The organism is Pseudomonas sp. YY-1 (assembly GCF_002843095.1).
Classification (GTDB): domain Bacteria; phylum Pseudomonadota; class Gammaproteobacteria; order Pseudomonadales; family Pseudomonadaceae; genus Aquipseudomonas; species Aquipseudomonas sediminis_A.
This window is the reverse complement of the sequence record NZ_PJLX01000001.1, coordinates 282,836-339,430: the sequence shown is the minus strand read 5'-3', so window position 1 is coordinate 339,430 and position 56,595 is coordinate 282,836. Positions and strand designations below refer to the sequence as shown.

General features: G+C 57.4%; 53 protein-coding genes and 3 pseudogenes (2 of these 56 only partly in view). 26 read left to right on the top strand and 30 right to left on the bottom strand.

Translation table 11 applies throughout. From position 1 onward, the window contains the following. Positions 1-1,854 carry the 5' portion of a cytochrome c oxidase subunit I gene (gene ctaD, locus CXP40_RS01610; RefSeq protein ID WP_106732308.1) on the bottom strand. Its footprint begins 678 nt before the window's first position, so 1,854 of the gene's 2,532 nt are visible here — the first part of the coding sequence; it begins with the start codon at positions 1,852-1,854; its stop codon lies beyond the left edge, outside the window. Further along, complete coding sequence (gene coxB, locus CXP40_RS01605; RefSeq protein WP_106732307.1) at positions 1,851-2,741, bottom strand: cytochrome c oxidase subunit II; 891 nt, start codon at positions 2,739-2,741, stop codon at positions 1,851-1,853. The genes ctaD and coxB overlap by 4 nt, the downstream gene beginning before the upstream one ends. Before the next feature lie 135 nt (positions 2,742-2,876). On the opposite strand from coxB, the gene CXP40_RS01600 reads away from it, so the two are divergent. Further along, the gene (locus tag CXP40_RS01600) at positions 2,877-3,335 is read left to right on the top strand and encodes a DUF2231 domain-containing protein (RefSeq protein WP_106732306.1); all 459 of its coding nucleotides are present in this window, start codon (positions 2,877-2,879) and stop codon (positions 3,333-3,335) included. A 79-nt stretch (positions 3,336-3,414) separates the two neighbouring features. Here the strand turns inward: CXP40_RS01600 and CXP40_RS01595 are convergent, their stop codons facing one another. Beyond that, a complete protein-coding gene (locus tag CXP40_RS01595) occupies positions 3,415-3,828 on the bottom strand; it encodes a CopD family protein (protein ID WP_106732305.1) in 414 nt (137 codons plus the stop codon). 552 nt (positions 3,829-4,380) lie between these two features. On the opposite strand from CXP40_RS01595, the gene CXP40_RS01590 reads away from it, so the two are divergent. From CXP40_RS01590 to CXP40_RS01575, 4 genes and pseudogenes are all read left to right on the top strand, one after another. After that, entirely contained in the window at positions 4,381-4,845 is a 465-nt protein-coding gene (locus tag CXP40_RS01590) for a PA2169 family four-helix-bundle protein (RefSeq protein WP_106732304.1), read from the top strand. Positions 4,846-4,929: 84 nt separating this feature from the next. Further along, the gene (locus CXP40_RS01585; protein WP_106732303.1) at positions 4,930-5,364 is read left to right on the top strand and encodes a DUF2383 domain-containing protein; all 435 of its coding nucleotides are present in this window, start codon (positions 4,930-4,932) and stop codon (positions 5,362-5,364) included. A 173-nt stretch (positions 5,365-5,537) separates the two neighbouring features. Next, a complete protein-coding gene (locus CXP40_RS01580) occupies positions 5,538-6,449 on the top strand; it encodes a bifunctional GNAT family N-acetyltransferase/nucleoside diphosphate kinase regulator (RefSeq protein ID WP_106732488.1) in 912 nt (303 codons plus the stop codon). Positions 6,450-7,969: 1,520 nt separating this feature from the next. Continuing rightward, positions 7,970-8,059, top strand: a pseudogene (locus CXP40_RS01575) (transposase domain-containing protein); the annotation flags it as partial. A gap of 104 nt (positions 8,060-8,163) precedes the next feature. Here CXP40_RS01575 and CXP40_RS01570 read toward each other — a convergent pair. Continuing rightward, the gene (locus tag CXP40_RS01570) at positions 8,164-8,436 is read right to left on the bottom strand and encodes a CopG family ribbon-helix-helix protein (RefSeq protein ID WP_012018603.1); all 273 of its coding nucleotides are present in this window, start codon (positions 8,434-8,436) and stop codon (positions 8,164-8,166) included. 995 nt (positions 8,437-9,431) lie between these two features. Here CXP40_RS01570 and CXP40_RS01560 point away from each other — a divergent pair. From CXP40_RS01560 to CXP40_RS01540, 5 genes are all read left to right on the top strand, one after another. Then, on the top strand, positions 9,432-10,694 hold the full coding sequence (locus CXP40_RS01560; protein ID WP_106732301.1) for a TolC family protein: 1,263 nt from the start codon (positions 9,432-9,434) through the stop codon (positions 10,692-10,694). Beyond that, entirely contained in the window at positions 10,691-12,151 is a 1,461-nt protein-coding gene (locus CXP40_RS01555) for an efflux RND transporter periplasmic adaptor subunit (RefSeq protein WP_106732300.1), read from the top strand. Before CXP40_RS01560 ends, CXP40_RS01555 begins: the two co-directional genes overlap by 4 nt. After that, positions 12,148-15,297: an efflux RND transporter permease subunit gene (locus tag CXP40_RS01550; RefSeq protein WP_106732299.1), complete on the top strand. Its 3,150-nt coding sequence runs from the start codon at positions 12,148-12,150 to the stop codon at positions 15,295-15,297. Before CXP40_RS01555 ends, CXP40_RS01550 begins: the two co-directional genes overlap by 4 nt. 145 nt (positions 15,298-15,442) lie before the next feature. Continuing rightward, positions 15,443-15,775: a DUF2790 domain-containing protein gene (locus CXP40_RS01545; RefSeq protein ID WP_106732298.1), complete on the top strand. Its 333-nt coding sequence runs from the start codon at positions 15,443-15,445 to the stop codon at positions 15,773-15,775. A 157-nt stretch (positions 15,776-15,932) separates the two neighbouring features. Then, positions 15,933-17,258, top strand: a complete 1,326-nt coding sequence (locus CXP40_RS01540) for an OprD family porin (protein WP_106732297.1) — start codon at positions 15,933-15,935, stop codon at positions 17,256-17,258. 103 nt (positions 17,259-17,361) lie between these two features. Here the strand turns inward: CXP40_RS01540 and CXP40_RS01535 are convergent. From CXP40_RS01535 to CXP40_RS01525, 3 genes and pseudogenes are all read right to left on the bottom strand, one after another. Then, a pseudogene (locus CXP40_RS01535) lies at positions 17,362-17,847 on the bottom strand (transposase family protein); the annotation flags it as partial. Positions 17,848-17,868: 21 nt separating this feature from the next. Then, positions 17,869-18,381, bottom strand: coding sequence for a signal peptidase II (gene lspA, locus CXP40_RS01530; protein ID WP_004863699.1), 513 nt, complete (start codon positions 18,379-18,381; stop codon positions 17,869-17,871). Between the two features lie 3 nt (positions 18,382-18,384). Beyond that, entirely contained in the window at positions 18,385-19,281 is an 897-nt protein-coding gene (locus CXP40_RS01525) for a cation transporter (protein WP_004574643.1), read from the bottom strand. Positions 19,282-19,376: 95 nt separating this feature from the next. On the opposite strand from CXP40_RS01525, the gene cadR reads away from it, so the two are divergent. Then, positions 19,377-19,784, top strand: a complete 408-nt coding sequence (gene cadR, locus CXP40_RS01520; RefSeq protein ID WP_037051462.1) for a Cd(II)/Pb(II)-responsive transcriptional regulator — start codon at positions 19,377-19,379, stop codon at positions 19,782-19,784. A 152-nt stretch (positions 19,785-19,936) separates the two neighbouring features. On the opposite strand, the gene CXP40_RS01515 is transcribed toward cadR, so the two are convergent. The 6 genes from CXP40_RS01515 to CXP40_RS01490 all read right to left on the bottom strand — a co-directional run bounded on the left by CXP40_RS01515 (position 19,937) and on the right by CXP40_RS01490 (position 24,872). Further along, positions 19,937-20,380 carry a DUF411 domain-containing protein gene (locus tag CXP40_RS01515; RefSeq protein WP_037051460.1) on the bottom strand — a complete coding sequence of 148 codons (444 nt, stop codon included), beginning with the start codon at positions 20,378-20,380 and terminating at the stop codon, positions 19,937-19,939. Next, positions 20,370-21,212 carry a cytochrome c gene (locus CXP40_RS01510; protein WP_003139525.1) on the bottom strand — a complete coding sequence of 281 codons (843 nt, stop codon included), beginning with the start codon at positions 21,210-21,212 and terminating at the stop codon, positions 20,370-20,372. Before CXP40_RS01510 ends, CXP40_RS01515 begins: the two co-directional genes overlap by 11 nt. Positions 21,213-21,221: 9 nt before the next feature. Continuing rightward, on the bottom strand, positions 21,222-22,313 hold the full coding sequence (locus tag CXP40_RS01505; protein ID WP_024616827.1) for a copper resistance protein B: 1,092 nt from the start codon (positions 22,311-22,313) through the stop codon (positions 21,222-21,224). Beyond that, positions 22,303-22,614, bottom strand: a complete 312-nt coding sequence (locus CXP40_RS01500) for a hypothetical protein (protein WP_106732296.1) — start codon at positions 22,612-22,614, stop codon at positions 22,303-22,305. The genes CXP40_RS01505 and CXP40_RS01500 overlap by 11 nt, the downstream gene beginning before the upstream one ends. A 12-nt stretch (positions 22,615-22,626) precedes the next feature. After that, entirely contained in the window at positions 22,627-24,477 is a 1,851-nt protein-coding gene (locus CXP40_RS01495; protein ID WP_106732295.1) for a copper resistance system multicopper oxidase, read from the bottom strand. 188 nt (positions 24,478-24,665) lie between these two features. Further along, positions 24,666-24,872, bottom strand: a complete 207-nt coding sequence (locus CXP40_RS01490) for a co-regulatory protein PtrA N-terminal domain-containing protein (protein WP_003246751.1) — start codon at positions 24,870-24,872, stop codon at positions 24,666-24,668. A 283-nt stretch (positions 24,873-25,155) separates the two neighbouring features. On the opposite strand from CXP40_RS01490, the gene CXP40_RS01485 reads away from it, so the two are divergent. Genes CXP40_RS01485 through CXP40_RS01470 form a run of 4 tightly spaced genes read left to right on the top strand, consistent with a single transcriptional unit; the run spans position 25,156 to position 27,453 of the window. Continuing rightward, the gene (locus CXP40_RS01485) at positions 25,156-25,416 is read left to right on the top strand and encodes a membrane protein (RefSeq protein WP_003246752.1); all 261 of its coding nucleotides are present in this window, start codon (positions 25,156-25,158) and stop codon (positions 25,414-25,416) included. Positions 25,417-25,460: 44 nt separating this feature from the next. Continuing rightward, positions 25,461-26,297, top strand: a complete 837-nt coding sequence (locus CXP40_RS01480; protein ID WP_004374664.1) for a DUF692 domain-containing protein — start codon at positions 25,461-25,463, stop codon at positions 26,295-26,297. Further along, a complete protein-coding gene (locus CXP40_RS01475; protein WP_003246754.1) occupies positions 26,294-27,088 on the top strand; it encodes a DNA-binding domain-containing protein in 795 nt (264 codons plus the stop codon). Before CXP40_RS01480 ends, CXP40_RS01475 begins: the two co-directional genes overlap by 4 nt. A 50-nt stretch (positions 27,089-27,138) precedes the next feature. Beyond that, a complete protein-coding gene (locus tag CXP40_RS01470) occupies positions 27,139-27,453 on the top strand; it encodes a hypothetical protein (RefSeq protein WP_004374672.1) in 315 nt (104 codons plus the stop codon). A gap of 19 nt (positions 27,454-27,472) precedes the next feature. Here the strand turns inward: CXP40_RS01470 and CXP40_RS01465 are convergent, their stop codons facing one another. The 8 genes from CXP40_RS01465 to CXP40_RS01430 form a co-directional block, all read right to left on the bottom strand. Continuing rightward, positions 27,473-27,673 carry a heavy-metal-associated domain-containing protein gene (locus tag CXP40_RS01465; RefSeq protein ID WP_003246756.1) on the bottom strand — a complete coding sequence of 67 codons (201 nt, stop codon included), beginning with the start codon at positions 27,671-27,673 and terminating at the stop codon, positions 27,473-27,475. Between the two features lie 97 nt (positions 27,674-27,770). Beyond that, a complete protein-coding gene (locus CXP40_RS01460; protein ID WP_033725463.1) occupies positions 27,771-29,198 on the bottom strand; it encodes a UvrD-helicase domain-containing protein in 1,428 nt (475 codons plus the stop codon). Next, the gene (locus CXP40_RS01455) at positions 29,188-30,915 is read right to left on the bottom strand and encodes an ATP-dependent endonuclease (RefSeq protein ID WP_013715609.1); all 1,728 of its coding nucleotides are present in this window, start codon (positions 30,913-30,915) and stop codon (positions 29,188-29,190) included. The genes CXP40_RS01460 and CXP40_RS01455 overlap by 11 nt, the downstream gene beginning before the upstream one ends. Before the next feature lie 173 nt (positions 30,916-31,088). Further along, entirely contained in the window at positions 31,089-33,452 is a 2,364-nt protein-coding gene (locus CXP40_RS01450; RefSeq protein ID WP_177429609.1) for a heavy metal translocating P-type ATPase, read from the bottom strand. A gap of 5 nt (positions 33,453-33,457) precedes the next feature. Further along, a complete protein-coding gene (locus tag CXP40_RS01445; RefSeq protein WP_003246761.1) occupies positions 33,458-33,706 on the bottom strand; it encodes a DUF2933 domain-containing protein in 249 nt (82 codons plus the stop codon). 79 nt (positions 33,707-33,785) lie between these two features. Beyond that, positions 33,786-34,319: a plastocyanin/azurin family copper-binding protein gene (locus tag CXP40_RS01440; protein ID WP_003246762.1), complete on the bottom strand. Its 534-nt coding sequence runs from the start codon at positions 34,317-34,319 to the stop codon at positions 33,786-33,788. Between the two features lie 147 nt (positions 34,320-34,466). Beyond that, positions 34,467-35,024: a plastocyanin/azurin family copper-binding protein gene (locus CXP40_RS01435; protein ID WP_043242880.1), complete on the bottom strand. Its 558-nt coding sequence runs from the start codon at positions 35,022-35,024 to the stop codon at positions 34,467-34,469. A gap of 166 nt (positions 35,025-35,190) precedes the next feature. Continuing rightward, positions 35,191-35,550, bottom strand: coding sequence for a co-regulatory protein PtrA N-terminal domain-containing protein (locus CXP40_RS01430; protein ID WP_003246763.1), 360 nt, complete (start codon positions 35,548-35,550; stop codon positions 35,191-35,193). 206 nt (positions 35,551-35,756) lie between these two features. Here CXP40_RS01430 and CXP40_RS01425 point away from each other — a divergent pair, with 206 nt between their 5' ends. Together CXP40_RS01425 and CXP40_RS01420 are read left to right on the top strand one after the other, a co-directional pair. Then, the gene (locus CXP40_RS01425; protein ID WP_004374688.1) at positions 35,757-36,434 is read left to right on the top strand and encodes a heavy metal response regulator transcription factor; all 678 of its coding nucleotides are present in this window, start codon (positions 35,757-35,759) and stop codon (positions 36,432-36,434) included. Positions 36,435-36,436: 2 nt separating this feature from the next. Further along, on the top strand, positions 36,437-37,813 hold the full coding sequence (locus tag CXP40_RS01420; RefSeq protein ID WP_177429608.1) for a heavy metal sensor histidine kinase: 1,377 nt from the start codon (positions 36,437-36,439) through the stop codon (positions 37,811-37,813). Positions 37,814-37,990: 177 nt separating this feature from the next. Here CXP40_RS01420 and CXP40_RS01415 read toward each other — a convergent pair. The 4 genes and pseudogenes from CXP40_RS01415 to CXP40_RS01400 form a co-directional block, all read right to left on the bottom strand. Further along, a pseudogene (locus CXP40_RS01415) lies at positions 37,991-38,446 on the bottom strand (transposase); the annotation flags it as partial. Positions 38,447-38,573: 127 nt separating this feature from the next. Beyond that, a complete protein-coding gene (locus CXP40_RS01410) occupies positions 38,574-40,793 on the bottom strand; it encodes a DEAD/DEAH box helicase (protein WP_106732487.1) in 2,220 nt (739 codons plus the stop codon). Then, entirely contained in the window at positions 40,768-42,063 is a 1,296-nt protein-coding gene (locus CXP40_RS01405; protein ID WP_106732292.1) for an ATP-binding protein, read from the bottom strand. Before CXP40_RS01405 ends, CXP40_RS01410 begins: the two co-directional genes overlap by 26 nt. After that, complete coding sequence (locus CXP40_RS01400; RefSeq protein WP_106732291.1) at positions 42,060-44,546, bottom strand: TerB N-terminal domain-containing protein; 2,487 nt, start codon at positions 44,544-44,546, stop codon at positions 42,060-42,062. Before CXP40_RS01400 ends, CXP40_RS01405 begins: the two co-directional genes overlap by 4 nt. A gap of 266 nt (positions 44,547-44,812) precedes the next feature. Here CXP40_RS01400 and CXP40_RS01395 point away from each other — a divergent pair, with 266 nt between their 5' ends. After that, complete coding sequence (locus tag CXP40_RS01395; protein ID WP_134618999.1) at positions 44,813-45,367, top strand: hypothetical protein; 555 nt, start codon at positions 44,813-44,815, stop codon at positions 45,365-45,367. A 26-nt stretch (positions 45,368-45,393) separates the two neighbouring features. Here the strand turns inward: CXP40_RS01395 and CXP40_RS01390 are convergent, their stop codons facing one another. Next, positions 45,394-46,335, bottom strand: coding sequence for a site-specific integrase (locus CXP40_RS01390; RefSeq protein WP_106732289.1), 942 nt, complete (start codon positions 46,333-46,335; stop codon positions 45,394-45,396). 179 nt (positions 46,336-46,514) lie between these two features. Here CXP40_RS01390 and CXP40_RS01385 point away from each other — a divergent pair, with 179 nt between their 5' ends. Continuing rightward, complete coding sequence (locus CXP40_RS01385; protein WP_106732288.1) at positions 46,515-47,492, top strand: DNA-binding protein; 978 nt, start codon at positions 46,515-46,517, stop codon at positions 47,490-47,492. An 82-nt stretch (positions 47,493-47,574) separates the two neighbouring features. Here the strand turns inward: CXP40_RS01385 and CXP40_RS01380 are convergent, their stop codons facing one another. Beyond that, the gene (locus CXP40_RS01380; RefSeq protein ID WP_048329181.1) at positions 47,575-47,805 is read right to left on the bottom strand and encodes a helix-turn-helix domain-containing protein; all 231 of its coding nucleotides are present in this window, start codon (positions 47,803-47,805) and stop codon (positions 47,575-47,577) included. A gap of 101 nt (positions 47,806-47,906) precedes the next feature. On the opposite strand from CXP40_RS01380, the gene CXP40_RS01375 reads away from it, so the two are divergent. The 5 genes from CXP40_RS01375 (at position 47,907) to CXP40_RS01355 (ending at position 51,285) form a co-directional block, all read left to right on the top strand. Then, complete coding sequence (locus tag CXP40_RS01375; RefSeq protein WP_106732287.1) at positions 47,907-48,497, top strand: hypothetical protein; 591 nt, start codon at positions 47,907-47,909, stop codon at positions 48,495-48,497. Next, entirely contained in the window at positions 48,494-49,894 is a 1,401-nt protein-coding gene (locus CXP40_RS01370; RefSeq protein WP_084929462.1) for a DEAD/DEAH box helicase, read from the top strand. The genes CXP40_RS01375 and CXP40_RS01370 overlap by 4 nt, the downstream gene beginning before the upstream one ends. A gap of 90 nt (positions 49,895-49,984) precedes the next feature. Further along, entirely contained in the window at positions 49,985-50,293 is a 309-nt protein-coding gene (locus CXP40_RS01365) for a hypothetical protein (protein WP_084929463.1), read from the top strand. 114 nt (positions 50,294-50,407) lie between these two features. Next, complete coding sequence (locus CXP40_RS24100) at positions 50,408-50,671, top strand: BPSL0761 family protein (protein ID WP_084929464.1); 264 nt, start codon at positions 50,408-50,410, stop codon at positions 50,669-50,671. 14 nt (positions 50,672-50,685) lie between these two features. Beyond that, a complete protein-coding gene (locus CXP40_RS01355) occupies positions 50,686-51,285 on the top strand; it encodes a DUF6088 family protein (protein ID WP_106732286.1) in 600 nt (199 codons plus the stop codon). 58 nt (positions 51,286-51,343) lie between these two features. On the opposite strand, the gene CXP40_RS23590 is transcribed toward CXP40_RS01355, so the two are convergent. The 3 genes from CXP40_RS23590 to CXP40_RS01345 form a co-directional block, all read right to left on the bottom strand. Then, positions 51,344-52,318, bottom strand: a complete 975-nt coding sequence (locus CXP40_RS23590; RefSeq protein ID WP_143478396.1) for a hypothetical protein — start codon at positions 52,316-52,318, stop codon at positions 51,344-51,346. A 65-nt stretch (positions 52,319-52,383) separates the two neighbouring features. Next, entirely contained in the window at positions 52,384-53,244 is an 861-nt protein-coding gene (locus tag CXP40_RS01350; protein ID WP_084929466.1) for a TniB family NTP-binding protein, read from the bottom strand. Beyond that, positions 53,244-55,091, bottom strand: a complete 1,848-nt coding sequence (locus CXP40_RS01345) for a Mu transposase C-terminal domain-containing protein (protein ID WP_106732285.1) — start codon at positions 55,089-55,091, stop codon at positions 53,244-53,246. The genes CXP40_RS01350 and CXP40_RS01345 overlap by 1 nt, the downstream gene beginning before the upstream one ends. 559 nt (positions 55,092-55,650) lie before the next feature. Here CXP40_RS01345 and imuA point away from each other — a divergent pair. Continuing rightward, on the top strand, positions 55,651-56,268 hold the full coding sequence (gene imuA / locus CXP40_RS01340) for a translesion DNA synthesis-associated protein ImuA (RefSeq protein WP_106732284.1): 618 nt from the start codon (positions 55,651-55,653) through the stop codon (positions 56,266-56,268). 7 nt (positions 56,269-56,275) lie between these two features. After that, positions 56,276-56,595, top strand: partial view of a DNA polymerase Y family protein gene (locus tag CXP40_RS01335; RefSeq protein ID WP_106732283.1) — the 5' portion only. The gene runs 1,090 nt beyond the window's last position; the window shows 320 of its 1,410 coding nt (coding positions 1-320); its start codon is at positions 56,276-56,278; its stop codon lies off the right edge, out of view.

Below are 56,595 nucleotides of genomic sequence, written 5' to 3'. Positions count from 1 at the left end.
GCTGGCCACCAGCGCGACCCAGTAGAACTTGCTCAGCAGCCCCAGGCAGGTGAAGGCGATGAACAGCGAGGCGATGAAAGGCCACCAGCTATTGCCTGGCAGGTGGATGATCTCGCGCACCTTGCCGGTCAGCGGCTCGATGCCCCAGGTCTCTCGCCGGCCATGGTCGATCACGGTGAGGGCGAATTCGCCACGGTCGATGCGCTCCTCCAGGCCGGGCATTTCCCATAGGGGATGGCGGGTGCGCACCGGTGGTAGGCTGACGAAGTTGTAGGGGCTGGGCGGCAGATGCGTACTCCACTCCAGGGTGTCCGCGTTCCAGGGATTCTTCGTGGCCTTCTGGCCGAAGCGAAAGTGCAGGACGATATCCAGCAGCACGGTGGCGATGCCGATGGCCATGATGAAGCTGCCGATCGACGAGATCAGGTTGGGCAGGTCCCAGCCCAGGCCGGATTGGTAGGTGTAGATGCGCCGCGGCATGCCCATCAGGCCGGTCCAGTGCATGATCAGGAAGGTCAGGTTGAAGCCGATGAACACCAGCCAGAAGCCCCATTTGCCGAGGCGTACCGATGGCATGCGTCCGGAAAAGTGCGGCAGCCAGTAGTAGATGCCGGCCAGCAGCGGGAAGAACATGCCGCCCACCAGCACGTAGTGCATGTGCGCCACCACGAAGTGGGTGTCATGCACCTGCCAGTCGAAGGGCACCAGTGCCAACATCACGCCGGTCAGTCCGCCACAGACGAAGATCACCAGAAAACCCACCAGCCACAGCATCGGTACGTGGTACAGCGGTCTCCCGACCCATAGTGTGGCAATCCAGGCGAACACCTGGATGCCGGTCGGGATCGCCACCAGCATGCTCGCGGCGGAAAAGAACGCCTGCGCCAGTTGCGGGATGCCCACAGTGAACATGTGGTGCACCCACAGGCCGAAGCTGATGAAACCGGTGGTGAGGATTGCCAGCACCACCCAGCGGTAGCCCACCAGCGGCCGTTGGCAGAACACCGGCAGCAGGGTCGAGACGATGCCGGCCGCCGGCAGGAAGATGATGTACACCTCGGGATGGCCGAACAGCCAGAACAGGTGCTGCCAGAGAATCGGGTCACCACCGCGCGCCACTTCGAAGAACGGCAGGCCAAGCGCACGCTCCAGTTCCAGCAGAATGCTGCCGAGGATCAACGGCGGGAAACCGACCACGATCATCATGGCCATCACCAGGATGTACCAGGCATAGATCGGCATCTTGTTCAGCGACATGCCTTCGGCGCGGGTGCGCAGGATCGACACCACCAGCTCGACACCGGCCGACACCGCCGAGATTTCCACGAAGGTGATGCCGATCAGCCAGAAATCCGAGTTCGGCCCGGGCGTATGCACCGCGCTGGACAGCGGCGTGTACATGAACCAGCCAGCCTTTGGCGCGATGCCCAGCAGCAGGCTGGCACAGAGAATCAGCCCGCCGAACAGGTAGCACCAGTAACCCAGTGCCGACAGCCGTGGGAACACCAGGTCACGCGCGCCAAGCATCTTCGGAATCAGGTAGACCGCCAGGCCTTCCATCATCGGCACGGCGAACAGGAACATCATCACCGTGCCATGCATGGTGAAGACCTGGTTGTAGACGTCCGGCTCGAGAAAGTCGTAGCCCGGTATGGCCAACTGCGTGCGCACCAGCATCGCCAGCAAACCACCGAACAGGAAGAACCCGAGCCCGGTGAGCATGAAACGAATACCGACGGTGGTGTGATTGACGATGGTCAGCGACTTCCAGCCGCGCGGGTTGCCCCATACGTCATTGAACTGATCGTGCAGTTGTTCCTGGGCGGCAACCTGTTCGTTGCTTGGTGTAGTCACGGGCGCAGGGTCTCCAGCCAGTCGGCGATGGCGCTTAGGTGGTCGGGGTCGAGATCGTCATGCAGCGGCATGGCGTTACCGGGTTTGAGCCGCTGGTGCTCGTGCAGCCAGCGCAACAGTGCGCCTGGTTCATTGCTCAGCACACCGGCGCCGAGCATCGATCGCGCACCGACATCGCTGAGATCCGGCGCGCGATTGCCTTCGCTCACGCCCGCCACGCGATGACACTGACCGCAACGCGCGGCGAACACCTCACCAGCCGGGCCGGGCAGGGCGCTGACCTGTTGTTCGCGGCGCGCCTGCAGCCAGTTGGCGAAGTCTTCTTCGTCGTGAGCCTGCACATCGAGAATCATGTGCGTGTGCTGTGTGCCGCAGAACTCCGAGCACTGGCCACGAAAGGTGCCGGCCTGATCAGCCTGCAGGCGGATACGATTGTCCCGGCCGGGGATCATGTCGATCTTGCCACCCAGGCGCGGCACCCAGAAGGAATGAATGACATCGGCGCTGGTGACGTCGAGGTCCACCGGCCTGCCGACCGGCAGGTGCAGCTGATTGGCAGTGACCACGCCACTGTCCGGGTAGCGCACCTCCCACCACCATTGATGGCCGATTACTTCGATGCGCATCGGCTGCTCACCGACCAAGGGTAAAGGCAGCATGCGGTGGCCAATGGGAATGCCGAACAGCAGCAGGAGCAGCACGCTCAGGGTCGGTAACAGCAGTCCGCCGCCGACCAGCCAGCGCAACGTCAGCTGGCGTGCCCGGGCGGCATCCATTTGCGGCCGTTCGCGGCGCATGGCGTGCAACCACAGCGCGGTCACCACGATCAGCACCAGGGTGGCGAAGGCGCACATCGCCCACCACAGGATCGCCACCTCGCACGCCATCGGTCCGGCCGGGTCGAGCGCCGATTGCGGCCCCTCGCAGGCAACGAGAAACGGAACTGCTAGCGTCAGCGTGGTCAACTTGAAACAGGGCGTCAGCCAATGACGCTTACGTTTGACCTGCTCAAGGAGGCCGGGATGGCCGAAATAAAGGAAGTTATCGTTAGTCGCGCCGCCATCGCCGGACATCCGCTGCACCCGATGATGATCCACTTTCCCGTGGCCGCGCTGCTGGGTCTGGTGGCGACCGACATCGCCTATCTGCTGTTGGCCGATCCGTTCTGGGCGCGCGCAAGTCTCTGGCTGGCTGGCGTCGGCGCCTTCGGTGGCTGGGTGGCGAGCATGGCGGGGTTGGTCGATCTGCTTACGGTTGGCAGCATCCGGCGCAAGATCACCGCCTGGTGCCACGCCATCATCGCCGTGATGATGCTGTCGCTGGCATCGCTCAACTGGTTGCTGCGTTACGCCGGGCCTGAGCAGGGCATGGAACGCTGGGCACTGTATCTGTCGCTGCTGACCGCCGCGCTGATCGCTCTGGCGGCTTACCTGGGCGGGCGCCTGGTGTACGAACACGGCGTGGGCGTCGATACACGCTGAGCGAATCGGCTTCGGCTTGCCAGCTACTGGACGGTAGAGAGAGCGGGGCAGGCCGGGCATATTCTCGGGTACTCCGTGATCAGAAAGGTTTGGCCAGCACCAGCCACAGCGTGGCGCCGATCAGGGCGCTCAGCAGTAGGCCAATCAGCAGGCAGTTGCGCCGCAGTGCAGGTTCGGTGGCACGTTCGATGCGCAGAATCAGTACGCCGCACAGGGCGTGACAGAGCACCATCCCAGCGACGGTGGTGAGCTTGAGGATCAACCAGGGGTCGAAAATAGCTTCACGTAGAAACAACGCCGTGCCTGAGCCGATGGCCAGCAAGGCAGCTGGCGTGGCGAGCAGGTTGAAGACCGTGCGTGTGAGGTGGGCATGGTCGCGATAGAACAGTTCATCGCTGCTGCGGGTGCCGGCTACGATCATCGCAGGCAGGTACAGCAGCGCGCCGCACCAGCAGATTAGCGCCATGAAATGCAGCAGTTTGAGCAGTGGCATCGATGCTCTCCCATGCGTCCGTTCGTTGTGAGCACGTGGCCCTGATGGGCAGGCCACGACGTTGTGACTGCCTGATGGTGTTTGAGTTCGGCCACTCTCCAGAGCGAGCCAGGATCGTCTCCGGTAAAAAGAAGGAACCGCCGCAAGGAGAAGGAGGAGACGCTGCGGCGGCCCTGGGGAAGCAAGATGCTCGTTCGATTTGGCGCAATCACGCCGGTCAGGTCACGAAACGGTCCCTGACAATACTCCCCTGAAGTAGACAGAGTTCCACTGGCTGGCATGCGTTCAAGCTTTTTGCCGGGCCTGTGATGATCAGCACATCCATCGAAACGCAAAAAATTGAAACCCAGCGCTAAGGGGTCATGACCGCGAAGACGCCCTCGGCATGCGGGCCGAGGTATCAACTGATGCGTGCATACCTGAAGCCGGCTCAGCTTGCCGCTTGGAATATTCCCTGAACGATCAGCGCAGCCTGCACGTCGGAATCCATGTAGGCCCCAAGACGGGACATACCACCAAGCAATGGCCGTTTAGCCGGCCCGGAGACGACACATGGATCTCACCGACGACCGTAAAGACCTGGTACGCACCCTCAACAAGCTGATCGAGACCAGCAAGGACGGCGAGGCCGGCTTCAAGGTCTGCGCCGAAGACGTCAAACGCCCCGACATGAAGCAACTGTTCTCGCAACGCTCGCGGCAATGCGCCGAAGCGGCGGAAGAGCTGCAACGAGCCGTCCTGGAATTGGGCGGCGAACCTGAGGACAGCACCAGCGTGGGGGCAGACCTGCATCGCCGCTGGGTCGACCTGAAATCACTGGTCACCGGCAAGGATGAAGAGGCCATTCTCAACGAGGCCGAACGCGGCGAAGACGTGGCCAAGGAGCGCTACAGCGAGGCGCTGACCAAGAATCTGCCACCGCAAATCCGCAGTCTGGTCGAGCGTCAGTACCAGGGCGTGCTGCGCAATCATGATGAAGTGCGCGCGCTGCGCAACGTCGAGCGTGCAAGAAGCTGATTGCTCCTGCTTGTGCCGGGCGTGCGCATTGCGCGCACCCGGCGTCAGTTCTTTGCATTCGAGCACGCAGGGGAGGAGTAGTGCATGCCGACGTTGGACAAGACCATCGCCCAGCTTAACCACCTTCTACTGACGTGCCACGACGCCAGCTTGAGCTATCGACGTCTTGCAGGCAGCACGAGTGAATCCGAACAGCAGCGGCTATTCGCTGAGCGCGAACGGCAATGCTTGGTCTTGAGGGACTGCCTGCGCAATCAGATCGTTACCTATGGCGGCCGACCGGCATCGCACCCAAGCCTGTTCGGCGTGCTTCGCCATACCTGGAACAGCTTGAGCGCTTCGCTGTTGCCTGAGCGCGGCCGCGCCCGTTTGCGCGCGGCACTGCACACCGAAAAACAAATTCGCCATGGTTTCGAGCAAGTGCTCGCGGAGCAGCTGTCACCACAGTTCCGTCAGCTGTTGCAGGAGCACAGCAGCCGCAGTGTGGAATTCGAAAGAGTCATACGCACGCAGCTGTAGCGGCAACTGCAGGAGAGGGCGGTTCGGCCTGTTGTGCAGGCTGTCGAAGAGAAAAGTGCGCAGACGGTTCGGCGTTACTCGCGTTATGGCTTAAAGTAACCGGTCGCCGAAAGAACCGTCATGGCCATAGCCATGAAGGGCTTTCATTCTTTACATATAAGTGTGTGGTGAAGATGAACAAGCCTTTCATTTCGCTGTGCCCTGAAATTACTCGGGCACATGCGCTGACGCTGATGGAGTGGTTGCAGGATGAGCGCGTAACCTGCTACCTGAGCGACTCGCGTCATGTTTCCCGTTCCATCGCGGAAGTCATCGATCGGACGCAGTTGCCGATCCTGACCCATCTGTTCAACCGGGGCGGCCGTTTCTTTATGGCCTATGACCGACATGACGAACCTGTGGGCTTTGTCCGTCTGGTCAAGACCGGCCGGGAGTGCGAGATCGTCCTGGTCATCGGAGACAGTAACAAATGGGGCCGAAACCTCGGCGCCCGTACGATTCGCGAAGGCATGAAACTGGCTTTTCTCGACATGCGCGCCGAGAAGCTCATCGCCAAGATCCACCCGGACAACGTGCGCTCGCTGAAAGCTTTTGTGCGCAGCGGTTTTATGCTCGAGAACGAAACGCCGACAGTGAAATCGTTTTCCATGACGGCGGGATGTTATCGCCAGTTCCTGCGCGAAAGTGCCGGTACCGACGTTACAGGAATCCAAATCACTGAAATCGACAAGGCCAGGCTCGAGAACCTAATCGCACTCGAGGAGGGGCCGGCCATTGTCGAGCTTGAACATGAGCTCGAGCGTGCTGTCGTCGTCAAGCCAGAGGAAGTGGCACGCAATGTCGTCACGATGAACTCCAGGGCCTTGCTGCAACTGGACGACGGAGAGATCGAAGTGGCCTTGGTCTATCCCGAAGACGCCGACAGCCGCGCCGGTAAATATTCGGTGTGTTCCGATATCGGCGCGGCCATTCTCGGCTACCAGGAGGGAGACGCCATCGACTGGCGGATTTCCGATCGGACTCTCCGGATCGAGATCAGTAAAGTGCTTTATCAACCGGAAGCGGCGGGCGATTTCCACCTGTAATCGCTCCTTTGGCTCATCGTTACTTCATCAGGCATACATTTTTTGATGCCTGATGAGGGCGGACCATCTGTTCTGAAGGCCGTAGGGAATTAGACCTGAGAAGCGATTGAACTGGGATCGTTAAAAGCGGATCTCCAGGTGAGATGTCCATGTCACTCAATAGGTAATTTAACATAATATACATTATGCGAAGCCCAGGATGAAAAGACCTGCGGCAATGGCCGCGAGTGTGGGTGACTTTAAAAGACTGGAAGTCTGTCTTTTAAAGTGGAGACTCTTGAAAATCAATGCCATAGGGATCGGGTAGCTTGTAGCTTGCGCTGAAACGACGCAGATTGATTTTCAAAATTGGGAACGGGCTGACGCCTCTTTCCGAGGTCCAAAGTTCCGCACCGCGCCAGTAAAGCATGCATGCTCTGCAGCTACTGGAGCTAAGTAAATGGGTGGCGCCACCGGCGGCATCCCGATAAAAACGATAGCTGATTCCGCTTGCTGATGGTTGAGGTACGTCAAACTGCGGGCTACTGGCGGCCTGCCCCTGATGGAAACCGCTTCACGCCTAGGCAGTGGCGAAGTCTCCAACTTCCTCCACGCCTTCAAACGCTGGAATGGCGGCACGGCCTTAACTCTAGTCGACGCATGCACGCGTTCTGGCATCGGCAGCGCCCATAGTGTTATGCAGTTCGTCGAGGTGCTACAGCCGCGACTACGCCCCATGGCCATTGCCACTCTCAGAGCTCTGCGGGCTACATCTCTATGTGCAATCCGCCCCCGGCCGCCCATGAGCAACTGCGGGGCGCTTCCGGCATCAATCGGGCACCTTTCATTTCTCCGATTTTAAAGATCGAGCATCAATCCTAACTGGCTGTTTTGACGAATATTTTTAGTTAGCATCATGGGGTTTACAGGTTTTAAGAGACAAGGTCCGCGATAGAGCTGAGCGTTGCAATATCCGATAATCACCAGACCCGGATATTGCTCTAAACTGATCCAGAAGCGCTGATTTAGATGCATTCTTTCAGGTCGATCCCCCCATGCCGCAACACCCACAGCCACTTTTCGAGACTTTCGCTCGTTTCCACGAGCTTAACTTTCTTCACCTCAATTGCGAGCTTCCGGTGGTCCGGGATTTCCTTCTCGACTTCGATGATGGAATCCTTGTATGTAAGCGCCCGGTGAACACACCTTCTGAACTCCAGTATTAAGGGTGATGGTGGCCACCCATCTTTTACCGGACGCGATCACCCTTATCGCCAGGATTCCCATGCGCCAACGAAGCTCCTATCCAAAAACCTTCAAGGCCCAGGTCGCGCAGGAATGCCGGCAACCGGTGGGCCACAGTTTCCGGCGTCGCCATCAGCCACGGCATCAACGCCAACGTGATCCGCAAGTGGCTGCCGATTTACCTCGACCGCCCCTCGGCCTGCCGGCATTCGTGCCGGTACAAGCGACTGCCGGGCGGCCGGCTGAAGAAGCGGCGGTGATCACATTGCCGCTGGGTGACACATCATAACGGTCAAGCGATCATGAGCCTGATCCAGTCGGCACGCATGAGCGAGCATGATCCGTACGCGTACCTCAACGATGTACTGACGCGGTTGCCGACGTAGAAGGCCAGTGAGATTGAGCACCTGTTGCCGCATCAATGGATGCCGGGCTGACCTGCGCAAGACGTATTCCCCGTACGCTTACTGGTCACCTACTCAAATGACCTTCAGCGAGGCACCGGCAGCGGTGTATTGCTGCTAAGGCTGTCGGCCCAGGCCTGAACTGCTTGGTGATCGATCACGCGGCCTGCGTCCACATCGGCCAGGGCCGCTCGGGTCAGGCGGCCGCGCTCTTCTTCCTGATCAATCCATGTGGCCAAGGCTTGCTTGAGAATCCAGTCCGTGGAGCGGCCCAGATGTGCGGCCATCTGATCGACTCTCTCAGCTAGCTGTACTGGGACGTGAGCCGTGATAACCCGGGTTTCGATTGGGCAGATCATGATGGGCTACTCCTACGCAACGAAGGGCTGCGGACTGTCGTCCATTATGACTGGCCATTTCGTTACTGCCGAGCCGAAAGCAGTCTCGCCAACCAGATGTCTTTGCCGGATGGTTACCCCTGTATGCAGTATCTAAGTGACACATGCATACAGCAACTGATCGGCTTCTTAGGCAGCGCCGAGCGCTCTAGAACCGGGTTTATAGTCGATTATAGAGTGATTATAGAACAATTATAGAATTCGCTTTTGGTGCCTGATTGGGTATGCCCGAAGCAGGCAGCTCCTGCACCTCGGCTAACCACAGATGTTTGACTAGGACCCAAGCACCTAGGGGCTCGACTTAACGGCTAGCGAGGCCGGTCTTGTGCTAGCGCGCCGAATGGGTGGTGCGAACCCTACGAGCTGAGAAATCCGGTTAAACGGAGCTACCAGTTGAGCCCGATACCCTGCATGACACTCTGTTTGATCCAAATCAACGAAGCACTGTTATTGTCAAAACGAGCGTTCATGCCCCGGGGCAATCTGCTATCGTCGCCCTATCGCCCCGCCTGGTGAATTGCTGTGCGTCGGATTGGATTGATCCTGGTAATGATTGCTAGCCTCGTGCTGCCGAGCTTCGGCGGTACGGCTTTCAGCATGCCTGCACAACCTTGCCCGATGCAGAGCGCCGATCATCAGGGTCATGCAATGGCCGATGCTCCGTGCTGCGAGCAAATGGATAAGTCTGATGGGATGGCCAGTAAGTCCCCCTGCAAATCCGGCCAGGAATGCAAGACCGGAGGACTTCTCCAGGCCACCGTTATCAAGAGCATATCCCCTCTTCCCTCACGCCCCGAGATATTGCTGACCCAGTCGGTGATTAAGCGGGAGCCCGCAGGACTCTGGCGCCCTCCTCGCTTCGTCTAATGCAGTGATCTTCGCGCCTTTAAACCAGGCGCATCGTCGCGACCACGCTTTTGGTGGCGACCTCGATCAATCGCATTGGAGGCGAAAGCATGCCCGCTTTCCTTTTCCTACACCGTGGCTATCTCGGTGTGTTTGCTGCCGCATTCTTGGCAGTTCCCTGGGTTGCTGCACAGGCGCAGCCCCTAACCTTCGAACGAGCGCAGGCACTCGCCGAACAGCGCGCACCTGAGAACCTGGCACGACAAGCACAGGTCGCCTCGGCACAGCAGGCCGTAGGTCCCGCAGACGCCCTGCCCGATCCCAAGCTGATTCTCGGCATCGACAACCTGCCCATCGAGGGGCCTGATCGTTACACCCTGAATCGGGATTCGATGACCATGCGCCGCATTGGGCTCATGCAAGAGGTTCCCAATGGCGACAAACGCCAGGCCCGCCGTCAGTTGGCCGAGGCCTCCGTTGTCCGGGCCGAGGCCGAGCAGCGCGCCATGCAGCTTGAGGTCAAACGCCAGACGGCATTGAGCTGGTTGGATGTGTACTACGCCGAGCACAGCGTTGTTCTATTCGATCAACTGGACCGCCAAATCGAGCTGCTCCGCTCGACGGTGCAATCGCTGATCGCCGGCGGCAGCGCTCAGCCTGGCGAACTGCTGCTGGCCGACCAGGAGGCTTTGGCATTGCAAGATCGGCGGGATGAACTGAATCGCGACGTGGCGATTGCTCGGGCCAAGCTGCGCCGCTGGATAGGCAACGAAGCCGATCAGCTTCTGGCGGGAGATGCCCCTAGCCTGAGCTTGGACGCCCCCCATCTGCAGCACCGATTGGCTCAGCATCCCGACTTGCGTGCCGCATCTGCCCGGGTTGGCGAGGCCAGCGCAGAGTTGAATGAGGCTGTAGCCGAGAAGACACCTGACTGGGGCGTAGAGTTTGCCTACAACAACCGCGACAACCAGTTCGGCGACATGGTGATGGTGCAGTTCACCTTCGACCTGCCGTTGTTCGTCGGCACGCGTCAGGGCCCCAAGATCAACGCCAAGCAACAGAGCGTGTCGCAGATGGAGGCCGAGCAGGAAGTGCTGCTGCGCGCCCATCAGGCTGAGTTGGAAAGCGGCCTTGCCGAGTTGGAGCAACTACGCAGAGCTCTGGCACGTACCGAGAAAACCTTGATCCCTCTGGCGAGCAAACGAGCCGACCTCGAATTGGCCGCCTATCAGGCCGGCAACAGTCAGCTGGCATCCGTCATCACCGCCCAGCGCGAGCTGATCGAGGCTCAGCTGCGACAGATCGAACAGCAGCGCAAGCTGAGCCAGCTCTCCGCGAGCTTGTACTACGCCTATGTGGAGGGCCTGCAATGAAGATTTCAGCATTAGGTTTTTCCGCGGCCTTGCTGACCATGGGCATTGCCGTGGCAGGGGGTGGCTACTGGCTGGCCGAGAGGCCGGCCAACCATGAGGTGATGCCACCCCCCGCACCGACGGATGAGCGCAAAGTGCTCTACTGGTATGACCCGATGCAACCTGAGCAGCGCTTCGATAAACCGGGCAAGTCCCCCTTCATGGATATGGAGCTTGTCCCCAAGTACGCAGATGCAGGGCAGGACTCCTCGACCCTGAGCGTGCCCTCGCAAGCCGTGCAAAACCTCGGGATGCGCACCGCGCCAGTAACTCGCGGTGTGCTGCCTTCGGGTATCGAGGCCGTCGGTTCCCTGGCCTATAACCAGCGCGAGGTGGCGAACCTGCAGGCCCGAGCGGGTGGGTTCGTCGAACGGGTCTACGGACACGCCCCTGGCGATGTATTGCCCGCCGGTACGCCCCTCGTCGACCTGCTGATTCCCGAATGGTCTGCCGCCCAGCTGGAGTTCCTGGCTGTGTTGCGTACTGCTGACACACGCTTGATAAGTGCGACCCAGGAGCGCCTGCGCCTGCTGGGCATGCCTCAATCGTTGGTCGAGCAGGTTCGTCGCAGCGGCCAGCCACGGGCGGTTCAGACCATCACCACGCCCATCGCCGGCGAGCTGCAGGCATTGGACGTGCGTACCGGGATGACCGTGGCAGCCGGCCAGGACCTGGCGCGGATCAACGGGCTGTCCACTGTCTGGCTCGACGCCGCAATCCCCGAAGACCAAGCTGGAGCGGTTCAGCTTGGCGCGAGCATCACCGCCACCCTGACCGCCTTCCCAGAACAGCCTCTGCAAGGTCGTGTCGTTGCCCTGCTACCGAGTGCCGACCCGCAGACGCGTACGCTCACGGTACGCAGCGAGCTCGCCAATCCCGCCGGTAAATTGCGTCCCGGCATGTTCGCCGCCGTGCGCCTGAACAGCACCGTCGAACAGCCCGCGCTACTGGTCCCGAGTGAAGCCGTGATTCGCACCGGTAAGCGTGCGCTGGTGATGCTGGCCGAAGCCGATGGGCGCTACCGCCCCCTGGAGATCACTTTGGGCCGCGAGGCCGATGGGCGCCTGGAGGTGTTGTCCGGTCTTGAGGAAGGACAGTCGGTCGTTACCTCAGGCCAGTTCCTGATCGACTCGGAGGCCAGCCTCCAGGGTGTCGTGGCCAGCCATGCCAAGCAGGACAATGCAAAGAAACTCCATGAGTCCCATGGCGTGATTCGTGCCCTGGACGCCGAGGAGGTCACCCTGGAGCACGGTCCATTCGAGAGCCTGAACATGCCCGGCATGACCATGGCATTTCCGCTGGCCAGCCCTGAAGTAGCTGCGGGACTCAAGCCTGGGGATCACGTACGCATCGGTGCTCGTCAGACGGACTCTGGCTTGGAAGTAGAGCGGCTCGACAAGCAAGGAGAGCTGCCATGATCGCGCGCCTGATTCACTGGTCGATAGGCAACCGCTTCCTGGTGCTGCTGGCGACCCTGTTCATCACCGCTTTAGGGATCTGGTCGTTGCGCAACACGCCAGTGGACGCTTTGCCGGATCTCTCAGACACCCAGGTCATCATCAGAACCAGCTTTCCCGGCCAGGCGCCGCAGATAGTCGAGAACCAGGTGACCTATCCGCTGGCCACCACCATGCTCTCGGTTCCGGGGGCGAAGACGGTGCGCGGCTACTCGTTCTTCGGCGACTCCTTCGTCTACGTGCTGTTCGAGGACGACACCGATCTCTACTGGGCGCGCTCGCGCGTGCTGGAGTACCTCAACCAGGCCCAGGATCGCCTGCCCGAGGGCGTCACCACCACTCTGGGCCCGGATGCCACCGGCGTGGGCTGGATCTATCAGTACGCCTTGGTCGACCGCAGCGGCCAGCATGACCTGTCCCAGCTGCGGGCGCTGCAGGACTGGTTTCTCAAGTACGAGCTCAAGAGCCTGCCCAACGTGGCCGAGGTGGCCACCCTCGGCGGCATGGTCAAGCAGTACCAAGTGCTGCTCGATCCGCAGAAGTTGGTGGCTTACGGGGTAACTCAGCAGGAGGTCGAAGCGGCGCTGAAGAGCGCTAACCAGGAAACCGGCGGCGCCATCTTGGAGCTGGCGGAGCGCGAGTACATGGTGCGGGCCTCGGGCTATTTGGAGAGCCTGGATGATTTTCGCAATGTGCCGCTGCGGGCTTCGGCAAGCGGAATTCCGGTGCTGCTAGGCCAGGTGGCCACCATTCAACTGGGGCCAGAGATGCGTCGCGGTATCGCCGAATTGGACGGCCAGGGTGAAGTGGTCGGTGGCGTGGTCATCCTGCGCTCCGGCAAGAATGCCCGGGACACCATCGCTGCCGTGAAGACCAAGCTGGACAGCCTGAAAGCCAGCCTGCCCACCGGCGTCGAAGTGGTCACTACCTATGACCGTTCGCAACTGATCGACCGTGCCATCGACAACCTCAGCTACAAGCTGCTGGAAGAGTTCGTGGTGGTTGCCTTGGTTTGCCTGATCTTTCTCTGGCACCTGCGTTCGTCGCTGGTGGCGATCATCACCCTGCCCCTGGGCATCCTGATGGCCTTCATCGTCATGCGCTACCAGGGCGTCAATGCCAACATCATGTCGCTCGGCGGGATCGCCATCGCCATCGGCGCCATGGTCGATGCCGCCGTGGTGATGATCGAGAACGCGCACAAGCACATCGAGGCCTGGAAGGCTCGGCACCCCAATGAGCCGCTCCAAGGCGAGGCGCACTGGCGAGTGATCGGCGAAGCCGCAGCCGAAGTCGGACCGGCACTCTTCTTCAGCCTGCTGATCATCACCCTATCGTTCCTCCCGGTATTTACCCTGGAGGCCCAGGAAGGGCGCCTGTTCGGCCCTCTGGCCTTCACCAAGACCTATGCCATGGCCGCCGCCGCCGGCCTCTCGGTCACCCTGGTACCGGTGCTGATGGGCTACTGGATTCGTGGGCATATCCCCAGCGAACAGCAAAACCCCTTGAACCGCTGGCTGATCGGCGCATACCGGCCGGTGCTGGAGTGGGTGCTGGCCTGGCCCAAGGTGACCTTGGCGCTGGCCGTGCTGGTCTTTGTGTCCAGTCTGTGGCCCCTCAGCAGACTCGGAGGAGAGTTCCTGCCGCCCATGGACGAAGGCGATCTGTTGTACATGCCTTCGGCCCTGCCCGGCTTGCCGGCGAGCAAGGCAACCCAGCTGCTGCAGCAAACCAACCGCATGATCCTCACGGTGCCGGAGGTGGCCCGGGTATTCGGCAAAGCCGGGCGAGCGGAGACAGCCACCGATCCGGCGCCGCTGGAAATGTTCGAGACCACCGTGCAGTTCAAGCCGCGCGAGCAATGGCGCGCGGGTATGACGCCGGAGAAGCTGATTGAGGAGCTGGATCGTGCGGTGAAAGTCCCAGGGCTGTCCAACATCTGGGTGCCGCCAATTCGCAACCGCATCGACATGCTGGCCACGGGGATCAAGAGCCCCATCGGCGTGAAGGTCTCCGGAACCTCCCTGGTCGATATCGAGCGCATTACTCGCGATATCGAGGTGGTGGCCAAAGATGTACCTGGGGTGAGCTCAGCGCTGGCAGAGCGCCTCACCGGCGGACGCTATGTGGATATCCAGATCGATCGCCTGGCCGCGGCACGCTACGGCCTGAGCATTGCCGACGTACAAGCGGTGGTATCGGGTGCCATTGGCGGCAGCAATATCGGCGAGACGGTCGAAGGATTGGCCCGCTTTCCGATTAACCTGCGCTATCCCAAGGAGTGGCGGGACAGTCCCCAGGCGCTAAGGCGTATGCCGATCCTCACCCCTGCCGGCCAGCAGATCACCTTGGGCACCGTCGCCCAGGTTAGCCTGACCGAAGGGCCACCGATGCTGCGCAGCGAGAACGGGCGCCTGTCCGGCTGGGTCTATGTCGATGTCCGTGGGCGCGACCTGGCATCGACCGTGCGTGAGCTGCAGCAACGCGTAGCTGAGCGGGTAAAACTCGACGCTGGCATGACCGTTTCTTACTCCGGTCAGTTCGAGTACCTGGAGCGCGCCAATGCGCGGTTGTCCTGGGTGGTGCCGGCGACCTTGTTGATTATCTTCGTGCTGCTCTACCTGACCTTCAGCCGCTTCAGCGAGGCCCTGCTGATCATGGCCACCCTGCCCTTCGCCCTGTCGGGGGGCATCTGGCTGCTCTATTGGTTCGGCTTCAACTTGTCGGTGGCCACTGGGGTCGGCTTCATTGCCCTGGCCGGCGTCTCAGCCGAGTTCGGGGTGATCATGCTCTTGTATCTGAGGAACGCCTGGCATGCTCGGCTGGACTCTGGACGCAGCGGTGATCCGGCCCTGCTTGAGGCCATTCGTGAGGGCGCGGTGCTGCGCGTGAGGCCTAAGGTGATGACGGTGGCCGTGATCATCGCCGGCCTGCTGCCGATCCTCTGGGGCGGCGGTGCCGGTTCCGAAGTGATGAAGCGCATCGCCGCGCCCATGGTCGGCGGCATGATTACCGCGCCGCTGATGTCCATGCTGGTTTTGCCGGCCGCCTACTGGCTGATGCGAAGGCAGCGTACACAGAAGGTTCGCGCACCACAGGAGATATAGCTTTACAAACCCGGGCAAGCCACGCGCCAAGCTGACTCGCCCGGGTAACGCGGCAGGAAGCATTACGGCGATGTAACTTTGACTTCATTTTTATGACAGGTTGAGCGGATATATTTTAATCACCACCTTGAAGGAGTGATTAAATATGAAAAGCCTCAAAGTTATTGCAGCCCTTGCCGTTATGGTTGTTTCCTCTGCCGCTCTGGCAGAAGGCGGCGCTGATCGTGTTTATGGTCGGATGATTCAGGCCAATGAGCAGGCCATGCAAGAGTATGCTGCCGCTAACGGAAAGAATCCGCCTGAAGTTATTCATTACCGCTACGGCATGAAGCTCGATATCGCCAGGGTCGTGGCCATTACCCCGACGGACTCTAGCTGCGGTGTGATGCCGGCCCAGATGACCTACGAGGACTCCAATGGCGATCTGAATATTCTTGAATACCGGGCAGCCGGGACAGGTTGCCGTAATCAAAACTAGATAAATGACATCGCGCTGACTGAAATGTAATTTCCAAGTCACCCTGACGTTATTTGGCATGTGGAAATATGACCAAGGCGTGCCTGGCTATGCCCGGCGCGCTTGGCACATATATGCGACCACACAATGACAACTGCCAATAACATCAGGAGCATTTATGAATAACAGAACCCTGTTAGGACTTTCTCTGCTCACTCTGAGCGTCAGTACCGGGCAAGCTGCAATGGCCGCCGGCGAGAAAGGCGAGGGATTTATCGAAGGCAGCAGCCTGACCATCCTCAATCGAAATCTCTACTTCAACCGTGACTTCCGCAAAGGCCAGTCCAGCAGCTCGGGTAATGGCTATTCGGAAGAGTGGGCGCATGGCGTGATAGGCCGATTCGAGTCTGGCTTCACCGAGGGCACCATAGGCTTCGGTGTCGATGCCTTTGCCATGCTAGGACTCAAACTTGACACCGGCGACGGCCGTTCAGGAGCCGGTGGCTCAGTCGATGTGCTGCCTTACAACAGCCTCGGGCAGGCTGAGGATAACTACTCCAAACTGGGTGGCGCGGTGAAAGCTCGGTTCATGGATACCGAGATCAAGGCAGGCGACGTCTTTCCCGTCAGCCCGGTCGTCCAATACGGTGATGCACGGCTTTTACCGGAGAGTTTCCGAGGTGTCACCGTGGTCAACAGCAGCGTGGAAGGACTGTCGCTTCAGGGCGGTCGCCTCCACTCGATGAGCCAACCCAATACCAGCAGCATGCGCGACGGCTTCGCTACCTTCTACGCGGGCGAAGTGGACTCGCCATGGATCGCCTATTTCGGTGGTGATTACACGCTTAATGACAACGTCGGCTTTAGTCTCTACACCAGCCGCCTCAAGGATGCCTGGAATCAATATTACGCGGGCACCACGCTGAGCTACCCGCTTGCGGACGATGTCGCCTTGATCGGCGGGCTGAACTACTACAAGGCGGTCGATGAAGGGAAGCAGCTCCTCGGGAGCTTCGATAACAACATCTGGAGCGGCAATGTCGGCATCCAATTCGGCGCTCACACAGTGCTGGTGGGTCTCCAGCGCAACAATGGCGATGATGACTTCGACTACTTGCGCCAATCGGACTCCATCTACCTCGACAACTCCATCCAGTACAGCGACTTCAACTCGCCGAAGGAGAAGTCATGGCAAGTGCGCTATGGCCTGGATATGGAGCCTTTCGGTGTGCCTGGATTGAGCTTCATGACTCGATATGCCCAGGGCTGGGATGCCGACTACAGCAACGCCAACGAAGTCTATATGCGCCGTGATGACAACGGCGATCCGTTGACCAACCAGAAGCGCTGGGAGCGGGACATCGAGGCCAAGTACGTTGTGCAGTCTGGGTCGTTGAAGGACATGTCCTTTCGCATTCGACAAGCCACGACTCGCGCCACCGACTTCGAGTCGGATCTGGATGAGTTCCGCTTCATTGTCGAATACCCGCTGGAAGTTCTCTAACCTCGGTGCGCGAGCGGGTTGATTGCCCGCTCGCGCCGTGGTCCTGCTGTCCCCTCGTAGTGCTCCTTTGGTTTGGAGACAGCCCTTGGCGCCCTCGGGCGCCTTTTTTACTTAGGTATAGCTCGTCAATGCCCAGGATGCGGGGCGTCTCGAAGCGGTGCCAGCGCCCCAGGAACTCGGCGCGGGCGTTGAAGATGTCGCGCACCGTCTTCTCGTCCAGGCCGGTCTGTGCCGCCACAAAGGTGTAGGGGTGGTTGAAGGATTCCTTCTCCACGTACTCATGCAGCCGCAGTGTCATACGGAATCCGTCCACCATCTCCGGTAGCTGGGGCCTGAATGTTGTCTTGCAGGCCCGGCAGGTGTATCGGCGGCGGACCACCCAGAGAGTGACCCGCTTGCCGTGGATGGGCAGATCACGATAGGGAACGTCACGCTTGCCGAACCGTACGAACTCACCCTGCACGCCGCATTCCTCGCAGGCGATGGGATCGGGCACGTCCACCTGGAAGTGCATTTCGTCGTCGGTTGATTTGCAGCCCAGTACTTGGTATTGCGGCAGGTGAAGGATGTTGTCGGGAAGTTCGGTCATGGTGTTGTATAGGCGTAGGTGTCAGTCAGATCCATCCGGCTCGGCATTGGTGTTTGCTTTTTTACCCAACAAGCTGCTGGAAACGAAAAGTAAGGCACCGAGGACAATTGCAATATCAGCCAGGTTGAAGGCCGGCCAATGCCAGTCTCGCCAATAGAAATCAAAGGAATCCACAACATAGCCGCGAAAGACCCGGTCAATCAGGTTGCCCATGGCGCCACCGAGGATAAGACTGTAAGCGATGGCTTCTCCTTTATGACGATTTTCAAGGATCAGCTTGATCAGAAAAATCGAGACCACTACCGCGATTCCGATAAAAAAGTAGCGCTGCCAGCCTCCACCATTCGCAAAAAGACTGAATGCGGCACCGGTGTTCCATAGGTGCACCCAGTTAAAGAACGGGGTCACCGAAACATACTCGCCATAGGCCATTGATTGCTGCACCAGCCACTTTACAGCCTGATCAGACGCTGCCAGCAGGCCCGATATGGACAATAGGGCATACGGCGAGAGCTTTTTGCCAATAATGAGCATTATTTAACCCTTCAACGCCAAAATGCGTCTGGCACCGTTAAGTACAATGCCCCCCGCGATGGTGCCGATAATCAGATCCGGATAATTGGAACCGGTCCACGCGACCAGGGCGCCGGCGGTGATGACCCCCAGGTTGATCACCACGTCGTTGGCCGAGAATATCCAGCTTGCCTTCATGTGCGCCCCGCCTTCCCGATGTTTGGATATGAGCAGCAGACAACTGGTATTGGCAATCAATGCGACGAATGCGATAGCCATCATCACCAGCGATTCAGGCTCACTACCGAATACAAAGCGTCTCACCACCTCTACGAGCACGCCCACAGCCAAGATCAGTTGCAGTACACCAGCAAGATGCGCGGCACGTACCTGCATTTTCACGCTATGTCCAACCGCATAAAGGGCAAGCCCGTACACCGCCGCATCGGCAAAATTGTCCAGGGATTCTCCAATCAGGCCGGTGGACTGGGCGATCAGACCGGCAGTCATTTCCACCACGAACAGAAGTGCATTGATGCCGAGCAACCAGCGCAGGGTCCCGGATTCTTGCTTAGCAGAAGCTGCCGAAAACTCGGCGGCCTTGATGGTCTCCGGATTTGCAGCGACGGTTTCCTGAAGCGAGGCGCCTAGCCCCAAGGTCTTCAGTTTCGAGGTGACGGGCTCGACCTCGCCGTCATGCACGACCTTCAGCCGGCGGTTCGACAAGTCGAAGGACAGCGCCCGAATCTCCTCAAAGCCGTTCAGGGCTAGGCGAATCATTCGTTCTTCTGATGGACAGTCCATCTTCGGCACGGCATAAACACTGACCCATCTCCCTGGCGCCTCGGAGGAGGCCTGTATATCGGTATCCGCTGCGGACGTTGCATCACCGCCACAGGCGCCACCACAGGATTTGCTCATGATACGACTCCACTTGAACAATGTTGTGGTACCACTTAAAACTATAAAGCTACTATAAGGTCAATAGAGTAAAGAATCCGTTGGGGAGGAGGCTGATGCGCATTGGTCAGTTGGCGCAGTTGGTAGGGGTCGAAACACAGACGATCCGCTTCTATGAACAGCAGGGCTTGTTGCCGCCGCCTGATCGGCAGGACAACGGTTACCGTGTCTATACCGAGAAGCATGGTGAGGGGCTGGCCTTCATCCGTCGCTGCAGAATCCTGGGCCTGTCACTGGCTGAGATTCACGAACTACAGAGCTATAAGGACGACCCTCATCAGCCTTGTACCGCCGTCAACGCCTTGCTCGATGATCACATCTCTCATGTGCGGTCGCAGATAACCGCTCTGCAAGCGCTTGAGAAACAACTAGTTTCACTGAGAGCGAGTTGCAACGATGACCGGGAAGTTGAGGCGTGTGGGGTTCTTGCTGGAATTAGCGAAGGAAACATGCACCAGCAGTAGGTGAAGCATCAACCAGATAATCCGATGAGATGCCGGTCTGTCTCACTCTCATGCAAAGGTAAGATCAACCATTTAATCCGCTTACCCGGTTAAAGGATGTATGAAAAAGAATCGGCCACTCTAGACGCAAGCAGCCGTGCGGGCAGGCAGTACTACTGGGTGGGATATTCTGCAACGACCTGATCGGCACCCGTCTTGGTCAAGCCAATGACCTGGTAGGCATGCTGTACACCATCGACTTCCATGCCGGGGGAGCCCGCCGGCATCCCGGGAACAGCGATGCCCACGAGATCATCGCGCTTGGTGAGTTCGATGACCTGGGCCGCCGGCACATGACCTTCGACGAACTTGCCGTCAATCACCGCGGTGTGGCAAGACGCCAATCGCGGCGCGACGCCCAGACTTTGCTTCACTGCTGTCATGTTGCTTTCGACATGGTCGACGACTTTGAAGCCATTCGCTTCGAGGTGTGAGATCCATTTTTTGCAACATCCGCAATTGGCATCACGATGGACATCAATCGTCAGGGCCTCAGCGGCTTGAACTGCAGATATGGCGGAGAGAGCGGCCAGCAGGGCCAGATACTTAGCTTTCATGTACGTGCTCTTTGCCATCGGCGTGGGTGTGGGTCTTGGGCGAGGCGTTCGGAGCCTGCTCGGCGTGATGATCACCTCCGTTGGACGACGCCTCATCTCCAGCATGGTGGTCATCGCCACTCATATCCGAATGGTGACCTGCCTTAGGTGCGGAGCCACCCTCGCTATCCGTAGCCGCGGCATCGTGATGACCAGGCTCTCCAGCATCACCTGATCCATGATGGTCATCGCCACCGCCACTATTGTCATGATGGCCAGGCTTGTTGTCGCCGTGCTGTCCTTCATGGTTATGCATCTGCGTTTCCCCACCACCGTGCTGATGGCCGCCACTGGATGCGACGAGTGTTTGGTATTGCTTGGCATCCATCGTCGGCAGTTGGTTGAGGAAGGCAACCATGCCCCAGATGTACTCGTCTCCCATGCTCTTGCCCCACGCAGGCATACCCGTTGCCTTGATGCCATGCTTGATCACCCAGAACGCTGCTGACGGATTGCCATCGACACCGATCTTGGCGAGGTTGGGGGGCGCAGGATAAAGCGATTGGCTTAGCTCGGTCTCCGCCACACCTGGCGCCAAATGACAGCCGATACACATGGAGTTGTAGTTGCCCGCACCGGCGCGAATAAGAGCTTGATCATCCAGGTTGGGAACCTCGATGTCCCGCGAACGGACTTCGATAGAGCGGTCACGGGCCATCGTGAGAAACGCATGCACTGCAGGAAAATGGGGATCGTCGGCCCCCACGTTGACCACGCCAAAGTAGGCGCCGGCCAGGACAGCTGTGCTACCGACCACGCCGGCCGCCACCAAAGTTTTAATTGTTCTTTTCATGTCAGGTTCTCAAAACCACATCCGGATACCGGCGACAAAACGCGCCTCGTCTACATCACCGCCCTCGTCGCGCACCATGTCTGCCGTGTTGCCATAGGAGCGGCTCCAGGAAACCCCGATATAGGGGGCAAACTGCCGGACAATCTCGTAACGCAGACGTAAACCGAGCTCGGTATTGGCCAACCCGGACCCCACACCTCGCTCAGGATCGTTCTTGCCGTAGAAGTTCATTTCGGCAGTTGGCTGGAGAATCAGCCGGTTGGTCAGCAGAATGTCGTACTCGCCCTCCAGTCGGGCAGCAGTTTGGCCATTCTCGCCGACGAAGGCCGTGGCTTCGGCCTCAAAGGCGTAAAGCGCCATGCCCTGGATACCGAAGGCGGCCCAAGTCTGCGGCGACTCCGGTTTGAAGTCCTGGCGGACGCCCGCGACGACATCCCACCAAGGGCCGATCGAGCGGCCGTACAGCAGCTGTAATTCAGCGTCCTCGGTAACGCCGTTGGTACGCTCGCCTTCGGAGCGGAACCAGACCCGGTTGATATCACCGCCTACCCAACCCGACGCATCCCAGGCCAGGGTGCTGCCCTCATCTGCGTCTTGGTATTCGAGCTGATCGAGCAGGAAAAAGCTGTTGATGGCGCTGTCATGCACCTTGTGGCCAGGCAGTGGCGGGAAAGCCGCTTGGCGATCAGCATCCGTCAGAACGGGAATCGGCGTACGACTGGTAGTTCTCGGGGCTTCAGCGGAGCCATGGTTCATCTTCGAATGATCCATGCCCTCCATCTGTCCCTGCATGGTGCCGTGTCCCATCTTGCTGTGGTCCATGGCTGGGGCCTTCTCTTGGCTCTGGCTGTGGCCCATCTGGCTATGGTCCATGCTGCCCGATTCGCTCTGCATGGCACCATGATCCATCTTGCTGTGATCCATGCCCTCCATCGGCGCTTTGGCGGAACCGTGGCCCATCTGGCTGTGGTCCATCGACATGGAGCCGTGCCCCATTGCCGAATGATCCATTTCTTCCGCAGCCTGGGTAACGCCGCCGCTGAGTGCACTCAGCGACACGACCAGCGCTATGAGGGACGGGCGTGAAAACCTAGTGGTCATGGTTCGAACCTGCTTCGGCTTCGGTGCCGCCATGCTTATCCATCATCTTCTCGTGCCCCATATCGTCATGGTTCATGCCCTCATGATCCATGGTGCCATGATCCATCTGCTGGCCAGCGGCCTTGCCTTTCGATTGATCTGCAGGCTTGTCACTGGCGTCGGGCGCAGCCGACTCGGCAGCATGTTGTTCGTGCTCGCTGTGCCCCTCACCTGCCAATGACGTCGGCGCGTGCAGAACAGCCAAAAGACTGAACATCGCTGCGCTGCCAAACAGGGCATTACGCTTCATAAAAGTACTCATCAGAAATCTCCTTTACTCATCCACACGGACTTCACGGAACATGCCCGTTTCCATGTGGAGCAACAGGTGGCAGTGATAGGCCCAACGCCCCAACGCATCGGCGGTCACCCGATAGCTGCGCTTGGAACCTGGCGGCATGTCGATGGTGTGTTTACGCACCAGGAAATTGCCGTTCGCATCCTCCAGATCACTCCACATGCCATGAAGATGGATCGGGTGAGTCATCATGGTGTCGTTGACCAGCGTGATGCGAACACGCTCGCCGTACTTGAGGCGCAGAGGCTCGGCGTCAGAGAACTTGATTCCATCGAAGGACCAGGAGAATTTCTCCATATGCCCGGTGAGGTGCAGCTCGATGGTGCGACTTGGCTCACGCCCGTCCGGATCAGGGAAGGTGCTGCGCAGGTCAGAGTACGTGAGGACGCGTCGGCCGTTGTCTCGCAAACCAATACCTGGGTCGTCCAACTTATGCGTTGGTGTCATGGTTTGCATATCGACCAGCGGGTTGTTGGTCTCTGAGGCTGGGTGTGCCTGCATGGCACCTGCCATGCCTGCCATGCCTGCCATGCCTGCCATGCCTGCCATGCCTGCCATGCCTGCCATGCCCGAATGATCCATTCCAGCCATCTGGCTGTGATCCATGCCGGCCATGCCACCCTGCATGCTCCCATGATCCATGCCCGCCATACTCCCGTGGTCCATTCCGGCCATGTTCCCGTGATCCATGCCGCCCATGCTGCCGTGATCCATACCCATGTCGCCCATGGCAATCAGCGGACGCGGGTCGGGGCTGGGTACCGGTGCACTCAACCCCTCCTGTACAGCAAGGGTGCCGCGCGCATAGCCAGTGCGATCCATGGATTGGGCAAACACGGTATAGGCCTGTTCGCTGTCTGGTTCGACTATCACGTCGTAGGTCTCGGCCACGGCGATACGGAACTCGTCGACGCTGACCGGTTTGACGTGCAGACCATCGGCCGCAACCACAGTCATCTTCAGGCCCGGGATGCGCACATCGAAATAGGTCATCGCCGAGGCGTTGATGAAGCGCAGGCGGATCTTTTCGCCCGGTTTGAATATGCCGGTCCAGTTGCCATCAGGTGCCTGGCCATTCATCAGGTAGGTGTAGGTGTAGCCACTGACGTCAGCGAGATCCGTCGGGCTCATCTTCATCTCGGCCCACATCTTGCGATCGGCTACCGCAGCGGACCACCCCATCTCGCTCACGTCATTGATGAAATCACCAACGGTGCGCTTGTGGTAGTTGTAGTAGTCCGACTGCTTTTTGAGCTTGGCCAGTACCCGCGCTGGATTTTCATCGGTCCAGTCGCTCAGCAGCACGACATAATCACGGTCGTAACTGAAGGGCTCGGGTTCCTTGGCGTCGATGACCAGCGCGCCGTATACGCCGACTTGCTCCTGGAGCCCCGAGTGGCTGTGATACCAGTAGGTGCCGTTCTGGTTGACCTTGAACTTGTACTCATACATGCCGTCGGGGGCGATGCCATGGAAGCTCAGGCCCGGAACGCCATCCATGTTCGCCGGCAGGATAATGCCGTGCCAGTGAATGGACGTGTCCTCCTTGAGGCGGTTGCGTACGCGCAACGTCACGGTCTCGCCCTCCCGCCAGCGCAGGATTGGGCCTGGCAGCGAGCCATTGATCGTCATGGCGGTACGCGCTGCGCCGGTGATGTTTACCGGAGTCTCTCCGATAAACAGGTCGAAATCGTTACCGCTCAGCACGTTCGGCTGACCTGGGCTGGTTACCGCCCAGACCGGCGTGCGCCACATGCCCATGCCGCCGAGAATACCGGCGGCGGCGAGGCCTTTGACGAAAGTACGTCTTGTGGTTTTGCTTTGCATGCCGTTATGTCCAATCCGTCAGATGAGCCGGTGATATGCATCCGGTCTCGGGTTCATTGACTGCTCCAGTGTCGGGAGATTTGATCTTCAAGCCTTGCGTGCTGCGCAAGTCCCCCCGACACCAAGCAGTATAAAACTGCCATATCTCAACCATCCGGGTGATTACATTTCTGTAAGGTTGAAGGGGCTCAGCAGTTGGCGTGTTCCGCCTGTTTGGCTTGGCTGCCGGCGACGGGAGCTCCATCCTTCTGCTGCTTGGCCAGCTGATACGCTTCCAGCGAGACCTGACGGGCCTGCTCCATGCGTGCAAACGTGCGATCGGCACCGCCTTCGGCCATCGCCAGAGTGGAAGCACTCAGGGCAGCAACTACAAACAGGGTTTTGATCGATTTCATTTCGTGAATCCTCGTAAGTTTAGAAGCCCCCGTAACTAGTGGGGGCGAGCCTTAAGCTCGCTGTTACGTTAACCACGAAGCCCTGTCAGCAACCTGATCTGAACATTACAGTTCTGTCAGGTTGCTATTTCTTTCTTGTAGGCCCTCCTGAAGGCTCGGTACTGTCTTCTTGCCCGAGAAGCCTTGCGGATTCCATGGGCCTGCTCGGCAGCAATGCCTGAGCTAACTCGCTCATTCGCACCGACGGATCGCGACCATCAAACAATCAAGAGAAATAGCCACTATGTCGAACAAATCCAACGTAGCTACCGGTGCCGCCCTGGCTCTGGTAGCCGCCAGCCTGTTCTCCACCCTGCCCGTCCAGGCGGCCCAGGACACCAAAGCAGCAGAAGTGAAATGCTTCGGGGTCAATGGTTGCAAAGGGCAGAACGACTGCATGACCGCGAAAAACGACTGCAAAGGCCAAGGCGAATGCAAAGGCCAGGGGTTCAAGTTGATGACCCAGGCCAAATGTGACGAAGCCGGTGGCAAAACCAGCGAATAAGGCGGTTCAGGGGAGTGCATGCCACTCCCCTGCTGGAGTCTCGAATGAGTAAGCGCAAAACTCTGGGTTTCGGTCTTGGCCTTCGTAACGAGTATTACCGGCAGATCCTGGAGGAACGGCCTGCGGTCGACTGGTTCGAGATCATTTCCGAGAATTACCTGGTGGAGGGCGGCAAGGCTCTCTACTTCCTTGATGCGATCGGCGAGCACTACCCCCTGGTGATGCACGGAGTATCTCTTTCGATTGGCGGCTCACATGCCTTGGACATAGACTACCTACGACAGCTCAAGCAGCTGGCGGATCGGGTGCAGCCTCAGTGGGTGTCTGATCACCTGTGCTGGAGTCGAGGCAACGCCCATCAACTTCACGATCTGCTACCGCTGCCGTTTACCCAGGAGAGCCTGCTGCATGTCGCGGCCCGGGTGCGCTTGGTGCAGGATGTTTTGGAACGTCCCATCGTGCTGGAGAACGTTTCCTCCTACGTGCAGTGGACAACATCCAGCATGAGCGAGTCTCAGTTCCTCTCGGAGCTCAGTTACCTGACCGGGTGCGAGCTGCTTCTCGACGTGAACAACGTCTACGTCAGTTCGCGCAACCAGGGTTTCGACCCTTGGCAGTTCATCATGGAATTGCCGCACGAGCGGATTCGGCAAATTCACCTGGCCGGGCACAGCGATTACGGGCAGTACCTCATCGACACCCATGACCAGCCCATCGCTGATCCGGTTTGGTCTCTCTACAGCAAGACTTTGAGCTACTTGGGCCCGACATCGACCTTGATCGAGCGGGATGACCAGTTTCCGCCGCTGGAAGAGCTGTTGTCCGAATTAGCACATGCCCGTGCTATCGCCAAATCTGTGATATCGGGGGCCACCCCTTGAGCCTGATCGCCCTACAGACTGCATTTGAAACTTACCTGACAGGTGACAGTGCCCTGCCCTCCAACGAGCTTTTGGAGCAGATCCGAGGTAGCACAGCGCTGAGTGCTCTCGAAGGCCTGCAGATCTACCACAACGCTTACCGTTCGCGCCTGCTTGCGGTCTTGCGAGAAGACTTCCCTGCCCTGCTTCACTGGATCGGCAACGAATCATTCGAGCAGCTCGCACTGGCCTACTTGGCCGCCTGGCCACCACGACATTTCAGCATTCGCTGGCTGGGCGAGAAGCTGCCCGAGTTCATTAGCAGCTACGTCGAAGAACCCCAACTATCGCCGATGCGCGAACTCGCGGAACTGGAATGGGCCTTTACACTGGCCTTCGACGCTCAGGATGTCGAAGCGCTTTCGCTGGAGACCATGAGTGATTTTTCGGCTGAAGACTGGATTTCACTCAGGGTTTCCCTGACTGCATCTGCCCGGTGGTTGCAGCTGCAGTACAACACGCTGGAGTTGTGGAAAGCCGCCAAGTCCGGCAGCTTGCTGCCTGATGTTACCCGCCTGCCAACGAACCTAGCCTGTCTTGTTTGGCGTCATGAACTCGTCTGCCAGTACCGGAGCCTGGAGCCAGCGGAGGCTTCGGCATTGCAGTTTCTCATCGAGGGCGGATCGTTCGCTGAACTCTGCGAGTCGTTGAGCGCCACGCATGGCGAGCAAGCTCCCTTGCAAGCCGCGACCTGGTTGAAGTTGTGGGTCAACGACGGTTTGCTAAAGCGCGGCCAGCTATTACACGAATGACCCGGAACCTTTAGGCTAGCGCTCTCTCTTTGGCCACTCCGAGCGCTTCTATGACTCACCGCATCATTCATTTCAAACAGCAAGCCTTGCTTGACCCGGAGACCTATCAGGCAATGCTGGCCGACGGCGTTGGTCACTGGGAGCGGCTTGCAGGAGAAGTCGTCGGCATAGAAGACGAAAAAAGCCACGAGTTCGCTGCATTGAAAAGCCTGTTCAAGCGCAAGCGGTACTCCTATGACACGCTGGAAATGCGCGAGCCAGGCGATCACTCAAACTGGCTTCGCGGCCGAGATGGTTCAGAAGGTATGACCAACGAGGTCACCAGTATCCCAGGGCTAAAAGAGCTCTCAGAACTGGAGATTTAGTGGGATAGCAGGTCAGCGCTCAAGCGCTGACCTGGGCCGAATAGCCAAGCTCCTGGATGAGTTCGCGGATCGATTCGGCACTTTCTGTGCTCTCAACGGTGACCTTGCCGGCCGCTCGATCCACTTCTACTCGTGCATCCTGATCCAGAGCTTGAATGGCCTTCGTGATTTTGCTCACGCAACTGCCACAGCCCATCCCCGCAACACTCAGACTAAACATGTCTTTCACCTCATTTCGTCCGCGGCTCAAGTTACCGCACGGACAGCATCGACCTTGACACGATGGCAAGGTCAAGCCCGTAAGCGCTACAAAAGGATCAGCCGTTTACCACGGGCGTAAGGATGGGAGTTGGTGAACACACCACGACATGCCTTGCGCCCCTCGTCAGTGCGACGTATAGATTCTGGGGGGTCATAAGCTCAGGATGCAGGACAACCGAGACATCCGCCTCCAGCCCCTTGAGAAGTAATGTGCTGCCTACAGAGCGTCTTGCGATCGGTCGGGCAAGGTGTCTATTGCGCTCTCGCGCTTGAATGGCTGCACTCAGAAAGTCGGCAGCACCTCCCACCACCGCTTGCATTGCAGACCGGCAGCAGTACAGAACCTCCGGTCGGTATACACGTGCCCCGTGCTGCTCAGCGAGCGTATCGATCACACGGAGCGCTTGCCCCAATGTTGGCGCTGCTACGAAATCGATCGCCGCAGCCTCGGCCGCGGTCGGAGGCGTTCGGGCCCTTCCTGCACGCAGCGACTCCACGCGCGTTCGCAGGTTTGCTGCACCTACCCCCGTCATTACGCTGGAAGCAAACTCCACAAGTTGTGCCAGAGCATTGGCACCCTGCAAGTCAAAGTTCCTGGCGAAGTTGACGAGATCTCTCAGGTCGACGGCTTCTACGGCCATGGCACCGGGTGTCTGGCTCGTGAGCTGATGGCGACCTTGCACGTTGATGGAGTCCCCGATGATGAGGACGCTACCCTGAGCGTTGGGAGCTTCGGTTCTCGCGGCCACCAGTCGCTGCTGAACTTCGGTTCCGGCGTTTAGCTGCACCCAACGCACTTCTGCTGGAGCCGTGCGCAGATCCACCGGCTGACCAGCTTGAAGTTGTTGCCTTATGGCGAGCAGCCACTGCCCGAGGTTCTCAGCTCCAGCCAGCCGCCAGCGCCACGGTATCCTCAACTCTCCCGCTGCGGGAAACAGGGGTTGCACCTCATTCGCCCAATGCACCAGTCGATTGCCACGGAAGCTGAATATGGCTTGCATCGGGTCACCGAGCACGCAGGTCGGAAGCACCTGGGCCAAACCAGACACGATGGCGTGCTGGACGACGTTGCAGTCTTGGTACTCGTCGACAAGCAACCGTGCATAGGTGGCGCGAAGGGGCTGAGCGAGGTGACCGGCCTGCAACAACTGCATGGCGGCCTCCCGAATTGCCGGGTAGTCAGTATTGGGTTGATGCAGCTGTAGGATCTGCGGGTTATGGCCGCTTCGCGCTGGGAACTTAGCGATCAGGCGCATCGAGAATCCGTCAATGGTGGAGACTCGATATGCGGAGTTAGGAACACCGGCTCGTCTCAGGCGCGCCCGTAAGGCCGCAACGCCGGCGTTCGTATGTGTCAAGACGAGGATGGGTTTGCTCTGCGTATGCGCGATGAGCGTCTCGGCAATCAATTGCGTTTTTCCACAACCTGCGGGGGCCGTTATGGAGCCACGCTCGATAGCGAAAAGATCAATCTCAGGGGGCACTTGTAAACGTCCAGAGCTGATTCGTGACTGCCATGAAGCCCGGTTCGGCGTTCTGTAAAGACGGACCGACGATGTCCCTTGCAACCTCCTGATAGGTTGTCAGCGACTTGAACCAGCCGCTGTTGCGGATACGGGATGCGGTTCCCAGCAGCTCTCGTCTCTCAGGTGAGTACCCATCCACGAGTCGCTTGGCTCGGATATCGTTCAGCGTCACGCGGCCTTGGGACTTCGTCTGAATGTGTGCGTTCATCAGCTCTGCACCCACTATTGTTTCGGCTTTCGCCAGAAGTGCATCGAGTGCTTGCTCACTGAGATGGCGGAAGATCTCGTCCTCCAACGTGAGGCCTGGTCGCCATGTAAGAATTTGCCCGCCGGCGGCCAAGAATGCTTCAGCGAGCCCCGCGGTCGAAGGCTTGTCGGCATCTACAAAAACCATCACGCGGTAACCCAAGTTCAGAAGTGCTGTTCCCCGGATAAGACTGTTATCGGGGCTTCCCCCGCCGGCGTCCACATACGCGCCGCCATGGGCCAGGAATGAGGTAGCGCCAAGACTGACCCACCATTGGTCAAGGCCACGCGCGAAGCCAACCTCGCTGGCCCCCTCGCAAACGATGATGGATTTGGCGAGGAATGCTTCGGGGTCCTTCCGAAGGGTACTTTGTACCTCGTTGGCTTCCCCAGCTGGCATAACACTGTGGCGCTGAGGTGCTGACCGAACAACGAATAACTGGCTGCCGGACAGCTCGCGCAGCGCGACCGGCGAGTGCGTCGTCATGAACACTTGCAACGGAGCGGCAGCGTCCTTTGCACCCAGCGAGTCCAGGAATCGCATGAGCCGATGAGGTTCAAGCCCGTATTCCACCTCATCAACCAGGGCAATTGGCGCGGCGCTGGCCGCAGCCCTTTGAAGCCCTGCCACTAGCAAGCGTGACGAGCCCGTGCCAAGGGAGCGCAGCGGAATACCTGTTTCACTGTGCAGCGCGATCGCCCCCTCGCCAATCGACACAGAATGTGCGTCAAGGAGCGCCTGAGGCATAGCCCCGACCGAAACGCCAAGATGCTGTGCTGTGCGTTGCACGACCTCAAGCGTCTGGGTCAGATGTTCGGCTGCTTGATTGCCAAAGTTCGCTCTTGCTTGCCTAGCGGCGCGCGCCAGTTCAGCACCAAGCTCGGCGCGCTCATCGGTAAGTCGATTGAGCACTGAGCCACGACTCCACGACAAGTTCGAACTCGCAAAGCTGCCGATACGGGCGGGTGCTAGTGCCGCTCGTTCCTTCCAGGGAAGAGTGCGTTCGAGTTGCTGCTGCTCCGCACGCTCAGAAAAAAGTGTCCAGGTAGGTTCCAAATCGGCACCAACTTGCAGGAGCAAGGTGATAACGGTCTCCAGCCCCGCTCGCGGTTCGTCTTCGACTTCTCCCGTTCCTGGATTGAATCCACGCAAGAACTCGCCGTAAACATCGATATCCATCAGCGATACCGGCAAATCGCCAAGCGTCACACTGATGGTGATGGGTGTTTCGACGTTCAGAGCGAAGAAGTCCATGTCGCCGAACGTGCCGCCCCGGCGGGCACCGACGCAAAGGTCAATCGCATCTAGAATGCTGGACTTTCCACTATCGCCAGGACCTATGAGGCAGTTAATTCCTGGGGCCGGCACCCAGTCGAGCGCCTGGATAGATCGGAAGTTGCTGATAATCAGTCTGCGAATGCGGGCCACGGAGAGTCCTCATGGGTTAACGACGACCAGTCTCCTACCCGCAGCGGCAACAGTCCATCGAACGTCACCTCGTCACTATGTGTTGCGACAGATAGGTCGGACCGGAAACTACCGTACGGCATTTTCCGGTCAGATGCGCTTCTGAATAATCACCTGGTCGGTGGTATGGAAGCCTATCCGATGTCCGTTGATTTCAACCTCAGAGCATTGAAGACCACCGACGCCGAGCTGACACTCATCGCCAGCGCAGCAATCAAGGGCGACAGAAGATGCCCCGTCAGCGGGTACAGCAGCCCCGCTGCTAGCGGGATTCCCATCGCGTTATAGAGGAACGCAAAGGCGAGGTTCTGCCTCATGTTTTTCACGGTTGCCACTGACAGGGTGCGCGCTCGCAGGATGCCCATCAGATCTCCCTTGACCAGCGTCACTTGGGCGCTGTTCATCGCCACATCGGTACCGGTGCCCATGGCGATACCTACGTCAGACCTGGCCAGGGCGGGCGCATCGTTGATGCCGTCACCCGCCATGGCGACACGACGGCCATAGCCCTGCAAATCGGCGACCAGTTTCTCCTTATCCTGCGGTTTGACCTCACCATGCACTTCCTCGATTCCGAGCTGCTTCGCCACGGCTCTTGCTGTGGTGAGGCCATCACCAGTGGCCATGATGACCTTTACGTCTTCGCTTTGAAGCTTGGAGACAGCCTGTTGAGAAGTAGGCTTGATCGGATCGGAAACGGCCAGGAGTCCCGCCAGGCGACCATCAACGGCCAAATAGATGATGCTGATGCCTTCCAGACGCAGTTGCTCGGCGCGATTGCGCAGCGGGGTAATATCGACGCCCGCCTCGTCCATCAGTGCGGTGTTGCCGAGCTGCAGCTGATGGTCATCGACCTGGCCGCGCACACCAATACCCGAGCCAGATTCGAAAGTGTCCGGTTTGACCAGTGCAATGTCCTGACCGCGCGCATGATCGACGATGGCATGAGCCAGCGGGTGCTCACTACCCTGGTCGAGACTAGCAGCCAGGCGCAGCACTTCATTGGAGTCGTAACCGCCTGTCCCTTCCGCACTATGAAATACGGGACGCCCCTCAGTCAGGGTTCCAGTCTTGTCGACGATGAGCGTGTCGATCTTGCATAGATTTTCGATGGCGCTGGCATCGCGGAACAACACACCGCTGCTAGCGGCCTTGCCAGTCGCAACCATGACGGACATCGGGGTTGCCAGACCCAGAGCGCAGGGACACGCAATGATTAGCACCGCCACCGCATTGATCAGGCCAAATACCCAGCCTGATTCCGGCCCTAATAGCCCCCAGCCGAAGAAGGTCAGAATCGCGATCAGGATCACCCCGACCACGAAATACCCTGCCACCGCATCAGCCATACGCTGCATGGGGGCCTTGGAACGTTGGGCTCTGGCCACCATCTGAACGATCTGCGACAGCATGGTCTCGGCACCGACCTTCTGCGCCTCCATCACCAGGCTGCCGTGGGTGTTCAGGGTGGCACCGATAAGGGCATCCCCTACCCGCTTGGTCACGGGTAACGGTTCTCCGGTAAGCATCGACTCGTCGACGGCGCTCTCCCCCTCTAGAACCGTACCGTCCACCGGGACTTTCTCTCCCGGCCGGACACGTAGGTGGTCGCCCTGATGGACATGTGTCAGCGGAATATCTTCTTCCTGGCCATCGGGCTTGATGCGACGCGCAGTCTTTGGTGCCAGCCTCAGCAGTGACTTGATGGCTGCCGAAGTCTGCGAGCGGGCCTTGAGTTCGAGCATTTGGCCCAACAGCGTGAGTGAGATAATCACTGCGGCTGCTTCAAAATAGACGCCGATACGTCCGTCCTGGGCAAAGGCCGCCGGAAACCACTGCGGAACCAAGGTAGCGGCCACGCTGTAGAGGTAGGCAGCGGCCGTTCCCAAACCGATCAGGGTCCACATGTTGGGGCTGCGGTGGCGGATGGAGTCAATGCCGCGGGTGAAGAATACCCAGCCACCCCATAGCGTCACGGGCGTCGCCAGAGCCAGCTCGACCCAGTTCTGGGTCGTGCCATGAAACAGTTGCAAGGAATGGCCGGCCATCGCCAATACGGTCACGATGACGGTCAACGGTAGGGTCCACCAGAACCGCATCGAGAAGTCCTTCAGCTCTGGATTTTCCTCCTCTTCCAGCTCCGGGATGACAGGTTCCAGCGTCATCCCGCAGATCGGGCAGTTTCCGGGAGCCGGTTGACGGATTTCTGGATGCATCGGGCAGGTGTATTCAGCACCTACAGGTGTCGATGTGGGTGCTGGAGTCGCGTGCTGGTGATGCTCCCCATGAGACTGATGGCTCATGTACTGATGAGGATCTGCTTGGAATTTCTCTAGGCACTTCGCACTGCAGAAATGATAGGCCTTCCCTTCAAAGCTCTCGCGATAAGGGCCATCAGGTTTGACCTCCATGCCACACACCGGGTCGCGCTGGCTCTCGGAGTGGGCGTGCGAGTTATGTGAATGATCCTGGTCATGATGGCAGGAGGTCTTTTGCATGCGATCTATGTCCTTTCTTCGTCCTTGGAAACAGCGGTGCTGCTGGAGTGGGAGTGCCCGCCGTGATTGTGGCCAAACAGATGCATCAGCGGGCATAGCAGCAGGATGAGGTACGGCAGGGCCTGCGAAAGATGACCGTAATGCTCACGCGCTACATAGAAGATGCCGATTACGGCCAGCATGATCAGCGCAATGCCAATCTTGCTCTTCCAAAAAGGCGGCTCAGTGGTACTGGTGTGATGGGTATGGTCCACGACAATAGCCTCGTTTCAATGGCGGCCGGATCAGTATAGGTGTCTCAGACTGGACGGAGTTGGCGAGTATCAATAAACGTCAGCGTACGGTCACCTTACCGACCATTCCCGACTGATAATGTCCTGGAATATTGCAGGCGAACTCCAGTTCGGTGGCGGCGGAGAAGGTCCAGATCAACTCTTCGCGTGCTCCAGGTTCGACAAGAACACTGTTGGGGTCATCGTGTTCCATACCGACCATCTTCATGCCGCCCATGGCATGGCCCATATTGCTCATGTCATGTGCACCTGTAGGGGACAGCGTGCCGTTCTGAAACATCGCGGCCATCTCTTTCTGGTGCGCGGCATGGGATGCCGCTTTGCCAAGATTGAATTCGTGTAGCAGTGCACCGTCATTTTTCAGGACGAAGCGAACTGTCTCGCCTGCTTTGATCTCCATTGCTTTGGGTTCGAAGAAGATGTCCCCCATCCGGACTTCGATGGTGCGATCTACTGCCTGACCGTCTCCCGGTTGCCCAATACTGTCTTTCTTGTGGCCCGGGCTGGCCAGCGCATTGGCAGCACTGAGCAGCAAGCCAAGGGTGGTGATTATGAAAGCGGGTCTGAGTTTCATGGTGTGCCTCTGAGGTGTTGAGGAGGGATGAGTCCCGATGCTAATGAGGTGCAGCTGGCGGTACGCTGACGTGAAAACTACATCGCAGTAAGGTTCGTCAGATCGGTGCTACCCAGCTCGCGGCCAACGGGTAGCACCGATGCCGGACTAACGCAGAGCAAACTCACCGACCATCCCCGCCTGGTAATGCCCAGGCAATGTACAGGCGAAGCTCAAACTGCCCGCCTTAGGGAAGGTCCACACGAACTCTTTGGTTGTGCCGGGCTCGACGAGAACCGCGTTCGGGTCGTCATGCTTGGCTTTGATGACTTCCGGATAGCCTGGAGGGTTGGAGTCTCCCGTGCCATAACGCTCATGCCAGACAATGCGCTCGGCCATGCCGGTCGGGGTCAGTGTGCCGTCCTTGAACAAGGACGCCATCTTGCGCTGGTGCTCCAGCTGGGACGCTGCCTGCCCGATGTTGAACTCGTGCATCAACGCGCCCTCGTTCTTCAGAACGAAGCGCACGGTTTCACCTGGCTTCACATCGATCGTTTTCTGGCTGTAGTTGATGTCGTCCATCTTTACCAAGATGGTACGAGTCGCTGGCGTCGCCTGGGCCTGCTGCCCAATGCCATTGCTACTGCCGCCGACCTCGGCAAATGCCGGAAAGGTGGTGCTGATGAACAGAGTGCTGATCAGCAGTTTAAGGGGTAAGCGTTTCATGGTGAGACCTCGAGATGGGTGCTGGAAATCTCATGCTATTCCCCGCTTGCTGCCAGGCCGCTGACCCCAAAACTACAATTGCGTCAGCTGGGAAAAAGCACGGCGCCATAAAGGCGCCGCTAGGCCAAAGGAGCAATCACGGAAGGCCTGGAAGATGGGAAAATCCTTATCGATGGCACTCTTTGTCGGCCATCATTAGCTTGTGCTCGCGGATCATTTGAGCCAGCACGTCGTCTACCAGCTTGTCATGCTTTTCCATCCAGGCCAGATGCTCTTCGGCAGACATGTTTGGCGCGGGATGTTCGTTGTGCAGCTGGCTCATGATGTCTTCGAGCATGTTCATATGCTCCTTCATGTGCACATGCCGCTCGCCGACCGGGGCCTTCTCCGCCTGGATCAGCACGGCTTCTGCTTTGTCGCGCATCTGCTGGATGCGCTCGAATACACGGTCGCTGCCCCCTTCGGCCCAAGCCATGGAAGACAGCAGTAGCGAACCAACCAGAAGCAAAGGTTTCAGCGATTTCATGGGCAGTCTCCATCAGTGCAAACTATGGCCGGCACCTCTGCTTTTGGTCTGTCGAGGGCCGAGAGCACAACCTAGTACTCATGCTTGCACCCTAGACAAGCCACCCTGTCAGTGAGCTGAAGTCAGAATTACATTTTCGTAAGCTTCTGGTTGGGGCCGCGGTTTGCCTGCAAACTCAGGCCACCCGACTTTTGGAGTCTGCACACATGAAACTACTGGTAGCTGAAGACGAACCCAAAACCGGTACGTACCTCCAGCAAGGTCTCACCGAGGCTGGGTTCAATGTCGACCGGGTTATGACCGGTACAGATGCCCTTCAGCATGCACTTAGCGAAGCCTATGACCTGCTAATTCTGGATGTAATGATGCCTGGGCTGGACGGTTGGGAAGTGCTGCGCATGTTGCGCGCAGCAGGAAAAGACGTCCCCGTACTGTTCTTGACGGCACGCGATGGTGTGGAAGACCGCGTTAAAGGGTTGGAGCTGGGTGCGGACGACTACCTGATCAAGCCATTTGCTTTCTCAGAGCTTCTGGCCAGGGTCAGAACGCTGTTGCGCAGAGGTAATGGTTCGCCGACGCAGACCACCATGAAAATTGCCGATCTGGAAGTCGATCTGATGAAGCGGCGTGCGATCCGTGGCGGGAAAAGAATTGACCTGACCGCGAAGGAGTTTTCACTGCTGGAACTGCTACTGCGCCGGCGCGGCGAAGTGCTCCCGAAATCGCTGATTGCTTCGCAGGTGTGGGACATGAACTTCGACAGCGACACCAACGTCATTGAGGTCGCTGTACGTCGGCTGCGCGCCAAGATCGATGACGATTTCGATCTCAAGCTGATCCATACCGCCCGCGGCATGGGGTACATGATGGATGCGCCGGAGTGAATATGAAGCACCTCTCGCTGACCGCTCGGATGAGCTTGATGTTCATGTCCGCGGTGATTGCCGTCCTGACAGTAGCGGGGCTGAGCTTCAACATGCTCAGCCAGCACCACTTTAAGATGCTGGACCGGCAGGCCCTGGTGGAAAAACTCGAATCAGCCAAACACATTCTCAACAACGCTCGCAGCGGCGCTAACCTCTCCGAGGAGTTACCGCAGTTGCGAGCCTTACTGGGGGCGCATCAGGATCTGGCCGCAACCATCCTGGCCAGCGACGGCGCAGTGCTCTTTTCCGACCCCAGAGCAGTCGAAGTGCCGGGACGCTTCAGGCGTGCCGATGAGCAGAGCATGTGGGAGTGGCAGAAAGACGAGCACATGTACCGGGGCATGACGGCTCAAATCTCTGTGACTGACCAACCCGAACCGCTTACAGCTCTGCTGATTCTCGATGTCACCAATCACACGCACTTTTTCGACACGCTGCAGCGATGGTTCTGGATTGGATTGGTCATCAGTGCCTTGGTCAGTGCGGCGCTTGGCTGGGTGGTTGCTCGCAGTGGTCTTAGGCCCCTGCGGCAAGTCACTGATGTAGCCTCCGGGATGTCCGCTCGCTCGTTACAGGAACGAATCCCTCTAGAACCAGTGCCACAGGAACTTCAGCAGTTGGTACTGTCCTTCAACGCGATGCTGGCCCGACTTGAAGAGGCCTTCATTCGACTCTCCAATTTCTCTGCTGACATCGCACACGAGCTGCGCACGCCCGTAAGCAACCTGATGACCCACACTGAAGTCGTGCTGAGCAAGAAGCGTGATATCAATGCCTACGAGGAGAATCTGTACTCGAACCTGGAGGAATTGAAGCGCATGTCTCGCATGATCGATGACATGCTGTTCCTGGCCAAGGCTGATAATGGCCTGATCATCCCAGAGCAGGCCAGGATCGAACTGGCTGACGTAATCTTCAAACTGTTTGACTACTACCACCTCCTGGCCGAAGAGCGCGGCATTGAACTTTCGCTCACAGGCAAAGGCCAAGTGCTAGGAGATCGGCTGATGCTTGATCGAGCGCTGTCCAACTTGCTGTCCAATGCGCTGCGTTACACGCCGGCGGGAAAGACAATTTCGGTTCTGATCCGCCAGACAGCGGACTCAACTATCTTCAGCATCGAGAACCCAGGTAACACAATCAGCTCGGAGCATCTAGAGAAGCTCTTCGACCGCTTTTACCGGGTCGACCCTGCTCGACGCGAAGGTAGCCCAAGCAACGCCGGGCTCGGACTTGCCATCACCCGATCCATAATCGAGGCTCACAAAGGCCGCATTTGGTGCACTTCAGCGGCTGGCCTCACGGGCTTTCACATTGAATTCCCCCATCCCAGCTGATATCGGTCTGCCTACAGCCGACGGCGAGCCCAACTTGACAGAGCGAGCTCAGGTGCAATTCGACCGAGCGCAGATGGCTTTTTCGCCATCCAGGCAGGCAATGAGCGGTGAGCTGACACTAGAGAGTGCAGCGCCTGTTCGGCCAGTTGGCTTTTGTTCGCCGCGTGCAGATCGAAGATTGTTGACCGCCTTGAACTTGCTGCCGTCGATGGCCACCAGCGCCTCGGCGAACAGACCGAGCTGCTGGCACAGCACAACGAACTGCCGACAGACGCCGCGGATGGCCTTGCCGTTATCCTTGCGGAAGTTGGCGATGGTCTTGAAGTCCGGCATCAAACGTCCGGTCAGCCACATCAACTCAACGTTGCGTTGAGCCTCGCGTTCGAGACGGCGGCTGGACTGGATGCGATTGAGATAGCCGTAGATGTAGATCTTCAGCAGGTCGGCAGGATGGTAAGCGGGGCGACCTGTTTCAGCCGGGACGACGCCCTCGAAACCCAACTGGCCAAGGTCGAGTTCATCGACGAAAACATCGACCACCCGCACCGGGTTGGTGTCCGCCACGTAGTCATCCAGGCTCTCGGGAAGCAGCGCGCTTTGGCCTCGATGCTCTCCCTGGATAAAACGCTTCATTGGCGCCCCCGCTGATTTCGAACCCATCAAATTACAGCAAGGTCGATGCCAGAGTTTTTACACAGCCTGGGCCGGTTGCAGCCATCTGACGATGGGCGGGAATCGGCCAAAAGCAATAAGCTAAATATCAGGCCGTCACCGAGGGCTGGCTCACCAGCCCCAATGCCAATGCCTTTGCTCCACCCAAGTCCAGCTGCATCGTAGCGTACGACTGCATGAGTAACGGCGGCGGAAGCACCCAATCCCATTTCTCTTGAACCATATTCTGTACATCCGCCAGAACACTGGATTCATCAATACCATCCCACTCGGCAATCTCGCGCAGCTTGCTTTCAAGCGACGTCCGATCCCCCTCAACCTCTATGACCAACCCACTGTTCTCACTGGCTAGTCCGGTGTACGTCAGCAAGATAGCCAAGGCATCGTTCGTCCAATCGCCTTGCCAGGTGAAAAGGTAAGTCTTGCCTCCGCTTTCGGTCATGCTCGAATGTGCCAGCCCAAGGTCCGTGAAGGCGCTACGCGCCTGAGCCAATAGTTCCTGTGCCGTAGCATCGAGATAGGGGTAGACGTCCGTCTCCAACAAGACGGCCTTCATCTCTTGCCGAACCCGATCATGTACACGGGCTCCTAGCCCATCGAAGGATGGCGGAGCACCACCTGGATCGGATCTCACGACGATGACCTTGGCATCAGTGTCCACATTCGTGACCCGCCAGCGCCGTCCTGCAAAGATGATGCGCTGATCAACGGTTAGTGGCCTGGAGACGGGCAATGCTCCAAGTGGTTTGCCATCGCATACCAGGCGGAACTCTTCATTGCTGACAAATGCACTGTAGAAGTCGTAGTGATTGATCATGCGTTCCCCCACCACGCCGGGCAGCAGGAGCCCTGATGTTTCCTGGGTTATCAAATCGCGCTCACCAAGGGCACGAAGCAAACTGAGGAAGCTGCCCTGCTCCACCCCTGCGAACGGACCACTTCGTATCAAGGTGCTCCAAAGCTCCGCAGCTGTTGCGCCCCCTCGTTGAGCTATCACTGAGAGACACTGCTGCACTAAGGTCGATAAATGAAGGCCCTGAACGCGTGGGGGCTCGAACCAGCCCTGCATCAACAACCTGATCATGGCAATGCTTTGCACCAAGCCCTGGCGGAGTCGATCCGACAATGGCGAGCCATCGTCTAGATGACGCTCCTTGCAGTAACTTCGGAGAATGGCTGCTTCTCCCGGGCGACGTCCGGATCGACCCAAGCGCTGACGCAAACTGGCTACCGATGGCGGCGCCCCGATCTGCACCACCGTCTTGATGCTGCCGATATCTACCCCAAGCTCCAACGTCGTAGTGCAAACTGCAGTGGCAGGCCGGTCACCGGCTTTCAGCGCTTTCTCGGTTTCCTCTCGAATGTCCTTCGCCAAGCTGCCGTGATGCGGCCAGAACTCGTTCGGTACACCATCCTGCTCGCAACGGCGCCGCAGATTGTCAGCGAACCACTCCACCTGAGTTCGACTGTTGGGGAAGACCAGGTTGTTGCTACCCCGCAGTACCTGAAAGAGGTGTTCTGCGATGGCATGGTCCGGAGAAAAAACCTCATCATCTTCAGACTGCATCGGGAGCGCCTGCTTGGACTCCACATACCCTCTGATCTGAACCTTAAGTATCTGGCCACTCCCCTTGGACTCGATCACCGACACATGATGGGGGGCATTCGGGCGCAAGAAGGCCGCAGCCAGCGTCATGTCGCCCAGCGTGGCGGAAAGACCAACCCTGGGCAGAGGGCGATCAATGATTGTTTCCACTCGATGCATGAGTGACTGTAGCTGCTTGCCTCGCTCACTACCGATAAAGGCATGGAGCTCATCCACCACCAGGTACCGTAGGTTGGCAAACAATCCCGCTAGACTGGTCCCCCTGTTGACGAAAAGAGCTTCGAGCGACTCCGGCGTGATCAGCAGAATGCCTTCCGGGGACTTGAGGAAGCGATGTTTGCGGCTCGCTGAGATATCCCCATGCCAAGCAATGACTGGAAGTTCAAGCTCATCGCAAAGTCTCGCCAAACGATCCCACTGGTCATTGATGAGAGCCTTTAGTGGGCTTATGTAAAGCACCGACCCAGGCCTTTCCGTGTCCTGCAGGAGATTGGTAAGGATGGGTAGAAACGCGGCTTCGGTTTTCCCTGCAGCTGTAGCCGCCGCGATGATGACATCCTGATCCGCGCCCAAAAGCGCAGGGATAGCGCGCTCCTGGGCATCGCGTAGGGAGGTCCAGCCTTCAGACCATATCCAGCGCTGGATTCGCGGCTCAAGGAGTGCGAACCCAGCCGACTCAGAGCTGGAAGGTGGCAAGCTCATCGTCCGCATCTACCTGGGTATCAGTCTCACCACCTCGATCCGGTACAATCTCTACGGCCCCCAGCAGGGTTCGCCAATCAGCGCCCGGATTCTGCTCCAGCACCGCTAGCAGGTTGATGAATGCGGTGATGGTCGTCCGCGGGGTCCGGAAGTAGGCCTCGCCCATCCGCTGATTACAGTGGGCCATAAACAGCGGCAATGCTTCGTCGGGTAGCAAATAGCGCTCGCTCACGCCTGCCGCGTATACATGACGCAGTTTCTGCAGCAGCACGTAGAAATCCTCAGGCGTCAGACTGGTGAGGCGTATGACAGGACCGGAAAGATCTACCAGCCCGGACTTGGCGAAGTTGTTTTCCGCCAAACGCGACTGCAGAGCCGGATAGCTGTAGAGGCCGCGGCGAGTATCCATGAGAAACTCGGGGGTACCACCCAACACAAAACCAAGCCCCTCAGCGGAACCCTGCAGGGAGTCATTGAGGATACGCAAAATCTGCTCGTAGTTAGCGTTGCGAGCTTGGGTGTTGGAGAGCTTGTACAGGTTCACCAGCTCATCGAGACATACCATCAATCCGCTAAAGCCGGCCAACCGAACGAATCGCGCGAGCAACTTGAGCTGATCGTAGACCGACGCATCGTCGACGATGGTTCGCACACCCAGTGCGGTGCGGGCATCTGTCCTGGTAGTGAACTCGCCACGCAACCAGCGGATAGCATCCGCCTTGAGCTGCTCGTTGCCCTCTTCGAAGCCTTTGCAATAAGCCGCGATTACATCAGCAAAGTCATAGCCGTTGACCATCTCTGTCAGTTGCTCGAGATGCTCACGAATCACAGCCTCACTGTCTTTGCCGGACGCTTTGGCTTCCGTCTTGGCCTGTGCAATGAACTTCTCGACTATTCCTTGCAGAGCACCGCCATCAGGTTTAGTCCGGGTGGACATATTCTTGGCCAATTCGGCATACAGCGAGCGAGCCTGGCCGCCAGTAGCATGGAGACGACGATCCGGGTTCAGATCCGCATGCATGGTGACGAGCTTGCGCTCCATCGCAATAGAGCGAACCAGGTTGAGGAAGAACGTCTTGCCTGCGCCATATTCACCGATCACTACGCGGAACGCGGAACCACTTTCCGCGAGGCGCTCCACATCACGGATGAGCGCCTCCAGCTCACCGACACGCCCCACCTGAATCAAGTGCTGGCCGGCACGGGGAACGACGCCGGCGCGCAGGGACTGGATGACCGCATCGCGGTCCTTGGCTCTGATGCTGCTCATAGCGGTAGTTTGTCCATGATTTCAGGGTTGATTTCGAAGGGGTCTTCCCCCTCGGTGACTGGCATATCGAAATGCTCGAAGGCCATGTCGTTGATCTGCTCCAATGCTCCGTCGAGCATGAGTTCCATATCGCTTGCTACGGCCCCCAACTCGTCACGAGACCACTCGGTACGGGATACGAGTACACGCAGGAAGGCTGAGTGATCGGCGTCTAAGCCACAAACGGAGGAAGTATCCTCAACAGTCTCTTCCACAACTACGTCATCTGGCTCAGCGGTCTTGTCGTCAACGAAAACCTGAGCCAGCAGCGCAGATACCTGTTCCGTTTCACGCTGCAACTGAGCGATGCGCTCTTTGTCCAGAGCAAATTCGCCAACAGGCTTGGACGGAGTTGCTCCGGGAATGGAAGGCGTTGTCTGCGATGAGCCTACGGCGCTGCCACTGGCGGCCACATGAAGGTCGCTGTAGAGCGATTGCGGATCCAGCTGCAGGGTCTTGTAGACGCGCTCCAGCAACTTCACCTCTGCGGGGCTAACCTCGCCGTCGACCTGCGCCAAGTGAGCGAGAAAAGCCGCCACAACCCTCTTCGCCGGCTCGGCCAGGGGTTCCAGTTTCTTCTTCAGGCTTTGCAGGGTTGGTGGCTGGTTAAGCTGCAGACGCAGGTGGGCCTTCAGGCGTTTCCGATGAGCACCGCTCAGGTGACACCAGGAGTCGATATGCTGGGATAGCAGCATAATTTCCTGCGGCGACGTGTCACCATCGGCCGCCGCCACAGCACAAGCAAGGTCCAACGTAACAGAGGCGGCGCTATACGCCGGCGAAGAACGCAGATCACCATCTTCAGCCTGGGTCGCAAAGAGCGCCACATTATCCTCTGCCTTGGGTGTTCGACTGCCTGCCAGAACATCCGGCTCGATACCGATGTGCAATGATTCCAGCGCGCGGGCGAGCGTCAGAACCTTGTCTCGCGACAGGCTACCTGCACTCTGCAGTCGCCCTGCCAGCTCACCGAAGCTCATGACCACCATACCGTCGCCGATGCGTTGTTTCAGCTCATCGAGCGCTGTTCGAGCAGTTGGCGGCCACAGGTTTACGGGCAGCTGTAACAGTCCTTCTAGTGCATCAGGAGTGCTGGAGTTGCGACCGAGATAACGACTGTAGGGCTCCAACTGCACCGTGCATTCGTCAACCAACTGCTGCAGCTTCTTCCGAGCTGCGCTGGTCGCAGTGACATCAGGAATACCGGATAAGCCATCCAGCTCTTGAGGGGGTAGTCCCGCAGAAGCGGTGTTGTATTGGAGTCGCAGACGAGTCTTGTTCTGAGGGAGCACCATACCTGGGCCATAACGTTCCTCGTAGCGCATGCAGAACAACTGGGCGAACACTTCTTTACAACGGGTTACAGGTGTCCGCTTCCCGATGTTGTGATCAGACAGCACCCAGGCCAACGCCCAGTCAGCCGGCATTGGTTGCTTGTCAGCAGCCAACTGGCCCAGGCCAATACGTAGCTCTATGGGCATTTCATAGCCGTAAGACAACGGTGCCGGCGGCGCCTTTTGATAGCGTCGATCAAGCACTTGGCCTTGACGGAGGAAGTCTACGAAGCGACTGGCGTAGGTATTAAACGAATGATTCTCGTCGTAGATCGAGAGCAGTCTTTCGACCTCGGCAATGATGCTAGGTATCTCGGCGGCGGCAGCCTGATTCGTCTTCGCGTCGACGAATACCCTGCGTTCCAGTCCATAGAAGAACAGGAACACGTAGCCAATGTTGGCATGCGGAGCCTTCCGACCACTGGATAGCCATTGGAGGTATGCGCGCCGAGCCTCAGGGGTGATGTTGTCGTAACTGGGCCAGTAGGAAGTGAGACGCTCAGCAATATCAACGATGCCCCGTGCGACCTTCAGCTTCGGGTTGATCAGTGAGGGTTCCGAAGATCCATAGCGGCTGTTTCGATCTTCACCGACATAGATCAAGCCGCCAGAGATCTTCTCGCCAGCAACCTCAATGGGTTCGCCAGCGGAAAGCCAGCGCACCTTGGCACTAGCCAGGTCCGCCGGCGCACTCGGAATTCTGTGGGAAGACCGCTGAGCGGCCTCCAGTGTCACGGTAAAGAAACCAGAGTTGTCCTGCTTTGCCGAAACCTGCTGGGGTGAGGCCGGGACTTGAATTGATACAGACGTCTCACCTACGGGCGAAACCTCGTCCAAGGAGAACGTCAGACCAATGCTCGCGGTGGCATCAGAAGAGCTCGAATGATCGACCTTTCGACGGAGCGGCTGCTTAGTCGGTGGCGAGGATACGGCTGGAGGTTTGCTGAAGGCCTTGATGATCAGCCACCCACCCATACCAATAATCGCTACTCCCACCAAGACAACCCACACCCCCTTGGGAATGGAAGCAAGCAGCCCGATCATTATGGCGCCCAGAACCATCACTCCAGATACACCGGACTTGCTGCTGCGCCTACGCTTCCTTGCCATCGCTTAGACTCCCCCTAAAGCTATACTGGCCGTTTGGCAGTATCGGTAATTCAAATGCATTAGCCAATACCTAGGCGATAGATGCTTGTCACCAATCCGCCTCCGGCCAAAAGCAGCTGTTGAGATCCCGCGAACTTTTAGCCCAAGGCAGCCAGATTTACGTCAAGCCGAGTAGAGTTCATGGCAGTTTTTAGCTTGCTCGCGTTGAGCTCGATCAGGAACTTCAGTTCATCGAGCAGTGGTTCCCGCAGAAATTTGAGATAGCCATGACCAGTGAATATATTTACCGACTTGACTACACAACAAAGCTGAAAACCTTCCCGGACAGATGTCACCGTGCACCCCGCTGGATTGGCGATATGTATTCATATCCTCACAAACTGCTTAGAAGTCGCCTCGATCAGCTCAACAACTCCCAAGCTATTTATCGAATCTGCTTCTTCACGACGCAGGCGAAGGCAGAGGAGGTGCGCCTGTCCTACAAAGACGGCGGTAAGACCACGACACTGACGCGCTGCCGGAAGGCTGACCTTCCAGCCGCAGGATTCACAGACAGCTGGGACGATGGTTTTAATCTAGGTGTGGCGCATCTGTTTTGGATTGAGGAGTCACTCGGCGAAGAAAACAACACCCTGTCCACCGCATCAGTTCCATTCGAGCGTTTCGAGGCCCTGGTTGATCAGAAATGGATACCTCTGGCCACGCATTTAGCGCCCGCACCCAGAGCTGTGCCACCAGAAGCGGATCAGACGCAGCAGCCTAAACTCATCACAGAGCCTCGTCTGCTAACTTGCCTTAAACGCCTTATAGGCTCGGCGTAGTAGACGCCTCAGCCAACGGGCTGCAGCTACCTCGGAATGAGTCGCGGCGCACTCAGTTGCGCTGGGAACACTCCAACACTTTCGACGTAGCGCAATGCTGATTGGCTGTCGCTCCAGCCCACGTACTGCATCAGCGCCTTGGTATCCCAGCCACTATGCGCAGCCCAGGTGGCGAACCCCCTACGTAATGAGTGGCTGCTGTATAGCTCAGCGGACAACCCTGCCGATTGCAGCACGGTGCGTAAGATTGGAACGACACTATGCGGGTGCAAGCCTTGCTCACCTAAATGCCCCCAGCGATCAATGCCACGAAACACTGGTCCCCGCGCGATGTCGGCTAGGCTGATCCAATCGATGTATGCCTGTACCGGGCATAGCTTGGCTAGCGCTGGCGCTTTGAAGGTCTGGCCCTGACTGTCCCGATCGCCTTTACTCCAAGGAAGAAATAACTGCATGCCTTCCCCGGCTCGCGCTTGGATGTGCTCTACCTTCAAGCGGCACAACTCATCACTGCGAAATGCCCGCCAGAAGCCGATCAGGATCAACGCGCGGTCACGCCAACAGCGCAGCATCCGCGGCCAGTCGTCCTCGGCACGGGCCTGATCGCCAGTCCGCTCCAACCACAACACGCACTGCTCAAGTTGGAGGAGCTGCAAGGGTTCGGCCTGCTTCTCCTGCCGTGGGTGCAGCGTCCGAATGCCCTTGAGGATCTGGCGGACCAGCGGGGTCTTGGTTGGATCGGGGAAACCTTGGCTGACATGCCACTGCGCCAACGCTGCCAGACGCAGCTTGAGCGTGTTGCTGGACAGCGTGGCGGCGTGATCGACCAGGTAACGCACGATGGCATCGCTGGTCGCCGGCAGAAAGCCGCCCCAGGTCACCTCGAAGTGCTCGAGCGCTTGCTGGTAGCTGCGCCGCGTGTTGGCGCGAGTGCCGGCCTGCAGGTACCGCTCGATGTCCTGGCTCATCTGGGCCTATCCCCCTGGTGTACCGGTGAGCGACTGGCAAACGACGAAAAAGCCGCTTCACCCTGGATAATTCGTGATTATCCAATTTTAATCAGGCTTTCATCTAGTATAAAAACTTCGTCGAATCTAGAATGTAAATACATAGTATGTAATACAGTACGAAATAGTAGGAGAGCAACATGGCACGCGGCGGCATCAACAAGGCGATGGTACAAAAGGCACGCACTGCCCTCCTCGCCCGCGGCGAACACCCAAGCATCGATGCGCTACGGGTTGAACTGGGCAATACCGGCTCAAAGACCACCATTCACCGTTACCTGAAAGAGCTGGAGGCCGCCGACAGTGGTCGTGGAACAGCACCGCTTGCTCTGAGCGAGCAACTGGTCAACCTAGTAAACCAACTGGCCGACCAGTTGCAAGAAGAGGCGCAAGCCGCTGTTGCCGGCGAGCGAGAGCTGTTGGGGCGCGAGCGAATCGACTACCAGCAGCGGACTCGGCAGGCCGAGAGCCGCATCCAACAGCTGGAAGGCCAGGCCGCGCTCAACGCCGAACGACTTCAGGCCGCTCACCACGAATTGCAACAGTTACGCGAGCAACGGCAGCAAGTCGAGGTCGAGAACGCCCGCCTGCAGCAGGCCAATCGCGACCTGGACGAGCGCCTCAAAGATCGCGATGCACAGATCCACTCTCTGGAGGAAAAACACCGACATGCGCGCGACACCCTGGAGCACTACCGGCAGGCCAGCAAGGAACAGCGTGAGCAGGAACAACGCCGGCACGAGTCGCAGGTGCAGCAGTTGCAGTTGGAAGTACGTCAGTTGCAGCAGACGTTAATCGTCAAGCAGGACGAGCTGACCCAACTGAATCGCGACAACGCGCGCCTTCTCACCGAAGCAAGGCAGTTGCACAGGGACCAGCAGGCCCAGCAACGTCTGCTGGATCAGAAAGCTCAGGTTCTGGAAGCTCTGCAGAGCCAGTTCAGCGCGTCAGAAGCCGTCAAGTTGGTCCTGGAGCAACGCAATCAGAATCTACAGAGCGAACTGGACAGCTTGAGCAAGGCCAAGGTCAGGCAAGAGCCTCCTCGGCAGTCGCGCAGAGCCCAGCGCGCAACCGCGGCAGTAGATAAATCGACTCCGCCAGCAAAAAAGCAAAGCTGACTGAAACGACTAGGCCGGCAAACCGCGCGGATCACTCGCCTCGTGGCGCGGAGGCCAGTTGCGACTGTTAATCCAGGATCGTTCAGGTTGGTTTAAGTTCGGACAACTTCGGTAGCAGGTAAGCAGGGTCACAGGCAAGCTGGCGTGCAATTCGATATAGCTTCTCTACGGTGATGCTTACTTCACCCCGCTCGATCCGCCCCATGTAGCTGCGGTCGATGCTGCAGGCCAGCGCCAGGGCATCCTGAGAAATCCGGCAGGCCTTTCTCTGCGCTCGGATGCGTTCGCCCAACGCTTTCGCCAACTTATCCATGACCGTCTCAATTCCGCTGAGACGGCAATATCATGCGTTTACGGACGCACGAGCCACGGATTATAATCCGTATTTTTCGCGCTATCTTCTCTGGTGCCGCAATGAAATCAGCCTCGTTCATCTTCGACAGGCGGCTGTATGAGCTGCTTCAGGAGGAAGGCCGCACACGGTTCACAATTCGTGAACTGCGCGATGCCTACGCCAAGCACCTGGATGGCATGACCTATCGCATCGGTGATGTACGCCGCTATGTGTATGAACAGATGCGCCGGATGTTACGCATAGGTTGGTTAGTGCATGACGAAGAGCGCCGCGTACGGGGGCAGGTCTACCACCTGCTGCCTACCCCAGCACATCTTCAACTTGAGCTGATCGACAACGGTTTTGAAAACAGTCTTATGTCTGCAGGGGGGGCTGAGCAGGACACAGCCGTACGCGACGTGGAAGCTCTGCCGCTTCAATCTTCAGCCAATACGGATCAGCAGCTGGAGGCACTCCATAAGGAGATCCGTCTGGATTTCCTTTCTTCAATGGGTGAGGCAGAGCGATTCAAGTTGCTTCTGGATGAGATGCCACATTTGCGGGGCAAGGTTGAAGGCGATTATCTGGAAGCCAGGGATCGCAGCTCTCGCCTCTTGGGGCATCTGCGCGCCATCGAAAAGACCCTCAAAACGCTCGCTGCACCACGATGAGCAGCTCGCTACGCAGCTGGCAGAACAGCTGCATCACTCGGGCGTTGGAGCACTTTACCGTCACGCCGCATTTCTTCTGCCAGGCAACGCCGGGAGCCGGAAAGACGCGCATGGCTGCAGAACTGGCCAGCCGACTGCTTGAGCAGGACAGAATCGATTTGGTGCTGTGCTTTGCGCCGTCCTGCCAGGTCGTGGAGGGTTTTCGTTCGACCTTTGCGGCTGTGCTAGGCAGGCGTCTCGACGGCCGGATAGGTGCCGCGGGTGCGGCTTATACCTATCAGGCCATGGAATACCGTGATGAGGGATTCTGGCAGCTGCTTTATGACTACCGGGTGTTCGTGGTCTTCGATGAGATCCACCATTGCGCCGGCCACGATCCGCTGCTCAGTAATGCCTGGGGGCAGCAGATACTGCATCGGATACAGGATCGGGCTGCCTTCACGTTGGCCCTGTCTGGCACGCCCTGGCGTTCGGACGATAAGGCCATCGCATTGGCTCGTTACTCTTCGCCCGAGGGGCATTTGATCTGTGATTACCGTTATGGCTTGAAAGATGCCATTGCCGACGACGTGTGCCGATCACCTCGCATAGTGTTGCTCGACAATCAGAAGGTGAAACTTACGGAAGAGCTTGGCGCGGATAGCTCCGTGAGGCTGTTTCCCAGCATCGCCAAGCTCTTAGGGGAGTCACCTGTCACCTATGAGGAACTTCTGCGTCATGACGAGGTGATCAATCCAATCCTCGATCTTGGCTGCAGCAAGCTGAACGAGCTACGCCAGATCAAACCTGATGCCGCTGGTTTGGTGGTGGCCACCGACATCGAACACGCCCAGCAAGTTGCACTGGCTCTAGAAGCAATGGGTGAAGAGTGCCGCATCGTGACCAACAAAACCCCGGATGCGCAGCAAGTGATCAATGCATTCCGGAGCAGCGCCTGCCGCTGGATTGTGGCCGTCGGAATGATCAGCGAAGGCACCGACATTCCCCGCCTGCAAGTGTGCTGCTATCTCAGCCGTATCCGCACCGAACTGCACTACCGGCAAGTACTGGGGCGAGTGCTGCGGCGCACAGGTGAGTCCGACGACCAGGCATGGTTATTCATGTTGGCGGAGCCAACGCTTCAGGGTTTTGCGGAGCGAATTTCGGATGACCTGCCTGATGACCTGGCAGTTTTGAGCGATGTGCAGATGCCTGGTTTTACTCCAGGCTCAAGGCCTGAGCCGGTGGGCACTTTGGGTCATGTCGACGGTTTCGACGGTGCGGGGTTAGGTGGTGCAGAATCGGGAATTGGATCGCAGCCTACGAACATGATTTCGCTGGGCGGCTTTGCAATTGAGCCCGCTTACCAGGTCAGCTTTTCCCAGCATTATCGGCAGCAGCTACTGGCTTGTTTTTGATGCTCAGCCAGTCGAGGCTGATCCAATGATGTTGGTGTTCATGAATCCATAACCAGCCGACGTCGTGTGGAACGTAATCGTGAGGTGTGCATGGAGAGTAAGTCGCAGGCACTGGTCGATGTGGTTGAGGATGTGATCTGCGACGTGTGCCGCTCTGGAACGAGTATCCCCGGCTATGCCCCCCAATACGGCAAGCTTGAAGCCCAATGGGGATATGGCTCCCAGCATGATGGGGAGCACTACCGGATTCATCTCTGTGAGCCCTGCTTTTTCAGGGTGCTGAGCGGGTTGCGTCGGGAGCGTATGGTCAATGGCATGTTCGATGATGAGCAGCCTTTTGCTTCTGAAGATTTTGGTCTGGTCAGCAAAGACAACTACTGGGGAAAGAACTGGTTGTAGGGTTGAAAAGCCATCAGCCGCACCACGACGAATCGCGGACAAATTAGGGGTAAGCGCGCGGCTTGCCCGTTCTGGTCTCGTAGATTGGAATAACTGAATAAGGAGGTAGCCGCTTTGACCCTGCCGCATGAAAGAACCCGGAGTGTCGTCAATACCGAAGCTTTTCTCCGCGACCTCTCTCGTAACACCGAGCTACCTGATGACATTCGCAGCTATGCGAAAAGCCTGCTTAGACACTACCCGTCCGCCGATCAAGTTTTCTCGCTAGGGCGCCTCGAAGAGTGCCTAGTAAACGACGCTCAAGATGATGAATATCGGCGAAGGGTGATTGCGTTCCATCAGCCGTTTTTCAGTTCGTCGTTAGACTTCACGCTATAGGCGTGAACGCCACGATGCTCAGCACTGATTTAGCCCAGTCGGTATCCGCCCGGATTGCGCAACGAGTCAAGCGCCTACCTAAAGGGCAGCCGTTCAGCATTAGCCATTTCACAGGGTTTGGAACGAAAAACGCCGTATCCAAAGCACTAGCTCGACTGGTCAACCGAGGCGAGCTCGAACGGGTGTATCGTGGGATTTATATGCGACCAAAACCCGGACTTTACGTTGCGAGGGCTCGTCCCAATCTCTGGGAATTGATCAGCGTAATTGCCAGGCAGAAGCACCTGTCTTTACAGATCCATGGTGCCAATGCCGTCAGTAGGTTTGGGCTCAGTACCCAGATGCCGCTCATTCCAATCTATTACACCAACGGAGCCAGCCGTTCAGTATTCATAGGTAAAGCTGAAGTCCGACTGATACATGCGGCCCCGATGGTGATGCAGCATGCCGGGACTGAGGCGGGGATGGCTATCAGTGCACTGTTTTATCTCGGCAAAGAAGGCGCTACTCCAGAATGTACTGCTGCGATTAAGAAAGCGCTTAGGCCTGACGACTTAATCAAATTGATGACCAGTAAAATACCGAAGTGGATGCTAATTGCGTTGGATTGCTAGCACGCCATCCTCACATGTCGGCCGCCAATGACGAGAAATTTATTTCCTTCAGAGCTACTTACATTTCAGGGGTCAAACCTGCAACAAAGCCATCAAAACGCGTCTGGCTTGAGTGTGGAAGCCGACCAATCCTAGACAGAAGATAATCATAATCGCCAATAGAACTATAATTTGCACATGTAAACCCTAGTTCTAGGTTGCTGAGACCGAAATAAGGAAACAAATCATCCACCATGCAATCAAGACGCCCAACCTCTTCATCAGAGAGAATCCCAAGCACCTTACCAGCTAAAATTACCCCACAAATCCTTTGATTTATATCAACCTCATTAACGCCATTCTCAAGCAACCAAGAATAATCTTTTCGATAACGCCCTAGTCTCAGCTTAAAAGCAAACGTAAACGACCAAGACAGGCCGCCTGAATTATGGAGGCTGGGAGCCTGTGTCAATAACTCAAAAACAAGATCAAAGTATGCAGTTGAGGCAGCATCAGCACCCGCACTATCCACCCTCGCCTCTTCGCTAGAGCCATACCACTCAAATACTTGGATTGCAAGATCATAAAGAGCTTCCTGCAGACTCTCGCTCTCCCACAGATTATAGTTTCTAGTACCTTGATATTGATGGTAGGGGTATTGCGAAAACTCAGAGAATGCTCGCCAACCTCTACCAATAGGATCACAGTTAAACCTAATACTCGACAACTTTTTCTCATGGAACGAACAGAATACGCAAACGGCACTGCACCAGCTCCGCCGCCAACATGGAAGAATATTATTTTTAATGTCATCTATTATACAATCTTGACAGTAAAATCGACGGCTTTGCCATGACAAGAGCTTGCCAGGCTTCTTATCAAAGAATCGCAAATAGTCATCCTCAGCGAGATTCAACCTCGATATAACATCCTGGACATAGCTAGAGCCAATGTCAAAATCCGGATCCTCATAAACTAATTCACCATGCCTATCACACTCACCCTTTACACTGACTCCTTCCAATGAGAACTTCACCCAAGGAAACTTTATCATGCATCTATATATCCAGGATGAAAAGCACTCGTCCACGCTGGCGGGGCATAAATTTAGGAGGCGCATTAGTAACTCCACGGCGTCGAAATGGCTTTTACCAAAGAGCCTATGGTGATGCGTTCCTCTCCCGACTTTACTGCGTAGCATGCAGCAGATTTAATTGAGTTCATAATAGAGTCCATTCGCCCACTGGTATTCTCTAAAAGAAACCCAATAACCTCAGCGCCATCAAGGTTTGACGGCCTTCTTAATGGTAGATTTTGCTCAACCCCCGCCAGAAACGATCTAAAAGACTCGCTTTCTCTCCAGTCATCAATCTGGACGCTATAAAATCGCCTAGAGAACTGTTCATCCATACTCAAAGCGTTCCTAGCGAGATCAATACCGAAACCTATTATTGATAATCCATAAGTATTATTGGATAGCGACTTCAGAATGGACAAATTTTTAAGTTGCTCTGGCCTCGCCACCAGCATTGACTCGTGCAGTTCATCTATAATCAGAGCCTTTATTTTTCTCAATTTTATCACTTCGGCTAGCTCCGCCGGAAGCGTGGCTTTTCTGGGGTGTCCGAACTTAATCAGCCCATGAGGGAGGCCTAGTGCCGAAACAAGCAACTCACCAAATTTTAGATTAAATGGGTTCGCAACCATGTCTAGAAAGACAATTTGGTTAGAGAGTGCTTCAGAATTCCTTATCTGCTGAATGATTGAGCTTTTACCGGCGCCAGGAGCACCGGTTACAATCATACACGGCGCCTGCATTCTTCTAGGAACGGCCAGTACATTTTCAACCATCTTTAAAATGCTATTTGATTGAGGGTGGTCAATGTAAAAACTATCTCGCTGTATAGCGGCCAACCGCATGTCGTCAGATGAACATGCCAATTCCCTAGCGCTCTCCGTTAAGTGCTCATAAGAACTCATCAAGACCTCCTAGAATAGGGCGTCGCCTTTTTCGAGTAGTCAGGTTTTTTGATTTCTACATCTGACCTATCTGGAGCAGTCGCTGATATAGTCTCGTCAGCGATCCACGTGCTGGTCTCATGCTCGAATTTGGCAGCAATTATTTTTCTCGCTCGCTTTGTCTTCGTTATCGCTCCCTTCACTATCTGCGCATTTTCTTTTATCACATCTATCAAAGCATGATCTTCCAATGCTCCATCTGGTGTGACGCCTTCTTTTCGCCTAAACTTCAATAGCGCCCTGTGTTCCTCATATGCAAAGTCACTGGTCGTCACATCAGAAAAGTACAGCGGAATATATCCTCCATCCAACCTTGCCCATATTGTCGCCATTGAGTGCGGATCGTACTTAATGACCACTCTCTCTCTACCTATATGGGGAGTTAATCCAGGACTCCAGTACCATTTACCATTTAGAGTCACGCCTTGGGGGTGGATTTTCCGACTCATCTCCGGCATGAAGTCAAGGCGAAACGTCCACGGATCGGAAATTATCGGAGGATGAGTAACGTTGTTTTCGGAATCAACAAAATGCGACTTCCACTCCGCCGCAGGAGAGCGGCCCAGCCCTTTATGCTTACGCCCATGATAAATAGCGACCTGCCCTGCAAACCATTGGCAAAACTCCTTGAAGGTCAGTGCAGAATTTTTCTCACTATCATAACCTCTGCGACTAACAGGATTGGAGTGAGTAGTACCGGGCAAGAAGTGCACATAATCGGTCATCAGTGTGCCGATCAAACGCTCAACATGACCTCCATAATGCTTTGCCCCAATTGGTCGCCATTTCAAGCCAATTTTGTGTAGCACACATGCACGCTGAAATTTAACGGTCTTGAACTCACTTGCGTTATCCATGTGCAAGAGTTTTGGAACCCCATAATATGGATGTAGACCTGCGCTCACTCCCAGTCTTTTAAGGAATTGATTTTTAGGAAGTGCGGCATGCGCTACAGCACAGGCAACAGAGAGGCTAGATGGCGGGTATAGACTTAGATAATAACCAAGAATAACCCTGGTCTTGACATCAATGAGGACAGTTAACCAGGGCCTGCCTATTGGTCGGCGTGTAATTTGATCGACCAATATCAGATCTACTCTGGTATGATCCATCTGCACCCATTCAAGCGGCAGATGAATTTCCTTTTTACCTGGTCTTGCTGCATATTTTTGACTCGTCGCCTCATGCCCATGCTTTCTCAGATGACGCTCTTTCTCAGGTATATCTTTGAGCCGTGCAGATATTGCCGATCGAGAAGGTGGCTTTAAACCAAGCCTAATGGATAACTCTTCCGCCTTGCGAAAAACCGCAGCTATGGTTGCCGACTTTCCTATGTACGCCTCTTTGATTGCCTGCTTTATTACGTCATCGACATCTTTAATGAGTCTTCTTGAGCCTTTCTTATTCCCTCTCTTCATCCTTAGCAGAGACGCTGGACCAATTTCCTCATCATAAAACTTAATGTTTCTATAAAAGGTACCATTTGAGACGCCTGCTTGCTCTAGCGCCTGAGCCAAGTTGAGTTCTTTTGCCAAGTATCTCTTTATTAAGTCGAACTGTGACTGAGCGGCCTGCAACTCCTCCAGGGGCACTACCGACTCGCTTGATAGCGACTCAACTTGAAGCAGATTAATATTATCCTCATCCCTTGAAGGCAAATGCTCAATTTCGTCAATGTCGACAACTAACTTTTCACTGCTTTTTTTTAGGACAACCTCGACCGTCAAGTTGGGAAGACATTTATTAACTGTTGCAACATGCCCCCTCGCGACGACAACCAAGCCCTCCCGCAGCAATATTTGCCCCATGCGCCCTCCCTGAATCCTTCGATAGATCACAGTTCGTTATGAGCGTAGCTGGCCTTTGAAAAATGTAAAAAAATAAATTCTAGGTTGTTTTTTACAGTCTATAAAAGACACATATGGTTTTTTAATAAAAAAATCAATAAGATAGGATAATTACAATATTTAAGAGTCACCCACACCCAGACACCTGAAACGCCGGGCTTCATCGTTCCCATGATCCATATACTCCAATGCGCCTTGAGACCTTTCGTATGGTCATTTCTCAACCGCATCTGCAGCTCCGCTTTGCGGTCGACAGTCCGAGATGCGCGCAACGATAAATTTCCGAGACGCCATATGGATTCGCTTCGAGTCAGTGTCTGCACAACACAACACGACGGATCGTATGGGTTGGTTGTACGTAGATCGCGATTTCCTGGATCGACACGACTCTCCGGACTGATTTATTCGGCTGACTCGGCCGCGTCTCGGCAACCAGGTTGAGCACCTTATCGCGATTCTCTTGACCCATGCGTCGGCTCAAACAATACTGTATTCATATACAGTATTTGGTTGCTACTCCATGCCATCCGTGGTCGCGCTTGACCGGTTGATCGACGCTCGTCGTGTGTGGCGAGGCCAGGTCGTTTCATCGCCATCGGGCGCCAATTTCTCAACTGGACATCATTTTCTCGACGCCGTACTGCCAGGTGGCGGCTGGCCCAAGGCTGCCCTCAGTGAAGTTCTCACCACTGCGCCTGGCATCGGCGAGCTGCGCTTGTTGTGGCCGACCCTTGCCAGCCTTACGGTTTCAGGCGAACGAGTGGTGCTGATCTCCCCTCCTCATCTGCCCTACCCTCAGGCCTGGATTGATGCCGGCGTCGATTTACGCCAATTGAGCATTATTCAGGCAGATGGCCGCGATGCTCTATGGGCTGCCGAACAATGTTTGCGTTCGGGGAGTTGTGGCGCGGTGCTGAGCTGGTTGCGTCAGACCGATGATCGCTCGCTGAGGCGTCTGCAGGTGGCAGCTGCTACTGGGCAAACCCTGGCTTTCGCCTATCGGCCGCAGGCAGAAGCGGCCAATCCTTCACCGGCAGCACTACGGCTGGTGCTCGACAGCCAGCCAGCACAGCTGCGGGTGATCAAGTGCCGTGGTGGTTTGCCGCCGGCTCAGCCGCTCGCGCTTGCCTGGCATTGAGCCTGCCATGCTTTGGGCTTGCATCCTGTTGCCACAGTTGGCCATGGACGGCGTACAGCGTCACCGCGCCAACCCCGACGAGCCGTTGGTGCTGCTCAACGGCTCGCCACAACGGCGTGTTCTACAGGCGGTCAACCCGGCAGCTCGAGCCCTGGGGCTGAAACCCGGCCAGTCACTGACTGCAGCGCAGGCGCTGACACGCGGGTTTGCCACGGCAGAATACGATTGCGCGGCCATCGAGCGCTGGCAGCAGTTTCTGGCCGCCTGGGCCTATGGTTTCAGTGCCCAGGTCAGCCTGCACTATCCGCGCTGTCTGCTGCTGGAGGT

Excerpts from the sequence above, each read along its gene's own strand:
- cadR (WP_037051462.1), top strand. The coding sequence starts at position 19,377 with ATGCGCATTGGTCAGTTGGCGCAGTTGGTAGGGGTCGAAACACAGACG.
- CXP40_RS01380 (WP_048329181.1), bottom strand. The coding sequence starts at position 47,805 with ATGGATAAGTTGGCGAAAGCGTTGGGCGAACGCATCCGAGCGCAGAGA.
- CXP40_RS01495 (WP_106732295.1), bottom strand. The coding sequence starts at position 24,477 with ATGCAAAGCAAAACCACAAGACGTACTTTCGTCAAAGGCCTCGCCGCC.
- CXP40_RS01580 (WP_106732488.1), top strand. The coding sequence starts at position 5,538 with ATGAACAAGCCTTTCATTTCGCTGTGCCCTGAAATTACTCGGGCACAT.
- CXP40_RS01435 (WP_043242880.1), bottom strand. The coding sequence starts at position 35,024 with ATGAAACGCTTACCCCTTAAACTGCTGATCAGCACTCTGTTCATCAGC.
- CXP40_RS01425 (WP_004374688.1), top strand. The coding sequence starts at position 35,757 with ATGAAACTACTGGTAGCTGAAGACGAACCCAAAACCGGTACGTACCTC.
- CXP40_RS01550 (WP_106732299.1), top strand. The coding sequence starts at position 12,148 with ATGATCGCGCGCCTGATTCACTGGTCGATAGGCAACCGCTTCCTGGTG.
- CXP40_RS01440 (WP_003246762.1), bottom strand. The coding sequence starts at position 34,319 with ATGAAACTCAGACCCGCTTTCATAATCACCACCCTTGGCTTGCTGCTC.
- CXP40_RS01570 (WP_012018603.1), bottom strand. The coding sequence starts at position 8,436 with ATGATCTGCCCAATCGAAACCCGGGTTATCACGGCTCACGTCCCAGTA.
- CXP40_RS01555 (WP_106732300.1), top strand. The coding sequence starts at position 10,691 with ATGAAGATTTCAGCATTAGGTTTTTCCGCGGCCTTGCTGACCATGGGC.
- CXP40_RS01420 (WP_177429608.1), top strand. The coding sequence starts at position 36,437 with ATGAAGCACCTCTCGCTGACCGCTCGGATGAGCTTGATGTTCATGTCC.
- CXP40_RS01395 (WP_134618999.1), top strand. The coding sequence starts at position 44,813 with ATGACCAGTGAATATATTTACCGACTTGACTACACAACAAAGCTGAAA.
- CXP40_RS01485 (WP_003246752.1), top strand. The coding sequence starts at position 25,156 with ATGTCGAACAAATCCAACGTAGCTACCGGTGCCGCCCTGGCTCTGGTA.
- CXP40_RS01390 (WP_106732289.1), bottom strand. The coding sequence starts at position 46,335 with ATGAGCCAGGACATCGAGCGGTACCTGCAGGCCGGCACTCGCGCCAAC.
- CXP40_RS01585 (WP_106732303.1), top strand. The coding sequence starts at position 4,930 with ATGCCGACGTTGGACAAGACCATCGCCCAGCTTAACCACCTTCTACTG.
- CXP40_RS01525 (WP_004574643.1), bottom strand. The coding sequence starts at position 19,281 with ATGAGCAAATCCTGTGGTGGCGCCTGTGGCGGTGATGCAACGTCCGCA.
- CXP40_RS01480 (WP_004374664.1), top strand. The coding sequence starts at position 25,461 with ATGAGTAAGCGCAAAACTCTGGGTTTCGGTCTTGGCCTTCGTAACGAG.
- lspA (WP_004863699.1), bottom strand. The coding sequence starts at position 18,381 with ATGCTCATTATTGGCAAAAAGCTCTCGCCGTATGCCCTATTGTCCATA.
- CXP40_RS01375 (WP_106732287.1), top strand. The coding sequence starts at position 47,907 with ATGAAATCAGCCTCGTTCATCTTCGACAGGCGGCTGTATGAGCTGCTT.
- CXP40_RS01465 (WP_003246756.1), bottom strand. The coding sequence starts at position 27,673 with ATGTTTAGTCTGAGTGTTGCGGGGATGGGCTGTGGCAGTTGCGTGAGC.
- CXP40_RS01590 (WP_106732304.1), top strand. The coding sequence starts at position 4,381 with ATGGATCTCACCGACGACCGTAAAGACCTGGTACGCACCCTCAACAAG.
- CXP40_RS01510 (WP_003139525.1), bottom strand. The coding sequence starts at position 21,212 with ATGAAAAGAACAATTAAAACTTTGGTGGCGGCCGGCGTGGTCGGTAGC.
- CXP40_RS01355 (WP_106732286.1), top strand. The coding sequence starts at position 50,686 with ATGCTCAGCACTGATTTAGCCCAGTCGGTATCCGCCCGGATTGCGCAA.
- CXP40_RS01470 (WP_004374672.1), top strand. The coding sequence starts at position 27,139 with ATGACTCACCGCATCATTCATTTCAAACAGCAAGCCTTGCTTGACCCG.
- CXP40_RS01545 (WP_106732298.1), top strand. The coding sequence starts at position 15,443 with ATGAAAAGCCTCAAAGTTATTGCAGCCCTTGCCGTTATGGTTGTTTCC.
- CXP40_RS01410 (WP_106732487.1), bottom strand. The coding sequence starts at position 40,793 with ATGAGCTTGCCACCTTCCAGCTCTGAGTCGGCTGGGTTCGCACTCCTT.
- CXP40_RS01350 (WP_084929466.1), bottom strand. The coding sequence starts at position 53,244 with ATGAGTTCTTATGAGCACTTAACGGAGAGCGCTAGGGAATTGGCATGT.
- CXP40_RS01560 (WP_106732301.1), top strand. The coding sequence starts at position 9,432 with ATGCCCGCTTTCCTTTTCCTACACCGTGGCTATCTCGGTGTGTTTGCT.
- CXP40_RS23590 (WP_143478396.1), bottom strand. The coding sequence starts at position 52,318 with ATGATAAAGTTTCCTTGGGTGAAGTTCTCATTGGAAGGAGTCAGTGTA.
- CXP40_RS01500 (WP_106732296.1), bottom strand. The coding sequence starts at position 22,614 with ATGAGTACTTTTATGAAGCGTAATGCCCTGTTTGGCAGCGCAGCGATG.
- CXP40_RS01405 (WP_106732292.1), bottom strand. The coding sequence starts at position 42,063 with ATGAGCAGCATCAGAGCCAAGGACCGCGATGCGGTCATCCAGTCCCTG.
- CXP40_RS01385 (WP_106732288.1), top strand. The coding sequence starts at position 46,515 with ATGGCACGCGGCGGCATCAACAAGGCGATGGTACAAAAGGCACGCACT.
- CXP40_RS01540 (WP_106732297.1), top strand. The coding sequence starts at position 15,933 with ATGAATAACAGAACCCTGTTAGGACTTTCTCTGCTCACTCTGAGCGTC.
- CXP40_RS01505 (WP_024616827.1), bottom strand. The coding sequence starts at position 22,313 with ATGACCACTAGGTTTTCACGCCCGTCCCTCATAGCGCTGGTCGTGTCG.
- imuA (WP_106732284.1), top strand. The coding sequence starts at position 55,651 with ATGCCATCCGTGGTCGCGCTTGACCGGTTGATCGACGCTCGTCGTGTG.
- CXP40_RS01450 (WP_177429609.1), bottom strand. The coding sequence starts at position 33,452 with ATGCAAAAGACCTCCTGCCATCATGACCAGGATCATTCACATAACTCG.
- CXP40_RS01370 (WP_084929462.1), top strand. The coding sequence starts at position 48,494 with ATGAGCAGCTCGCTACGCAGCTGGCAGAACAGCTGCATCACTCGGGCG.
- CXP40_RS01600 (WP_106732306.1), top strand. The coding sequence starts at position 2,877 with ATGGCCGAAATAAAGGAAGTTATCGTTAGTCGCGCCGCCATCGCCGGA.
- CXP40_RS01345 (WP_106732285.1), bottom strand. The coding sequence starts at position 55,091 with ATGGGGCAAATATTGCTGCGGGAGGGCTTGGTTGTCGTCGCGAGGGGG.
- CXP40_RS01515 (WP_037051460.1), bottom strand. The coding sequence starts at position 20,380 with ATGAAAGCTAAGTATCTGGCCCTGCTGGCCGCTCTCTCCGCCATATCT.
- CXP40_RS01595 (WP_106732305.1), bottom strand. The coding sequence starts at position 3,828 with ATGCCACTGCTCAAACTGCTGCATTTCATGGCGCTAATCTGCTGGTGC.
- coxB (WP_106732307.1), bottom strand. The coding sequence starts at position 2,741 with ATGGCGTGCGAGGTGGCGATCCTGTGGTGGGCGATGTGCGCCTTCGCC.
- CXP40_RS01365 (WP_084929463.1), top strand. The coding sequence starts at position 49,985 with ATGGAGAGTAAGTCGCAGGCACTGGTCGATGTGGTTGAGGATGTGATC.
- CXP40_RS01490 (WP_003246751.1), bottom strand. The coding sequence starts at position 24,872 with ATGAAATCGATCAAAACCCTGTTTGTAGTTGCTGCCCTGAGTGCTTCC.
- CXP40_RS01400 (WP_106732291.1), bottom strand. The coding sequence starts at position 44,546 with ATGGCAAGGAAGCGTAGGCGCAGCAGCAAGTCCGGTGTATCTGGAGTG.
- CXP40_RS01430 (WP_003246763.1), bottom strand. The coding sequence starts at position 35,550 with ATGAAATCGCTGAAACCTTTGCTTCTGGTTGGTTCGCTACTGCTGTCT.